Below are 57,671 nucleotides of genomic sequence, written 5' to 3' on the forward strand. Positions count from 1 at the left end.
GCGGCTGTGATACCTGGAATTACCTCAAACTCAATTTTGTGCTTTGCGAGTAGCAATCCTTCTTCACCACCGCGACCAAATATGAAGGGGTCACCGCCCTTTAGCCTAACGACACGTTTACCTAATTTCGCCAGTTCGACTAGAATTTGGCTGATTTCTTCTTGCTTTAAGCTCGGTTGACCGCAGCGCTTACCCACGTAAATTTGTTGGCATTTAGCCGCAGCAAAATCCAAAATTTCCCTATTCACCAGACGATCAAATACAATCACATCTGCCTGTTGAATCGCTTTCAGCGCTTTTACTGTCAACAGCTCTGGGTCATTGGGTCCTGCACCAACCAGTTGCACCTGTCCGCGTTTGACACCTTCTGAATCACAGCCACTACCAGTGAGATTGGGCTGTTTTACATATTGATGAGCAATGAAACCTGCACCGCGTAGCCCTAATTGCGAACCCTCTTTGACTCTCTTGTCTAATTTCATAGCACGCTCCTATTTCGCAATCAGTATTGTTTGTTCGTGGCTTGCGACAAGACGCTCAACTTGAGGTAAGCATGAGCCGCAGTTTGTTCCACACTTGAGTTTAGTTTTCAGTTGATTAACGCTTGTGCAATCTCCACTCTCCAACTCGCGGAGAATCTGCTTATCGCTCACTCTAAAACAACTACAGATCAGCTCACTGGCTTCTTGCTGGCTAGAGACAGACAGCAATGCTGAAAAAGTTAGAGGTTTACCGATTAAACCTGCAAGATTTGGCACATCGACCTCAATCGGGAGCTGAGAGAGCATGAGTAGAGAACGAATGATTTTGTCTTCTCCCACTTCGTCATAACAAACTGTTAGCCACCCACTAGCAAGCTCTAGAACGACTTTGCGTTTGTGCGGAGTTTCACCAAGCTCTGTCGCAAATGACTTGTCATAAGGTTTACTATCTGCAAAACGCCAAACGCCGACTCGCTCTTCAGTTTGAAATGATTGGTAAATGAAATCGTACTCAACAAATCGCTCACCAAGGTAAAGGCCATAAGTTTGTGCTTTTACCGGGAACAACTCCACAGGTTGGGATTTAAATGCTGGTTGTCCAGAAGAAGGATCAGCAATGCGGCTTACCACAGCATTAACCTGACTTTCGCCTCCATACTCTCCTGCCCAGTGCATCGACATAAACAGTTGTCTTTTGCCTAACCCATCATCAATTGCTACTCTCGCAATAATCTTTCTCTCTGTCTCTGAGCTAGCTAAGGCGACCAACTGGCCTGACTTAACGTCCATATAAGCTGCAGAACGACTGCTCATATACACCGTTGGTTCAGGTTCAGTCGCCGCAAGATGGGAAATATAGCCAGTACGAGTCATGGTATGCCACTGATCTCTTTGTCTCCCTGTATTTAACCACCATGATTGGCCCTGCTGTTTTGATGGCAGTGTAGGGAGAACGAACCTCGCTTTACGATCGGCAAAGCTAAATTGGCCGTTGTGCAAAGGTCTTTCTCCTCCCCACTGAGTAGGTTGCCAGTTTAGGTACTCTTCATCGGTCATATTTGCGAACTCGGACAGATCAAGTAACAATGAGCTCTGCGTATTCAATCCAGTCATAGCCGCATATTCTCTAAACACGTCGGCCTCACACGCAAAATCGAAGGCATTTTTTCGGCCTTGTAATTCACACAACCTTGCGCCCACATCACTGATCGCTTGCCAATCTGGCTTAGCTGCACCTTTCGCGAGCATAAACTGCCTTTGGCGAGTGAGCATACGCTCGGAGTTGGTCACCATCCCTTGCTTCTCCCCCCAACCTGAGGCAGGGAGCAACAAATCGGCATACTTGGCTACATCAGAATCAGCGGTTACATCCGATACGATAACGAGCGGGCATTTTTCGAGTGCACGTTTTACAAACGCGTTGTCAGGCATTGAAACTACAGGGTTGGTCGCCATGATCCAAATCACCTGAATATCGCCACGGTCAACGGCTTCAAACATCTCAATCGCTTTTAGACCCGGTTGCTGAGCAAGGGTATCTGTGTTCCAAAACTCACTGACAAGCTTTATCGATTCAGGGTCAAACCCTCTATGAATTGCTAACTGATTCGCTAGCCCACCGACTTCTCTCCCTCCCATGGCGTTCGGCTGACCAGTAATAGAAAACGGCCCCGCGCCCTGAATACCAATCTTACCCGTCGCAAGGTGAGCATTAATAATGGTGTTGGCCTTGTCCGCGCCGTATTGGGATTGATTTACCCCTTGGCAAAAAAGAGTGATGGTTTTTCTGGTCGTAGCAAACCAGCGATAAAAGGTTTTAAGTTGCTCTTGGCTCAGCTCTAGTTGCTCACACAGCGCTTCTATGCCGAACTCTTTGCTCATGACAAGATCAACTAAAGCGCCGAATCCAGAAGTATGAGACTCAATATAGGACTCGTCTAGAGAACCACTTTCAACACAGTAACTCAGCAGTCCATTAAACAGCGCAATATCACCGTCATTAGGGATAGATAGATGTAAGTCGGATTGTTGGGCCGTCACTGTTTCGCGCGGATCAATCACCACTAGCCTCAATTCAGGGTTACGTTCTCGAGCCTGCTGAATCCGCCTGAACAAAACGGGGTGCGTCCATGCGGTATTCGCCCCACATATCACGATTAGCTCCGCATCATCTATGTCGTCATAGTTAACAGGGACGACATCTTCTCCAAACGCACGGTTGTGAGCCACAACGGCAGAAGACATGCATAGCCGTGAATTGGTGTCGATGTTCGCACTGCCTACCACGCCCTTCATAAACTTGTTGGCTACGTAATAGTCTTCAGTAAGTAGCTGACCTGAAACATACATTGCAGTGGAATCTGCGCCATGGTTTTGAATCGCTTCACTATAGGCAGTCGCGATCAACTCCGTTGCTCGCTCCCAGCTTATCTCTTTGCCATCCAGCTTTGGATACAGCAATCGTGAAGGCATGTCTAAGCTCTGAGCTAATGCGGAACCTTTAACACACAAAGCCCCTTGATTTGCAGGATGCGCCTTATCCCCTTCTATTCCCAACTGATTCACTTCCACACCGCATCCCACTCCACAATATGGGCAGGCCGTTTTTGTACATTCCCTTGTCATCACTTACTCCTTGAAATAAAAAACCTCCTCCACCATAAAAGTGGAGGAGGCTTCATCGCCTGTGACGTTGTTATATGTATTTGTTGCCTAATTAAGCTAGGCTTATTGACAACAGCAAGTAGGGTGCCAGATAGATAATCCAATACAATCAATAGGTTACATTCAACCCAGTGCTTTCAGTGCACCATCTATGTGCAAGAAAAGGCCAATATGGTTCGACATGCCATTCGCGAGTCGTTTTATTCTTCAGGGCCTCGAAGCTAAGCCAATCCGTAACTTATATTTATATATATTATATTGATCACTTTTGAGCCATTAATTCCATTAGTATAATTTTCAATATAAATTCACCTTACATATTTTGTGACTATACAGTTATTTAAAACAAGTGTTTATGTAAATAAAAAACCTCAAACCTTAAAATAATAGAACTATCAGTTTATTGAAATTTTAAATTCGAATTCCCTTCTAAAGCTTTTAATTACGTAGCCTACCATTTATTTAACACTTACTAATTTAAATATTACTAAATATCAATAGCTTAAACATTGATCGATAAATTGCCATTTATGTGAGCCATAACTCATTTAGTTCAATCCTATTGCTATAGATTCAACCAAAACATTGATCGGAGGAATTTATAAAACCTATTAAATACATAGACAAATTAAACCATACAGCTTGCTATAAATATAAATCTCACCATTACCATAAATATAATAACGGTAGGCGTGAGCACGCATAAATATAAGGTATTAGAATGAAAAACATAAAAAAGCCACTCCTTTTATCCACTATTTGTTTAGGCTTAATTAGTGCTGGAGTTCAGGCTTCAACGTCAAGTGAATTACTCGTCCCATCGTCAGCTGAACAGCAGATTGGGCAGATTAGCTATGAAACAATTATCGGTGAAAACGGTGCGTTCATTGACCTAGATACCGATGAATTCATCCTTAACCAGAAAGAGTGGTTTCAAATTCAAACCTACGTTGAAGGTGCGCTATCGTTACCTATTACTGAAGCGAGTATGAAGTCTGCTTTCAACATTGCTGATGACGTTCCGTTTTCAAACTTTAAAGCGCTGGTAGAACAATATGGGAAAGTACATTCCGAAGCGTTTTATTGGAAGAAAGATCTCTATCCAAGCATTGTGGGCTTAGCGCTGTCACTGTCCAACTACAATGACATTCAGAAATATATGGTCCAGCCGCTTAGTGATCAGTTAACGATCATTCTGTCTAAATCCTTTTCTCCACTACCCGCGGATGTTCAAGCGGTCGATCAAGCTCGTCAACTTGCCATTGCCTACCTTAGCGCTCTGAAAAACTTCTCGGTAGAAAATCACAAGAAAGTGGAAAAGGCCAGCGAAGACCTGCTCGCATTCTCAGCAAAGATGGAGGAACAAAAACTCCAACTTGATGTACTAAAAAGCACACACAGTGGATACCTAGATGATGATGGTAGTGAACTTCAACAGCGTGTGAATGACTTGAATAACCGCATTAATCAGCTAAACAAAGATTACAACCACTACGTTACTGTTGCTTCTACTGCTGTCACTTATGCTTGGTTCCCGTTGGTAGCAGTTCCTATTATGGGTGTTTATGGCGACAAAGCTGAAAAGGCCAGAAAGTTGCGCAATCAACTTCAGGATGAAGCAAAAGTACTTGAAGCTCAGCTTTCAACGACTCAGAAGGTATACAACTCCTACAAGCGTTCAACTGACAGTATCAATTACATCTCAAGTAAAATTGAAAACGCCATACCTTACGTCAATAAGCTGAAACTGCATTGGCAGAAAATGAATACGGATTTTGATTCTCTCATCGTTGCGCTCGAAGCAGCCGAATCCAGCACTGAAATATTACAATCTAATGCATTAAGAGCCGCCGCAGAAGCGATGGCGAATACCGCTGTTGCAGAGCAAAACTGGAGCAATATCAGTGATAAAGCGAAAACCTTTGCCAACAACGCATACATAGAAAAAGCCGAATAATCTCTTCCAACAACCAATAACCAATAACGGGATTTATCCCTCACTTCCCCACCCGCGCAGTTGCGTCGGGTGTGGGCAAGGCTACCTCAAATAAACCAAAGGTAGCGAAAAATAAGGAAATATAAATGAAGAAGATCCTTGTCCTTGCTGTTACGGCAGCGCTTTCAAATGGCGTCATTGCCTCTGATTGGCTTAATATCAACGACCTGCCTGCAAATACTGAATACCCAGAATGGCTAAACACACCATACGTACAAAATGATTCTGTAACACGTTCTACCTCTGACTTGTATGTAAACCTTAAAGAATGGATTAATCAGCAAAATTTATACAAAGTAAAACCTACCAAGATATATATTTTCGCGGACACTTTGGAAGTAGATGAAAACTTTAACTTGGTCATGAACAACCAAAATATCGTGATCTTTGCTCGCCGAGTGGTAGGCGCAGGCGTGCCAACATTTGTGCTCGGCCAACAAGGTGCTGCGGCTTCCGTCACCGTTATTGCCCAAGAAATGGAAACACCATTTAATGTGTTGGCTTTCACACCAGAGGGCACTGTTACCGCGGACACAATTGATACTATAGAGAGCCAAGGCACTTCGATTATTTTGTCGAAAGAACACTATGTTAAGCAACAACTTTCCAGTGAACTAGCTGCCAACATACAATTGGCGAAACAACAGTTCTCTGATATTGCTAACCGCTCTTTCGATATGGCTACAAGCTTATACGACACTCAACCAGCGACAAGTCTGGCAATACTCAATTGGCTCGAAGTGAGCATGAGAAACGCGGGTAAAACTGTTTCTGAGGATCCTTTGTTAACTGACCTTTATCTTCAGACCGTTGCTTTCAAACAGTTCACCGACTTAAGTAGCCGCTCGGACAACTTTGTCCCTTATCTCGACCGTTCACTGTATCAAGAGAAATACAAAGCCTACCTTCAGGCAATGATCGCTTTTGAGCAGAAACGTGAACTGGTCTCAGATAGAAATAGCCGCATCGAAGATAAAATTGAAAATACCCGCCTGGCTCTAGCGAACATCGATGATGTTCTAGAATCTCAGGACTCCATCGTAACACAGTCCGAACAAAACATCGCTAAACTGCTCGATAGTGTTACCGCTGTTGAAGCGCAATACAAAACTCAGGAGCTTACGGCGTTAAGCGCCCGCAGTGATTACCTGTATGGTGTCGAAGTCTGGAAGACTCAACAACAACTCAACGCAGCACTGGCGATTTTTAAAGCCATCGCAGAAATTGGAGGCGCGGTAAGTGGTGTATTCACAGGTAATTTGTCTGGCATTAATGACGTAACCGAGCAATTGGCGAAAACGCCAGAAGCGCTCGACAAAGCAAAGAACCTAGTAACAAACGTTAAGAATATTACTGGTATCATTGATAGCATCACCAAGACTGTTGCGGGGATTGCTTCTCTTACCAACGAAGTTAAGTCCACGATTAAGCAACAGCGAATTTCAGAGACTATGGACTCGTTTGATTTCGCGGTCCCCTCTTTAAATGAGAGTAATCTCGCATGGGATTTGATGCTAACTGAGGTAAGAAGCAACCTACGTTACGCTGACTCATTAGGTATTAAGGGCGCTCGTGTTTATCTTCTTGAAATGGAAAAACAAGTTCTGCTAGGCAAAGCCATTAATGCATCGCAGTTAAATCTTGTTCAGGAGCAAGCAAAACTGGTTGATTTACTCCTAACGCGTAAAGTCACCCTCAATCAAAAGGACCGCTTAACAAGTCTAATCGCGAGTGCCAGCGAAGATAGCGCTGTACAAAAACGTATTGAGCAAGAGCTATCACGAGTCTCATTGCACTTCAAACGTCCTATGTTCGTGGCCCTTTCAAACTATGTCGCCGCCTATGAGTATTGGGCACTTAAAGATAGTGATGTGAAACCGAGCTTAGGTAAATCCTACTTAGAATACCAATTTGATCTGGCTGCTATTGAGAATGAGTACGTCAACGCGCTCAATCGTTTTCAACCTGCGCCGCAAGATTTCAATATCGACAACTTCATCATTGACGATGCTAAACAAATTGAAGCCTTGTTCAAAACGGGTGAGTTCAACTTCAATGTCCCACTGGAGCAATCGCAATTCTGCGCCTTTGACCGCGTGAGATTAGACAAGATTCGCGTATTCATCGAAGGTGAAAATCTTCCCTACGGTAAACAATTCAATTTGAGTATTTCTAACGGCGGAAACTACTATGATCGCTTCAGACAAGAAGACTTTAAGTTTAGCGCTAACCCTATAACACGCGCCTTTTACTACCGACTCGATGATGCGGTTAACAACCAAGTAAGTATCATTACCGACGGATCACTTTCAGACAAGTTTGCTTATGCCTATTTTGAGCCGACTCCATTTACCAACTGGAATGTAACACTCAATAATTTTGATAGTACAGATACCAGCAATAATCAGTACTTGAACTCGGTTGAGCGATTGAGAGTCGAGTTCTCAGGCAACGGAATTCCAAATGGGAGGAGTTGTTCAAACTAAAAAAGCTGAGTCGGCAACACTGCACAATAATGCCGTACCTGTTTGATTCGACAAAGCAACACATACTTCACTACGCATCTTCTTAGTGTAAAACCCCCTTCATCAACTGGCGAAGGGGGTTCTTTTATGGTTAGAAATCCGACCACGAATCTCGTATAGTCACATTCACCTGATAGATATCAGCAAGGCAGATGATATTCATGGAAGAATACCAAAAGCAGATCGAAGATTTGAAAGCGCAAGTTGAGTCACTGCAACAGGCGAATGAACGATTGCAAGAAAAACTCAACTTGGCACTAGATGGCACTGGTCTTTGTTTATGGGAACAGCATGTGCCTTCGGGAACCCTGACAATATTTAATATGGAATGGGGGAAAATGCTCGGCTTTCAATCAAACGAGCTGACAGCAACCGTCGATACTTGGAAAAGCAAACTTCACCCTGAAGATTACGATTTGGCTGTGGGCGCATTTGAGGATCATTTGGCAGGCAAAACCGAGCTCTATGAAGTCGTTCATAGAATGATTCACAAGGATGGTAGTGACAGTTGGGTCTCTGACAGAGGTAGAATTGTCGAGTATGACTCGAATGGCAAACCGCTGCGAATGATGGGGACTCATGTCGATATCACCCAAGAGAAGCGTTATGAACAACAGCTCGCTAAGCTCGCTAATAGTGACCCCCTGACCGGTCTGCTGAATAGAAGCGCCTTTGAACAATCCTACTTAACTCACTCTTTGCCCAGTAATTCTAAATGCTCTGCGCTTGTCTTTATTGATATCGACAACTTTAAATCCGTCAATGATCAACTTGGTCACCAAGCCGGTGATAAGTTGCTAATTCAAATCGCAGGGAACTTAGAACGTAACGCTATTCCGGGTTCAATCGTAGCAAGGCTGGGTGGAGACGAGTTTGTTATGCTAAGTCACATCCACAATCAAACTCAGATTCAGGAGTTTTGCGATACCTTGCTTGCTCACGTCACACCAGAAATTCAGCCGGACTCCCCATACGCCAAAATCGGCTTTAGTATTGGTGTCTGTCTGTTTTCGGGAACTCAATATCGTTTTGATGAGATTTATGAGAAAGCGGACTCTGCGATGTATAAAGTCAAGAAAGGCGGAAAAAATGGCGTCGCGTATGTAGATTTGTGCGAGAGCTAAGTAACAGGCATAAAAAACCAGCCTAAGCTGGTTGCTTTCTCATAAGAGAATGGAGGCGCGTCCCGGAGTCGAACCGAGGTCCACGGATTTGCAATCCGCTGCATAGCCACTCTGCCAACGCGCCTCAAATTTTGCTTTTTTACCTAACCGGCTTCAGCCAGAAAAGTAGATGGTGCCCCGGGCCGGACTTGAACCGGCACAGCGCGAACGCCGAGGGATTTTAAATCCCTTGTGTCTACCAATTCCACCACCAGGGCAACGCAATCATGCGATGGTAACACCACCTGTTCTAACGACCTATGCCGTGAGAACGAGGTGTACTTTAACGGATTGAGATTCAAGGTCAACAAGAAATTTATTCATTTTGATTCAACTGGTTAAAAAGGCAACTTAACGTATGCCAGTTAAGCAATTCGATCAAAACTTCAACGCCACTTCAAATAGAAAGAGCCACTTAAAATGTGGCTCTTAGGGTATTCATCGCTTAAGCACAGCAATTACAATTCCGTTTATAACGGTCCATTTTACCGATACCTGGGTTAAAGGTATTGGTAGGGTCTAATTGATGGTAGAACTTTTGCAACGAATTTTCTGCCTCATACAAGTGCCCAACGTTATGCTCTGCCGGGTATTTTGCCCCTCGGCTGTTTAGATGCTCCAACATCAGCTTTTTCATTCGCTTGGTGTCAGTGCCTTTCTTGAAAATATAGTCTTGGTGGAATACGTAACACATAAAGTGTCCATAATAGAGCGACTTAACCAAGTTTTGGCTCACTTCCTCCGGCAAGGTTTCTAACCACTCTTCGTCATTTCGTCTCAATGCAATATCGAGCGCAACGATATCTTCAACCTCGTTGCGGTGGATCGTTTCATAACGAATGGCGGCCCCTGCTGCTGCAAAGCGGTGCAAATAGGCTTTCTTCCCTTCATCCGGAGTACATTCAAAGAAGTCACTGTCAGGCTCTATCGCCCACACTTCTTGCAGATACTTTTGCGCTTCTGCAATACCACCATCACTCATTTTAAGCACAAGGTGATGCTCATACTTGTCACGGTATTCCAACATACGCTGCGGTAAGTGCTGAGGGAACAACTTGCTCGCGTAATACAAAATCGTATCTGGAAGATATTTACTGACTAAAGGAACACGCTCTAGAAAGTTTTCCACTTTCGCTTTTAATGAAAACATCTTAGGTAAATTATCAGTACCCAACTTATCAATCGATAAGAACACATCTTTACCGTACTTCTCTGCCATGTTGAAGATATCGCGGTGGAGATACTCTCCCATTTCTGGCAGGTTTTCGAACTGAGTTAGAAAGTCTTTTCTTAGTTTGGTCAGTTTATTCGGATCATTGGTACCCAAATAGAAGATCTGTTCTTTTTGCGGGATTGGGTAGCTGTCTACTCGCACTGCAAATACACCTAATTTGCCTGCGCAGCCACTTGCCTCAAACAAACGACGCTCATCTGCATTGAAACGCGATGGAATATCAGAAGTCACATCACGAACACGCTCGTCATATTCTTTGTCTGATGCCATACGCTCGTCATGAATGACATCGGCAGGGTCAAAGTTTCCATCTTGGAGGTTTTGCAAAATCTCTTCTGGTGTCGACCCAAGGCCATCGATCCCGAGGTGATTGACAAGGTGAAGTCGCCCCTTTTTATCGACCTGAGCAAAAATGGCTAGCTCAGTGTAAGCAGGGCCGCGTTTTACTAATGCGCCACCAGAGTTGTTTGCAATGCCGCCAACGACTGTCGCACCCAGAGAAGAAGAACCAATCACTGAATGTGGTGCTCGATTGACTGCTCTTAACTCTTTCTCTAGAGAATGAAGACTAGCACCTGGAAGACAGATTGCTTGTTTGCCACCGTCAACGAGGTAGATTTGCTTCATTTTGGTAATGTTGATGACGACGACATCACGATCATAATCATTTCCGCTTGGTGCAGAACCTTCGGTCAGTCCCGTTTTCGCAGCCTGCATAATGATAATGCAATTGTTCTCAACGCATTGCTGAATGACTTTCCATTGTTCAACAAGTGTATTGGGGAAAACCACGGCTAGAGCAGTACCGCTTCCGGAGCGAAAACCGCTGCGGTAATACTTGTTTTTAACTTGATCGGTCAGGACGTTCTCTTCCCCTACGATCGCGGTAAATGCGTCAATCAGCTGCTTCTGTTTCATATCCGTATCTCTAATTATTGTGCCCGACCAATATAAGCAGTCCAATTCTTTACGTCCATGACCGTAAATGAACCCTGTGACAGCCACAATCACTCTAATGTTTATTTCTTTTATACTTTCAGATAGTTAACATTTTCAAAAGCCAAATATCAACAAAGAAACATATCGTTTCCATAAAGAAACAATACGAGATTCAAATGTTAACAAATGGATTCAAATAGAAATCGAGCACATGAGACTTTGGGGACAAACACTCTTATTTTAAAGGAGTTATGTACAAACAATGCCTACAAGACCTAAACACAACTAGCAACAAATCGAACTAAAAACATCACAAGAGTGTTGGATTATTGTGACAAGCTAAGACTCTCAACAAAGAAGCAGCTAATCGAAACTCAAGTCGTAAGTTTGAAAAAGTGTTCTAGGCTAGATTTCGTTAAGCAAAAGGGCGCTTTCGACTAAAATTGATAGCTGCGCTCTTGAAAGCACTGATACAAATGCTCAATGAAAAGCTTAATTTTTTCAGGCTGTTGGCGAGTATATGGGTAGACCGCATAGATACCGAGGCACTTTGCCGTTTCCTCTTTGAACAGTTGAATCAGCCGACCTTGCTGTAAATCTTCATAAACCAACACACGAGGCACGTAAATGATCCCCTGCCCTAACAAAGCAACGTTACGTAGGGCTGAAGAGTTATTAGTACACAGATTGCCATCTACTTTGACTTGATACACATCGTCACCATTTTTAAACGCCCACTCTCTCGCTCCGGTTTCCTGATAGGCATAGGCTAAACAATTGTGTTTGGTGAGTTCTTTTGGCGTTTTAGGCTTACCATTTTTCGCTATGTACTTGGGTGAGGCGCAAACAATCCAATTGGCATCGACTAACTTGCGCGCAATGAGGCTTGAATCAGGAAGAACCCCTGTGCGAATGGCTAAATCAAAACGCTCATTGACGATATCCACAAAACGATTATCCAGCTCCATATCAATGTTGATATCGGGATACTCTTGGTTAAATTCAGCAATAACAGTTGGTAAGATCAACTCACCGGATATGATAGGAACGGTAATCTTAATGTTGCCGGATAAGCTCTTACCTAAGCCAACAATCGATTCCTCAGCCATTGCTACAGCTTGATAAACACTTCTCGCATGTTCAAAAAAGGCTTGCCCAGACTCTGTCAGTTTGAGGGTTCGAGTAGTTCGGTAAAGGAGTTGAACGCCGATATCTTGCTCAAGTTTAGCGATGCGCTTACTGACAACCGATTTCGTCAATTCCATGTGCCTCGCAGCAGCACTAAATGATCCCTGCTCAACCAAATGGTAGAAAATAATATAGTCGTCGGTATTTCTCATGCGTCTTCACTACTAACCTGGAGAACAAGTATTGTATGGAGATTAGAGAATAAATGCTGATCCTAGAGTCACACTTGTGCGCTGTGTCAGGCGCAACTAGATCGCTTTATCTTACTTCAGATACAAAAAAACCAGCTTTCGCTGGTCTAGTATTGATGCTTTCACATCTGCGCTTTCATATTCGGATATTGCTGTTGCCGCACCCGAGAAAAGAATGGAGGCGCGTCCCGGAGTCGAACCGAGGTCCACGGATTTGCAATCCGCTGCATAGCCACTCTGCCAACGCGCCTTTCTTTCCAACGCCTTAGTTACCCACCGCTGCGTTCGATGCATACTCTACGGATTGAAGTTATAGAGTCAAACAAAAATCGAATTTTTTCGTTTGTTTGCTGAGTTTTAAAGCAACATGATGCGAGTTCGAGCAACCAAGACGAATTTTCCTGCACACTTCCACTAGCGATCCATTAACTAATGCCTAACTCGACTCTATCGGCCTTTGAAAGCTTCTTCGCCACCAGTTCATATGAGCGCTCGCAAAGATCTTGTACAAGCCCATCTTCAACATCACCAGGATAGTAAACCGTCACCCAATGTCTTTTGTTGGTGTGATAACCGGGAGTAATATCGTTAAACTGAGAGGTGAGAACTTCTCCATCTTCAGGAACAACTTTCACCGTCACGTACTCGCGCCCTTCGCGCTCGGCAAGTATCGCGAACATCTTGCCTTTTACTTTATATACTAAGGCATCAGGGCCAAACGGATAACCGGACTCTGCACATTTAAAACTGTCTAAATACTTAGCCAAATCTGAGTTGTTCATATCAAAGGCTCCAACTAAAAAGGAGCACTAGGCTCCTTTATCTACTACTTAGTAACGAGTGCATCACCCTCAAATCTAATGCCTTGCCAGCCAAACTGAATAAAATTACGGATGTTAGCGTGGTCTCGTCCATCTGGGTTGCCCAAGACATCTTCACGATAAAACTTGCCAAAACAAGCCAGTGTTGATGAAGGGTCTAATTGGTTTAGAAGGCCAAACGCAAAGATTTTACACGAGCCATTATTCTGGTTTGCGTCGTTTAAGGTTTCTCCGTTGACAAACGCGGTTGGCGTGAACTCATAGTTTGCTTCAATGACCGCCATGGTGTCTTCAAATTGAACTGAATTCGGTGACTTTGAGAGGCGATCTAAAAATACTGATAAATCCATAATTAAATTACTCCATTTGGTTTGTCTTGAGTCTATGATATTGATACAAAGAAAAAAAGGAGACTTTACCATTTAGCCCAACCAAGACAGTTCTATAATTAATCTATTGAATTGTTCCAAATATCCCATGTTCAACAGGTAGTAAACATGATCAGCCCAGAACACTGTGTAGCAAACACCAAAAGCGATTTTATCGACCTTGATAAGTGGCAAGAGCTCGTTGACTTGCTCTCCGAACTATACGGAGCTTCAACCGGAGCAATCGTACAGCTTAGACAAGGTGAATTTAATGTCGTGGTATCAAGCCAAAACGAAGATAATTTTTTGCCTAACAACACCACCTGGCCTTGGGAAATGAAGAGCTTTTGTCGCCACATTATGGAAACGCGCGACGATTTATATGTAGGTTGTGCTGTTGAAGATGCAAATTGGCTAGACGCTCCCGCCGTCGCTCAAGGACCAGTGCGATCTTATTGTGGGGCTCCTATCCTTTGGCCAGATGGAGAGCTATTCGGCACTATTTGTGTCATCGATACGAAAGAAACTGTCTATCCTCTTGCTCTATCTAAGCTACTAGAACAACTCGCACGGCTCATAGCTTCGGATATTCAAACCGCTTGCCGCTTGCAAGAGGCTGAAAATATGGCATTAACTGATGAGCTTACTGGACTCTTGAACCGTCGCGGTTACACCTTATTGGGAGAACAAAAGCTTAAAGACGCACCTCGCTATAATCAAAACATCGGCCTTCTGTACATTGATATAGATAACTTAAAGAAAGTTAACGATACACATGGTCATGAATTTGGGGACGTCGCGATCACTAGCGTAGCGAGTATTCTACAAACGGCCTGTCGCCCCAGTGACATAGTTGCGCGCATTGGCGGAGATGAGTTTGCTATTCTTACTCTTGTTTCTAAGCATGATGAGCTCACAGACTTGTCAAATACCATCAGTAATCGCTACTCAGAGAAGCTAGCCACCACTAAGGAGCTAGATGTAACAGATGTGAGCATTGGTATACATTTCTCACATTGTGAAAGCGGACTTTGTTTACAATCATTGATCTCCTTAGCCGACACCGCCATGTATCATGTAAAGAGTGAACACAAAGCACTTAGTTAGAAATTTGAAAATTAGTGGCTCTCGCTCCAAGAGCCACATTACCTGGACATTTGTCTAATATTTAAATTGCGACACTTCCGCATTCAATCGGTCGGCTTCGTTAGACAACCCTTGAAGAACGTCGTCGACATCTTGCACCTGAACCGATACCGCTGAAGAGGCATCGGCGATAGAGGTAATACTGCCGCTTATCTCATCAGTTACTGCTTTTTGCTCTTCCGTCGCCGCGGCTATTTGCACATTCATTTCATTTAGATCATTGAGCATTGCAACAATCTGCTCGAGCATCTCGGTATTTTTATCACAAGTTGTGACCCCTTCAGATACCGTGTTATTCGCACTTTCAATACTCTGCGAAACACTTTGAGTTTCACGCTGGAGTGATTCTATTTTTTCACGAATTTCTTCAGTCGAGGACTGCGTTCGACCCGCAAGAGAGCGAACCTCATCAGCAACAACCGCAAAGCCACGACCTTGCTCACCCGCCCTTGCAGCCTCTATCGCAGCATTCAGCGCTAGAAGATTAGTTTGTTCCGCTATTCCTTGAATAACATCCAGAACTTCGGCAATCGAGTTAGTCTCTGTATGCAACCTTTGAATGGCATCGACCGCAGTTTTCATCTCAGCGTCTAAACGAGAGATTTCACTACCTAGACTCTGGCCAACCTGAACCCCTTCACTGCCTGTATCATTGGCATTTTTTACAAACTCTGCTGCGCGTGTAGCAAACTGTGCCACCTCAGCAATAGAAGCACTCATCTCATTGACCGCAGTCGCAACCGACTCGGTTCTATGATTTTGGTCAGCAACAGATTCACGCGTACTGTTCATATTGCCCGCCATGCTTTGGGTGTTGCTATTGAGGTTATTGGTGGTTTGTGCAAACTGGCCAATGATATCTTGCAGATGAGCAAACAGCGTATTGAGCGAGATAGCGAGATCGGTCATTTCATCCTTACCAGACTCTTCCAGACGCTGGGTTAGATCATTGTTTTTCCCAATCCACTGTACTTTCTCGCTGGCGAGTTTTATTGGTTTCGCAATGCTGTTACCGAGCACATAGGAAATGAGAATAGCTACAATCACAACAACAATAATACTGCTCACTACAGTGACAAAAAGAGAACTCACTAGTGTCTCTAGGTCTGCTAATGCTTCTTCTTTGTCGATTTCAGTGATAATCCCCCAAGTTAGCCCAGCAGCGTTAACCGGAGAATAAGCTGAAAGTACATCAACGCCTCGATAATCAGCAACTATGTCTGAACCACTCTGACCTCTAAGCGCGGCTTTTGATGTTGCAGTCGCAACAGGTTGGCGACCTATCGCTGAAGATTTACCTTCAATTTGAGCGAGCACAGACTGAGAGATTCCCGCCTCCTTCAAGGCTGTAAAATAGCTATCTGGGTTTTCCATTAAGAATCTGGATTCACTACGAAGCAAACCATCTTGACCAACTAGATAAGTTTCACCACTCTCACCTAACCCTGCAAAGCTCCAATTGCTATTAAAAGTCATGATTCGATTGATTTCATCAACCGGCATTTGGAAGATCAACACACCCAAGGTTTGATTGGATTTTTTTACTGGTGTGGCGATAAATGAAGCCGCCGCTTCGTAAGAAGGATAATAGGGATAAAAATCTTCTAAGTGATATTGATTGGCTGACAAATTCAAGGCGTTTTTAAATGCCTTAGCTATACCACTATTGGCATAAGGACCCGTATTCAAATTCGTTGCATAGTCGAGTTCTTTAAACACTGAATAAACGATATTGCCCTCTAAATCGACCAAGAAAATATCGTAGTAACCAAACTCTTCGAGAAAACCTTTAATACTTGGATGGTAAGTCGCATGGACACCATCATATTCTGTACCCAGAGAGTCACTCGTTAAATTGTGTTTTTCACCAAGTGGGTTGGGGTTTGTACCAATGTAACGGGCTTGAAGGGCTTTGCTGCGAGTGGATAAGGCGTTGAGCTTTTGCATTTCATTGGCAGATGCGCCGCCATTTGCTCCCTTGTAGGTGGCGCCAAAATTCGCTTGATAATAAGATCGTAACTGCCCGATATCACTTTGAGAAACCCGCTCTACTGGGTAAGACTTGAAAGCTTCACTAAACGCTATCATCGCATCTTTAACCCCGATAGAGTTCGCGGTCGTCACGACTTGACCACTTATATGCTTGAAATAGCTTTCAATTTCGTTTTTCTTAATTTCACGAACGGAGATCAATTGACTGGATGCCCGTTCAAATAACGCTTGTTCTGAAAGTCCTGAAGAACGCCATCCGACAATGACACCGGTTGCGACAACCGCCAAGGTGCACAATAGTGTCGAAGCCAACACTATCTTCGTTGCAATTTTCATAACGACAACCCCTCACAGATATTCCTTATCTGTATTTTCTTATTAGAGGACAATCGCCAGCCAACGCTTTGTGAACCAATCTTATACAGTGTACGTATAACAACAAGACTAGGTGTTTGTAATAAATTATGCACACAGTTCTATAAGTGTAAGCAGAAAAACTAAACTTTTCGACGAGATCGAGAAAAGAATTACCGTCTTCCGAACTATAAAAACAGGCAGTGCTGAGCAAGCACTACATTCTGATACCCCCGTCAACCTCAATAATGCGGCCATTGATATAGTCGTTTTCGAATATAAATTTAACCGTATTTGCTATCTCTGCCGTCTCCCCCATTCGCCCAACAGGAATCATAGACTCCAACCTTGCGATAGCTTCAGGTTTCATCTGTGCCGCCATAGGCGTCTCAATCACACCTGGAGCAATCGCCGCTGCTCGAATGCCAAATCTCGCAAGCTCTTTCGCCCATGTTGTCGCTAATGTCGCCACCGCTGCTTTTGAAGCGGCATAGTTAGTTTGGCCAATGTTTCCGGCACGAGCGACACTGGAGATATTGATAATCACCCCCTTGCGTTCAGTTTTAATCATATTCAACGCAGCTTCACGCCCGCAAAGAAACGTACCATTGAGGTTTACGTTGATAACTGAATTGAACTGTTCGAGCGACATTTTTGAGATTTCACCATCTTTGACTTTCACCAATAAACCATCTCGTAAAATGCCTGCATTGTTAACTAAACCATCTAAATGACCAAAGTCTGTGACAATGTCACTAAAAACTTGCTCAACTTCAGCTTCATTGGTCACATCAGCTCGATACGTCAACGCCTTTACGCCCAGCATATGACATTGTTCTTGTGTGTATCTCAATGCTTGCTCATTGACGTCAATCAGTGCCATTTCAGCGCCTGCATGCGCTAACGTCACGGCCATCATTTGCCCTAAACCTTGTCCTGCCCCTGTAATGGCAATAACACTTTCTTTTAGCTCCATACTAGGCTCCTTCTACTTATCTTTGTTCGACTGATAAAACTCAAACAAGCTAGAGAAATCGAGCTCTGCGTTACCATTCATATTGTGGAATGCGTATAGGTTTCGTGCCAATGAGCCCATAGGCACAGAAGACTGACTTTTTGAAGCGGCTTCTAATCCTAGGCCAAGATCTTTCAGCATCAGCTTACTCATAAAACCCGGCTGGTACTGATTTGATGCTGGAGCATTTTCCATTACTCCTGGACATGGGTTGTAAAGTTCTAATGCCCAGTTTCGACCCGAGCTTTGTAGCATAATGTTTGATAGCACTTTAGGGTCTAGCCCATTATCAATACCTAAATTGAGCGCCTCACAAGTACCAGACATAAGAATACCGAGCATCAAGTTATTACAAATTTTACCCATTTGCCCGCTACCCGTTTCACCAGCATGGAAGGTGTTTTTCCCCATATGCTGGAGCACTTTCTCGGCTTTGTGGAATGCCTCGTCACTACCGCCAACAATAAAGGTCAGTGTGCCCGCTTTGGCTCCCGCTACCCCGCCTGATACAGGCGCATCAGTAAAGAACACCCCTTTTTCATCAGCTGCTAGCCCGACTAAGCGCGCCGACTCTGGGGCAATCGTCGATGAATCAATGACTAGCTTTCCTGGCTTTATCAGGCTTAGTAGACCCTCTTTGCCTTGCCCGCCAAGGTAGACAGACTTAACATGTTCACCCGCTGGCAGCATGCTGATAACCACATCAGCTTGATCCACTACACTCTCAAGTGAGTCGCACACTCTCGCGCCTACCTCTGCAAGCGGTCGAGTCAAGCTTTCTACTAAGTCATACACTTGAACGTTAAAACCTGCGTTGACCAGATTGGTTGCCATAGGCGCGCCCATATTACCTAGCCCTATAAATGCGATTGTTTCCATGACGTTTCTCCAGTTTTTGCTTTTATCAACCTAGTAGTGTCCTAGCTGAGACAATGGGTGGTTATCGTCTGACCAAAGGGAACTAAACAAGCCGTCGATGACTTTATCTTCGACTTCAGCCACATTTTTATAGCGCCAGTTGGGTTTACCATCTTTATCTATTAATCGCGCACGTACACCTTCTCGAAACTCGCCAAGTAGAGCGCTACGGACAGAAAGATTAAGTTCAAGACGAAAACAATCTGCAAGGGATAGCTGCTGGTATTGAGTCATCTGGCGATAACAAATATGTGCTGTAATAGGGCTACCTGATGCGAGGTTATCTTTAGCGACATCCAACCACTTTTCTCCAAACGAGAGTGCTTTGATGTTGTCGACAACTTGAATAGCACTGTCAGCATGGCAAGCTGACTGAATGTGATTGAGATAAGGTAAAATCTGCGCTTGGGGCTTGTGCCCGTTCACTTCTGCTTCAAAGGACTCAAGCATCTCTGTCACGACTTCATAGGCGTCATCGACACAATCCCAATCTGCGATTTGTAGCTGCTGTAGCAATGTAGATTTATGATCAGGCAGCGCCATATGGTCGGCTAAATGAAGTGAGACTGCATCCGTTGCGGTTACCATCATTCCTGTTAACCCAAGAAACAACCCGATACCATTATCCAGGCGGTTGAGAAACCAGGTTGCCCCCACATCGGGGTAAAGACCAATACTTATTTCGGGCATGGAAAGGCGGGAACTCGGAGTGACCACTTTATGGCTCGACCCCATATAAAGCCCCATTCCTCCTCCCATCACGATTCCCTCACCCCAGGCAATAATCGGTTTACAGTAAGTGTGAATCAGATAATCGCATTGATACTCAACGGTGAAAAAGTGCGAACAAAAATCTTGTATTTGTTCGTCTTTGGCACCATTCATGACGCTATACATGGTGCGAACATCCCCTCCAGCGCAAAATGCCTTTTCTCCAGCTCCCTCAAGTAAAACACATATAATCGAATCATCTTCATGCCACTTGTCTAACTGGTGCTTTAAACTCGCCAACATATCTACTGATAGCGCATTTAAAGAGGGGGCGTTGTCTAAGGTGGCAACGGCGATTTTATGCTCACTGTCACTACAGGGCAGCTCCGCAAAATGGACTAAATCACTCATATAGCTTCCTCCTGAACCTATTTGTTTTTCCATTCTGGGCGACGTTTTTCTAGGAAGGCATTTACGCCCTCTGTCTGATCTTCTGTATCAAATAGGTGAATAAATAGTTCTCGCTCTTTTACCAAACCGTGAGAGATGGGATTTGAACGAGTTGTCTGAATCAATGTTTTACAAGCAGCCACAGCAGGGGGGGACTGATTCGCCACCATCTCCGCCAATTGGATCCCCGCTTCAAGTGCTTGCCCTTGCTCAACGACCTCTTCAACTAGACGAATATCAAGCGCTTTTTCTGCACTGACTTGTTCCCCGCACAATATGATTCGCTTCGCCCATCCTTCTCCAACTAACGCTGTTAGGTTTTGTGTCCCGCCAGCACAAGGCAATAACCCAACTTTCGCTTCTGGTAAGGCGAGCTTAGCTTGCTTCTCTGCAATGCGAATATCGCAGGCGAGCGCGACTTCGAGCCCTCCTCCCATCGCATAACCATTGATTGCAGCAATTGAAACACCTCGAAAAGCACTCAAAGTCTCAAAGGCTTCACCAAAGGCTCTCGCCATATCCGCAGCAATACTGGAGTCTCCAGAAGCAAAAAGATTCAGATCTGCTCCGGCGGAGAAAAACTTCTCCCCTTGGCCGGTAATCACTAGAGCATAGACATCCATGTTGTTATTGAGCTCGAACACCAACTGTTTAAGCTGATTCAAACTCTGTTTTGTCCAAGTGTTGGCAGGAGGGTTATTCATCGTCAGTACAGCGACATGGTTATGTATCTTGTGTTCGATAGGGTTCACTGATTGCTGTGCCATAGTCTCTTTCCTTAGAGTATTTCCGAACCTTCACTAAGAAGACGTCTCGCGACAATAACGCGCATGATCTCGTTAGTACCTTCCAAAATTTGATGTACTCTCACATCCCTGAAATGGCGCTCTAATGGGTATTCTTTGATATAACCATAGCCCCCATAGAGCTGAAGTGCCTGATCGCAAACCTTAAAACCCACATCAGTGGCAAAACGTTTCGCCATTGCGCAATAAGCCGTTGCTTCCGGATCGCCTTTATCCAGTTTGCTTGCTGCTAATCTCACCAACTGCCTAGCGGCTACTAACTCGGTTGCCATGTCTGCCAATTTAAATTGAAGGGCCTGAAAACTGCCGATAGATTGACCGAATTGCTTTCGCTCAGTGACGTATTGAATTGCCTGATTGAGAGCGTGTTGGGCGGTGCCAACCGAGCACGTTGCGATATTTATCCGCCCACCATCAAGCCCTTTCATTGCGAAGACAAAACCTTGCCCTTCTTCACCCAATAAGTTGTCTTGCGGGATAACAACGTTCTCAAACGTAATGCTACGTGTTGGTTGAGAGTTCCACCCCATTTTTGGTTCTTTACGCCCATAGCTAACACCATCGCTATTAGCTGGAACTACAAATGCAGAAACACCTTTCGCACCCTCTCCGCCTGTTCTCGCCATAACCACCAGCACGTCAGTTTCACCTGCGCCAGATATGAATACTTTTGCGCCGTTTATGACATAGCCCTGCTCGGTAAGTTTTGCGGTCGTGGTCAGGGAAGCCGCGTCTGACCCTGCATTCGGCTCCGTTAAGCAATAGGAGCCTAACCACTCGCCTGTGATCAGCTTGGGACATATTTCTTGTTTTACTTTGTCACGAGCAAAGTTTCCTACCATCCAAGTCACCATGTTGTGGATGGTCATAAATGCCGTGGTCGATGTACATCCCATCGCAAGCTGCTCAAAAATGATCGAAGCATCTAGTCGGCTTAAGCCTAAGCCGCCTTGCTCTTCAGGTGTGTAAAGGCTAAGAAAGCCAAGCTCTCCGGCTTCTCTCAGTACTGCTTTAGGGAAGATTTGCTGTTCGTCCCAATCTGCCGCGTTTGGGGCTAACTTTTCTCTTGCAAACTGCATTGCGGTATCGGCGAACGCTCTTTGATCTTCATTGAGTTCGAAGTTCATATCTCTCCCCTTTATCGAAGCTGAATCGTCATATTTGGCCCAGATGGAATATCATCATCAAACCAACGCGCTGTGACTGTTTTGGTTTCCGTGTAGAAGCGCACCGCCTGCTTACCATAAGCGTGAAGATCGCCATAGAAACTGCCTCGCCAGCCGGTAAATGAGAAGAAAGGCAACGGCACAGGAATGGGGACATTAATCCCAACTTGTCCAACGAGAATCTCATGCTGGTATTTTCTCGCAGCTGCACCATTGGCGGTAAATATAGATGTCCCATTGCCGTAAGGGTTGTTGTTTATCAGCTCTATGGCATCTTCTAGCGTCTCGACCTCCAAACACACCAATACAGGGCCAAATATCTCTTGTTGATAGATGGACATATCAGTGGTCACACCGCTAAACAAGGTTGGAGCAAGCCAGTTTCCATCAGGGAAACCTTCAACTGTACAATTCGTTCCGTCGAGTTCACACTTAGCCCCTTGCGCCTTTCCTTCTTCAATTAGGCTCACAACTCGTTGCTTCGCTTGCTGACTGATAAGTGGGCCATACCCTGCTTGTTCATCATTCCACGCACCGGGCTTAACCTTCGCCATTTCAGTTGCCAACTCACCGATCCACTCTTTAGAACTGCCGACAAAAACCGCAACAGAAATTGCCATGCAGCGCTGCCCCGCTGCCCCCACCGAGGAACCTACTAAGTTATTGATGACTTGTGCTTTGTTTGCATCTGGCATCACAACCATATGGTTTTTAGCCCCCGCAAACGCTTGAACACGTTTATTGTTAGCTGTGCCCGTATGGTAGATGTATTGAGCTACCGGTACTGAACCAACAAATGAGACCGCTTTTATCACAGAGTGATTAAGGAGGTAATCCACCTGCTCTTTACCACCGTGAACAATCTGCAACACACCTTTTGGTGCACCTGCTTTTTCAAAAAGCTCTGCCAGCATCATTGCTGTCAAAGGGACTTGCTCGGAAGGTTTAAGAACAAAGGTATTCCCCGCAGCAATGGCGAGCGGAAACATCCACAATGGAATCATCGCAGGGAAATTAAAGGGGGTGATACCACAGCACACACCCAAAGGTTGAATTAGCGAGTAAGAATCGATGTCGGTTGCAACGTTCTCAACCGTTTCTCCCATCATGTTACTGGCAATGTTTCCCGCTTGTTCAACAACTTCAATCCCGCGCCAAACATCCCCTTTTGCGTCAACCGTGGTTTTTCCAGTTTCTTTCGAAAGAACCAAAGCAAGTTCATCATGATGCTCTTTAAGTAGCTGCTGGTACTTAAGCATGACACGCGCCCGTTCGGACACAGCGACATTTTTCCAGTGATGAAAGACATCCTCCGCGTTGCGAATTGCCCGCTCCATCTCATCCTCAGTAGCACATGGAAGCTCAGCGATGATTTGATTGGTTGCTGGATTAGTAACATCGATCCATTCACTGGTTTCAGATTGGCAGAATTCCCCACCAATGTATAAAGAGACTAACTGTGTCATTGTGTTTTCCTTTCCTATAACTTTGCTCTTAAACTGGAATTTCGATGGCGATTGCGGTTGCTTCTCCACCACCAATACAAATAGCTGCAATACCTTTCATCGACTTACGTTGCGTCGCATCTCCATCGACACCATATGCCTGAAGTTGTCTGAGGCTATAAATCAAAGTCGTTAAAATTCTCGCACCACTTGCACCAATCGGATGCCCTAAAGCGCACGCGCCGCCCTTAATGTTCACTTTGCTACTATCAAGTTGAAGCTCTTTAGCCGCTATTTGAGCCACAACGGCAAAAGCTTCATTGATTTCCCACAGGTCAACGTCTCCAACTTCCCAATCTAACGTTGAAAGTAATTGTTCAATCGCGTAAACGGGAGCAACAGTAAACTCTGCAGGCTTTCGCGCGTGGCTAGAATGCGCTTTGATGATCGCGAGAGGTTTCATTTCAAGGTGCTTAGCCTGCTCTGCCTCCATTAAGATAAGCGCAGCCGCACCGTCAGAAATAGCGCTGGAGTTAGCTGCCGTTATTGACCCCTTTTTAGTAAAAGCGGGTTTTAGCTTGGGGATTTTATCGGGATCAATCGCACGTGGCTGCTCGTCATAGTTGAGCGTCTCACCATTTTTTAACGTGACAGGAACCAGCTCATCACGAAACATTTTTTGCTTATCCGCCGCGATGGCTCGATGGACTGATTGCGTAGCCCATTCATCCATTTGTTCACGTGTGAACTCCAATTTATCTGCAATTTGTTGACCGTAAACGCCCATAAGTTCCCCCTCATAGGCGTCTTGCAAGCCATCTAAGAACATATGGTCATAGGTAGTTTTATGCCCCATGCGCATACCACTTCGTGACTCTTTCATCAGGTAAGGGGTATTAGTCATGCTCTCCATGCCGCCTGCAATCGCGCTTTGAATCGAGCCTGCTTTGATAAGGTCGTGTACCAGCATGACTGACTTCATTCCTGAACCACACACCTTATTTACCGTTGTACATGGGGTGCTCTGTTCTAAGCCTCCACCCAAAGCTGCTTGTCTAGCAGGAGCTTGCCCACACCCTGCAGGCAATACACATCCCATATAAACTTCGTCGACCAAGTCTGGTGATATTTTTGCTTGGTCAAGTGCACCTTGAATCGCTAGTGCGCCCAACTGTGGTGAAGAGTAATCAGCCAACAAACCTTGAAACTTTCCCATGGGGGTGCGTTTCGCTGACACTATCCAAATCTCTTTTTGTTCCATTGCGCCGCCCTCTTTGACGTAGCTCTGTTACTTAGTGGTGAGTGTTTGTATCTATGGTCGCTTTGGTTCTTACTGTCGTGGCTAAGGCAAATCGACCTAACTTAATTTCTTGACGTTTACGTAAGCATAGCACTAACATTTACGTAAACGTAAAGAAACAAAACAAACTAATTTGCAAACTATTTGATTCAGCCAATTCAGAGTCAATGAACGACCCAAGAATTTAGATAACTAGGAATAGAGTTTCAGTGGAAAAATATAAGATTAGCGATCTCGCAAAAGAATTCGACATAACGACACGTAGCATCCGTTTTTACGAAGATGAGGGGCTAATTCAACCTGAACGCAAAGGCAGTATGCGTATCTACAACCGACGAGATAGAACCCGACTCAAATTAATTCTACGTGGTAAGCGACTAGGCTTCTCTCTGGCAGAAATACGTGAACTGTTTGAGCTCTATGATACTCATCAAGGTGATACTCAGTTAACTGAAATGCTGAAAATCATTGATGAAAAAGAAGCGGTGCTCATGCGCCAACTCGATGACATTAACAATATGCTAAGCGATCTCAACCTTGCTCGCGAGCGATGCGAACAGGCATTAGCAAAGAGTAAAGCCAGCTAGATTAGCTTATACGTCTTCGAGCTTTTTGAAACAGTGGTTTTTAAAACAGTAGTTTTGGAAATGATGATTTTGGAAACGGTGAGTTGGACACCGATCGCTTGGAGGCGTTATGCTATCACAATACACCCCTCTTAATTTTGGGTTAGATGAATCCATCAACCTTTTACGTGAACATGTGTGTGGGTTCGCCCAGCAACACATCGCCCCTCTCGCGGCTGAAATTGATCGCACCAATAGTTTTCCTAATCAGCTGTGGCCCGAGCTAGGCAGTATGGGTTTGTTGGGCGTTACCGTCAGTGAGCAATATGGCGGTGCGGATATGGGCTACCTAGCTCACGTCGTTGCAATGGAAGAGATCAGTCGCGCCTCAGCGTCTGTTGCCTTAAGTTATGGCGCCCACTCAAACTTATGCGTCAATCAGATATTTCGCAACGGTAACGAGGCTCAACGCACTCAATACCTGCCTAAGCTCATCGACGGTACTCATATCGGCGCGCTAGCAATGAGTGAACCCAATGCAGGCTCAGACGTCGTGAGCATGCAGCTTAAGGCTGAGCTAAACGGTGACCACTACGTGCTTAACGGTACAAAGATGTGGATTACCAACGGGCCTGATGCAGATGTTTTGGTTGTTTACGCCAAGACCGAACCTGACAAAGGCTCGCATGGCATCACCGCGTTCATTGTGGAGAAAAGCTTTCAGGGGTTCAGCCATGCGCAAAAGCTCGATAAATTGGGAATGCGTGGCTCAAACACCTGCGAACTGGTGTTTGAAAACTGCGAAGTTCCCGTTATAAACGTGCTGGGCGAAGTCAATCATGGCGTGAAAGTGTTAATGAGTGGGCTGGACTACGAAAGGGTTGTGCTCGCCGCTGGGCCACTTGGTATCATGCAAGCCTGTTTAGATCTTGTCATACCTTATATCCACGACCGAAAACAGTTCGGTCAATCGATCGGTGAGTTCCAACTCGTCCAAGCCAAAGTCGCAGACATGTATACGCGAACCAATGCAGCTCGCGCTTATTTGTATGCTGTTGCTGGAGCCTGCGATAGAGGTCATTCAAGCCGAAAAGATGCCGCAGGTGCGATCCTCTATTGCGCTGAGCTCGCCACCCAAATCGCCCTCGATGCAATTCAGCTTCTCGGGGGAAATGGCTATATCAATGAATTCCCAGCGGGACGCCTGCTTAGAGATGCCAAACTGTATGAAATTGGGGCTGGAACGTCTGAAATTCGCCGCATGCTGATTGGTCGTGAACTATTCGAAGAAACGCGTTAATGAGGTCCTCATGCCAGCGATAAAAACCAAAATTAAAACAGATGCGCAGCTTTATGCGGACAACTTTGCAGCAATGGATGAGCTCGTAAGAAAACTGCACTCTGATATCGACACTATCAAGCTAGGTGGCGGAGAAAAAGCACTCGAGCACCAACGTCGAAAAGGGAAGTTCCCGGTTCGAGAACGTATCGCAATGTTACTGGATGAGCACAGTCCATTTCTTGAAGTCGGCCAGTTTGCAGCATGGCAAGTCTATGAAGACAACGTACCTTGCGCAGGGGTTGTGGCTGGTATTGGGCAAATCAATGGTCACCAATGCATGGTTATCGCCAATGATCCTTCAGTCAAAGGAGGTACCTACTACCCCCTGACCGTCAAAAAGCACCTAAGGGCACAAGAAATCGCCAAACGCTGTAAGTTACCTTGTATCTATCTGGTCGACTCTGGCGGCGCAAACTTACCCCATCAAGCGGAAGTCTTCGCTGATAAAGAGCATTTTGGACGAATTTTCTTCAATCAAGCCCGCATGTCAGCAGAAGGCATCCCGCAGATTGCTGTTGTCTTGGGTCTTTGTACAGCAGGTGGCGCCTATATTCCCGCGATGTCCGATGTTGCAATCATGGTGAAACAACAAGGCACTATCTTTTTAGCTGGCCCACCACTTGTGAAAGCCGCTACAGGTGAAGTGGTCACTGAAGAAGAGTTAGGGGGAGCAGATGTCCACTGCCGAAAATCGGGGGTTGCAGACTACTATGCCGAAAACGAGCACCACGCTATGTTGTTAGCGCGCGAAGCCGTATCAAACGCTAATCTAGTTTTTGAATCGAGCCAAGTACTCAACGACTTCGAGCCTCCACACTATTCCGCACAAGAGATCTACGGCGTTGTGAACGACAACTTGCGATTGTCTTTTGATGTTAGAGAGATCATTGCCCGAATCGTCGATGGCTCGGAGTTTGATGAGTTCAAAGCTCTGTTTGGCACCACTTTGGTGTGTGGATTTGCCAGAATTGAAGGCCAACTTATTGGCATTGTTGCTAATAATGGCATTTTGTTTTCCGAGTCCGCGCAAAAAGGCGCTCACTTTATCGAACTGTGTGCCAAGCGAAAGATACCATTACTGTTTTTACAAAACATCACTGGATTTATGGTCGGTAAAAGAGTGGAAGAAGGGGGCATCGCTAAAAATGGTGCCAAGCTTGTAATGGCAGTCGCATGTGCAGATGTGCCCAAATTCACCATCATCATTGGTGGCTCCTATGGCGCGGGTAATTACGGTATGTGCGGCCGAGCTTACGAACCCACAATGATGTGGATGTGGCCTAATGCTCGTATCTCTGTAATGGGTGGTGAGCAAGCAGCCGGGGTGCTCACCCAAGTAAAAAGCCAGGTGATACAAAGACAGGGCAAGGAATGGAAAGCAGAGGAAGAACAAGCGTTTCGTGACGAAATCCTCGAACTGTATGAAACCCAAGGGCATCCCTACTATGCCAGTGCCAGGCTATGGGATGACGGCATAATTGATCCTAAAGAAACCCGCAGTATCTTGGCTCATGCTATTCGCATCGCTCACAACGCACCTATTGAAGAAAGCCAATTTGGAATATTTAGGATGTGATGAAATGACGCGAAATAACCGCAAAGCCAAGAAAAGTGATGTTCTCATGCAACTGGACGAAAATGGGATCGCTCACTTGGCACTTAATCGACCAAGCAGCGCCAATGCTTTCAACGCAGAGGTTATATCGCAGTTAATCTCTCACCTAGATGCCTTATCATCAAATATTCGTGTCCGAGCTCTAATCCTTTCAGGCAATGGCAAACACTTTTCGGCTGGCGCCGATGTTGAATGGATGCGCTCTATGGCAACCAAAAGTCAGCAAGAGAACCAACTTGATGCTTTCCAACTTGCCACTTTACTCGATAAGTTAGATCGTTTCCCTCACCCAACCGTCGCTGCCGTTCAAGGTGGTGTATTCGGCGGGGCGCTTGGCCTTGTCTGTTGCTGCGATATGGTTATTGCCCATCAAAGTGCCGTATTTTGTTTAAGTGAGGTGAAACTGGGACTTATCCCGGCAACAATAGCGCCATATGTCATTCGCACTATTGGAACTAGGAATGCTCGCCGCTATATGCTTTCCGCTGAAAAAATCGATGCTCCTACTGCTTTATCACTGAATATTGTTCATCAACTGTCTGTTTCCGATGAATTAAAAGAGCAAGCCATCGAATGGCTAACACCAATACTTAATCACAGCCCACAAGCTTTGATTGAAGCCAAAAAGCTCTGCCATCATTGCCACGTAGCTTCAATTGATGAGTCAATGAAAAGCTACACCAGTGAGTTGATTGCGAACATTCGCGTCTCGCCTCAAGGCCAAGAGGGATTGTCAGCCTTTCTAGAAAAACGCGCTCCAAAATGGAATTCGGAGTAAACAAATGAGCCAACATATTACGCTTCCCAAATCCGTTAAGATCGTCGAAGTCGGCCCCAGAGATGGGTTGCAAAATGAAGCCACACTCCCAGTTGAGATTAAAGTCGCATTGATTGATCAGCTCTCTCGAACCGGCCTCACTCATATTGAGTCAGGCGCTTTTGTGTCTGAATCGAAAATACCGCAAATGGCGAACTCCCATCAGGTTTTCACTTCAATCAATCGCCAGCCTGCAGTTGTTTATTCGGCTTTAACACCCAATATTCGTGGTTTGGAATCGGCAATAGATTGTGGTGTGGATCAAGTAGCGGTATTCACAGCGGCTTCAGAAGGTTTTTGCCAACGTAACATCAACTGCTCAATTTCGCAGAGTTTAGAGCGATTTAAAGACGTGATTGAGTTGGCATCAAAGCATAGTCTGCCCGTGCGAGGTTACCTGTCTTGTATCATCGATTGCCCTTATGACGGTGCAACCGACCCTAAGCAAGTTGCGGACATTGCTAAGATAATGTTGGATATGGGCTGCTATGAAATCTCCCTTGGCGATACGGTGGGCACCGGAACCCCGTTAAAAGTTGCCAATGTTCTGGATACCGTGTTCGAGAAGAGCTCCCCTTCTCACATTGCCGCTCATTTTCATGACACCTATGGTCAGGCACTCGCCAACTTATACCAAGCTTTACTTATGGGTGTATCAACCATCGATTCAAGTGTCGCTGGGTTGGGAGGATGCCCCTATGCGCAAGGGGCAGCAGGAAATGTTGCCACCGAAGATGTGCTTTACCTTTGCCAAGGATTAGGCATCGACACTGGAGTGGATCTAGCCAAAGTGACGCACACTGCATGGAATATTTGTCAGCACCTAAACAAACAACCCACATCAAAAGTTTCACTCGCGACTCCTCCTGTCTCATTTCAATAATTCTGTGTCGAACTTCCAATTTTTCGGTCTGCTTTCTAAAAAGCACGTGAAATCATCAAGATAAATATGTTAACTATCACCAACATAATTGAACTAAAGTCACACTATTGATGTAGTTTCGCTTTTGCAATCTAAGTGACGCTTTATTACAGGCTATCGAATTACAACAATGAACATATTAGTATGTGACGACTCGGTTATTGCCCGAAAATCAATAATCGGCAGAATTGCTCCCTCAACCAATATCACGATTCACCAAGCAGAACATGGCAAAGAAGCGCTCGAAGTCATGTTGGCGCACAACATTGATCTGCTTTTCCTAGACCTTACGATGCCCGTGATGGATGGTTTTGAAGTACTGGCTTCAATGCCTGTGAGCCAATACCCAACTCAGGTCGTGGTAGTTTCAGGGGATATTCAATCAGAGGCCAAATCTCGTTGTAAGGATTTGGGGGCCCAACACTTTATCGAGAAGCCTTTTGTCACCTCCGATTTAGTATCACTGTTTGAATACTATCGACTGCCATTACGTAACACCGATGTTAGACCAAACCAGCAAAGTCGAAAGTCCATCGATTTAATGGCAGCAATCCGTGAAATGAGTAACGTCGCGCTTGGGGCAAGTGCTTCATTAATTTCTCGGCAGATGGGTCGCTTTATTGAAATGCCTCTACCTAATGTCGCTTCATTGCATCAATCCGAGTTAACGATGACGGTTCAAGATATTGTCAACAACTCAGAGTCTCGTGCAGTTTCCCAACGTTTTGTCGGCAATGGTATTAATGGAGAAGCGCTTGTCTGTCTACATGGCTCTGGATTTGAATTACTTGCACGCTCAGATGATGATGCGCTTAGTAGCTCTGTCAATGAAGTGATTCTCGATCTATCCAACTTGTTGGTTTCATCATTTCTCAACTCTTTCAGTAAACAGCTCGATATTGCAGTTTCACTTCGTCAACCAATTGTCTTAGAAAAAGAGTTGTTACAGGTTTCGCTAGCTTGCGACCAATTTCTTAAAGACTATGAGCAGGATATTTTCACTATAGAGTTCGTTTATAAGGCCGAGAATCTCGATATCGCCTGCGACATCATCTTCTTGATGGATTACGAATCTTTGAACGCGATAGAAGACATTTTGGAGAGTGTATTATGAACTCCACGGATATAGGCGACTTACATTGGGCAATGCAAATCCTTGGCGATTTAGATGCAGGACTGATTGTCATTGATAGAGAATACAAAGTCTGTGTCTGGAATACCTTTATGCAGTCTTATAGCGGAATCAGTGCCGACAAAATTCTAGGTAGAAACCTGTTTGAAGCAGTCGGAGATTTACCCGAACTTTGGCTTCGAAGCAAAGTCAGTGCTGCGTTCACGTTGAATAGTCGCGGCTTCTCTTGCTGGGAAGATCGCCCATTTCTTTTCAAGTTCAAGAACTTCAGTCCAATATCCAATGGCCTCAAAGAGATGCGCCAAAACATTACCTTCTCCCCCCTAACGTCCGTCAATGGAGAGGTGTCACACGTTAGTATCATCATCAATGACGTCAGTGATATCGCGAAGAACAAAATTCACCTCCTCGATTCCAATCAGAAACTGTCTGACCTTAGCAGAACCGATGGTCTGACTAAGCTATTCAACCGAGCTCACTGGGAAAGTTGTTTATTGAGAGAGTTTGAACATTGCCAAGTAACAGGGGCGACCTCATCTCTGGTTATCTTTGATATCGACCACTTTAAACGGGTCAATGACACCTTTGGGCACACTGTAGGTGATGAAGTCATTCGCCATACAGCAAACGAACTCAAGAAAGCCTCGCGTGGTTCAGACATTTGCGGCAGATACGGTGGTGAAGAGTTTACCGTACTTCTTCCAGGCACATGTGCCACCCAAGCGCTCTACTTTACTGAGCGTTTACGTAAACGCATCGAACAAGCAAATGTCAATTACGAACAAAATTCGGTGAAATACACGATCAGCCTTGGTGTATGCGAACTCTCCCCTTACCAAACTAGTCATTTGACTTGGTTAGAACACGCAGATAAATCACTTTATTTCTCGAAACAATCGGGCAGAAACCGCTCGACAGTGTTTGACCCAGCGTTGATAAGGTAGACCTAAGAAGTTTGGAGCGTACTGCGGGAATCGAACCCGCATCATCAGCTTGGAAGGCTGAGGTAATAGCCATTATACGAAGTACGCTTTGTATTGAATGAGCCTAACTAGGCTTGGAGCGTGCAGCGGGAATCGAACCCGCATCATCAGCTTGGAAGGCTGAGGTAATAGCCATTATACGATACACGCATCATCGTGAAGACAGTTTCAATATGCCACAGATAACTGAAAAGAAAAGTGTTTTCTTTCATTAATAAGGTTAAGTGGTGAAGTTAGCATCACTTTGGGGTGTAGTTGGCGTATTTACGCTCAATCAATCTAACTAAACACTTTAGCAGTCACTCGATCTTTGCCATTTGTCTTGGACTGATACATCAGGTGATCTGCATCAGAAAGAGATGTACTTGAATCTATGTTAGGGTAGTAAGCGCAACCTAAGCTAACCGTTACCTTTCGTTTTTCATCTTCCAGCAGTTTCACCTGACGCACAGCGGCACATATTTTTTCAGCTACGACGACGGACGCTTCGTACGTCTCACCACAAAGCAAAACAGCGAATTCCTCTCCGCCGATTCTTCCCATCAAATGGAGATCAGATAAGGTGTCATTCGCTGCATGTGCGACACTTTTTATTACTATGTCTCCGGTCTGATGGCCGTAGTTATCGTTGATTTGTTTAAAATCGTCGATATCAAAAATCATAACCGTTATCGAGCCTCCCTCCTTCAGCCTTTGTTGAAATTCGTTAACAAAGTGGCGCCGATTACTGAGCTCTGTGAGTTGGTCCGTTTCAGAGAGTTTTTTGAGTTCTAAGTTAACCTGCTCTAGTGCATTGGTTCTGACTTTTACTGTAATTTTAAGTGCGACTATATAGCTAAACGTAACGATACCAATAATGAGTGCTGCAACAGGAACAAGATAGTCGGGGTAGACAGTATTGACATACATCCAGCGATTAAAGATCTGTTGCTTTTCATCATTATCAAATTCAGTGATACCGCGTGTTATTTCCTGTTGAAGTTCAACGTTCCCTTCTCGCACAGCAGCCCGCAAGTTCCCAGAATAGAGATGCCTCACACCAACAAATCGCTGAGGCTCGTCACTACTAAACAGATAAAAATTAGCAACTTGCAGATCAGCGACAAACGCATCAAGCTCCCCGCTAAATGCCGCCTCTATCATCAGTTGATTATTGGAAAAGCTCTTCAAATTAAGATTAGGGAAATGGCGTCTTGTAAACTCTTCTTCATAACCACCAGCGACAACGCCAACCAAGTGTTGATGTTCTCCGAGTAGAAAGACATCAAGGTTAGTCCCTATCAGCTGCTGACTAATGTACATTTGCGTATCAATGGAGAGAATTTCAGGCGAGTAGTCCAGATAGCTATCGCGTTGCTCAGACCATAATAAACCGGCGTGAATGTCTGCCCGCCCATCTCGAACCGCGTCGAGAGATGCCTGCCAATCAAGGAGAACAAATTCGATTTCTACGTTATTTTTGCGCCCATACTCTTGCCAGTAGTCAACGAGAATACCGTCAGGATCGCCCTTATGGTTGATAAATGAGAAAGGTTTCCATGCCTTAGAGTTGGCGATTACCAACTTGTCATTTTGCTCAGCATACAGTGGAAAACAAGCCAGCATTACGAATAGGCTGAATATGATTCGAAGCACTTTTGTCCCTAAAAAAACTAAGCTCAATAAGTGAATTATTGAGCTTTATATTATTGATATATTAGGTATAGATGATACTTCGATTAGATGATGCCGATCTGGTTTAAGAATGAGACATCACTCGATAAGTCGTCAACGCTTGTTAAGAGATCTGAAAACGGCTCATTTCCCCATTCAGCTCATCAACTTGCCCTCGAACTTGGTTCGAGATTTCTGACGAGGATTGCGATATATCAGCAACCCCTTCTACTGATTCAATCACTTTCGTCATTAACAGTTGAATTTCGTCGGTAGCTTGAGACTGTTGCTGTGCAGAGCTCAAGAGATCCTGCATCTGTTGGTTCAGTTCTTCAATCTGCTGTGTCGTTGAACTTAACGTGCCATAAGCTTGCTCTGTATGGTTGGCGCCCTCTTCAGCTAAAGATTTGCTCTTATCGATTTCGCCAACCACCGCAGCCGTCGATGATTGAATTGCATTGACTATATTGTTGATTTCAGTCGTAGATTCGGTTGTTCGAGTAGCAAGTAGACGCACTTCATCTGCAACCACAGCAAAACCTCTTCCGTATTCGCCTGCGCGCGCAGCTTCAATCGCGGCATTGAGAGCGAGTAAATTGGTTTGCTCTGCAAGCCCTTCGATGACTTCTGTTACACGTCCAATCGCTTCACTTTCTTTACTTAATGCATCGACCTGTTCACTGGCTTTCTCAATCGTAGCATGAAGCAAACCCACTGTCGTTTTGTTAAGGTCAAGTGCTTGAGAACCTAGCTCAATCTGTGCTCTAGATTCAGATAACTTGCTCGCCGATTGCTCAGCCTGTGCTGCGGTATCACTAGCAGAATGACTGACATCCGTCACTTGGTGCCCCACAAGTTCCATGGTCGATTTCTGGCTATCGACCTGATGGACTGTTTTAGCATTGGCATCAAGTAAGGTATTCATACTGTCACTAACGGTTGATGCCTTGTTGCTCACACCCTTAACAATTGCAGCCAGTTCATCGTTCATCTTGTTAATTGAACGAGTTAAGCTTGCCAACTCATCACTTCCTTCAATCGGAAGAGCGGACTGTGAAACATCACCATTGGCAATGGCTTGAGCGCGTTTTGAAATCGTCTTAACTCGGCGACCAATGCTCTTACCCATAAAGTGCGCAGTCGTTGCAGCGACAATTACCACAATGGCTATCGAAGCTACTAACAATGAAATCACACTAGTTACGGAGCTAAAGATGCCCTGGCCACTTTGATCTGCTAACGACTGTTGTTGGTTAATAATTGAGTCTAGGTTCGAATCTAATGCAGTAACCGCAGGTACTAGCTCATTGGCCATTTTTTGGTTAGCGATATTCCAATCACTTGAACGGCGCAATTCAACCACCTGATCAGCTAAAGGGAAATAGAGCTGTTGCATCTCTTTGAATAGATCCCAGAGCCCTTGATCGCTGCTCGATAGCAAAGACACTTTCGAATCTATCTCTTTGACCGATTTAGCATGAGACTTGAGAAAATCTTGGTACTTATCTAAATGTTCTTGTTTTCCATAAAGGAGGAAATCACGCATTGAAGATAAAGCATTTGCCAAAGAGGTATAACTGTCGGCATAGAGCCTAAACAAGCGCTTACGCTCACCCCCTTCTTTGTTACCCGCTTCATCATTGATTAGACCTTGAAGCTGATCAAGTGCCACTTCAGCTATCGGTGCTGCTTCGTTAATAAATAGCGAATGAGCTGGAAGATTTTCGTCCGTATGGCTTAATTCAGCAATGTCGTTTAGCGACTGAGCGACTAAGGTCCACTGCGAAAGGATTTGTTGATAATTTTCTTCAGTTAGTAGTGGCTCTAACTTAGGCAGTGATTCATCCACTTTCAGAAGCGACTGATCGAGTTTCGCTTTTTCAACTTCACCTGTCGCTTCATCACCTCCCAACAACATGTAGGCTCTAAGTGACGATACGGTAGCGTGGATGGATTGTTGAATAGAGCGCCCTGCATCAACAGTCGGCAGATCGCGGTTTAATAGCGATGCGGTATGGGTTTCAACGGTAATTAAGCTGCGATAAATAAAGAACGCGGAAACGATAAAAAGTACTGCAAGCGACAGGAAACTCAGCTGTAACTTCCCTGATATCGTGAGTTTCATCCTTTAACTCCTATAGTTTGTTCAATCCATACTATAGCGTTTTGGACATTATTGTTAAATATATGTATCAGTAAAATTATAAACTTTCGTACTATTCACCTATATTCTAATCGCCACATTCACTCTCAAGATAACCATAGATATCGTTGAAACACTACACGCAAGAAGTTTGCACAGTGAGTTTCAAAAGTATCTTCTCTCGTCGCAGTTCGAGTATGTCTTCAATCAGCTTTTCTTTCGCGCTCAACCCGAAGTGTTCTGCGTAATTTTTTATCGTATCCACTTCAATTTTATTTAAGTTGTAAACATTCCGCTTTAAGTAGGCTTCTGCTTCACTTTTTATATAGCCATGACTTTGCAGCTCACTGATGATCACTTCATCTAATTCGTGCGTTCTCTTTGCCATTTTCTTCTAAATTCTTTCCAGTACACAACCTGTCTAATCGTATATATGCCATCGATTAGAATTTCTGCTGGCGTAAGTTACCTTTCCAATATGACAGCTAAGTGACGAATGGCATACGAAATGCTTTCCTTCATAAGATAACTATAAATTCACGCCCACCTGAACAGACCAATCCATTCGCCATGTGAATTATAATTCACCATTGTCGCATAATCATTACTTTTATCTATAATTACCATATTATGCGTCATGTTTTACTGGTCATTAAGTAATCACACAGTTTTATATATTTGCCAACAACACCAAATATCCGACCAATCTACTAGGATATCAATTACCATTTACTCCGCACACCAGTCAAAAACTAGTGAATAAGTTCAAATTAGCTGCATAAAGTTAGTAAAAATCAGAATTGTTTGCTGGATCATATTTTCCGACAAAGATGTTGCTTAGGTATTTATAAAATGAATAATAGCAAACGTTACACAAATGTAACAAAACACAACATCATATAAATATTATTCATATAAACACCTATTTACAGGCAGGAAAAGCATGACAAAGCGTATTTCGCTAGCCGTATTGGCAAGTCTATTTGCAGGTAGCGCTGCAGCATCCAGTTTGGATGACAAAATCAACGAAGTCGTTGCACCTATCGTTAACCCTTTTGTAGGAATGATCTTTTCGACTATTCCGTTCCCTTTTACTGACGTACAGGTGCCGTGGATTGTTCTTTGGTTAGTTGTTGCAGCTAGCTTTTTTACTTTCTACTTAGGCTTCATCAACGTTCGCGGTTTTAAGCACGCGATTCAACTTGTATCGGGGAAGTTCTCTGATCCTAAAGCAAAAGAAGACGGTGAGGTTTCTCACTTCCAAGCTCTAACCACTGCACTTTCAGGTACGGTTGGTTTGGGTAACATCGCTGGTGTGGCCGTTGCTGTATCCATCGGTGGTGCTGGTGCGACATTCTGGATGATTCTTGCGGGCCTACTTGGTATGTCGAGTAAGTTTGTAGAATGTGCACTGGGTGTGAAATATCGTAACACCAACCCAGACGGCTCTGTGTCAGGTGGTCCTATGTACTACCTAAGCAAAGGTCTAGCTAAACGAGGTAACGCTGCGTTTGGCCGTACCCTAGCTGTTCTGTTCTCTGTATTCGCGATCGGTGGTTCTCTTGGTGGCGGTAACATGTTCCAAGCGAACCAAGCGTTCAAGCAGGTAGTAGGCGTTACAGGTGGCGATGCGTCATTCTTCGCTGACAAAGGCTGGTTATTTGGTCTTATCCTAGCGGTTATCGTGGGCATCGTTATCATTGGTGGTATCAAATCAATCGCGAAGGTAACGGAGAAAGTGGTTCCGTTCATGGCGACGATTTATGTCGGTGCTGCTCTTATCATTATCCTAATGAACTTCGACCGCATTGATGACGCATTCAGCGCTATCTTTAACGGTGCGTTCACAGGTGAAGGTATTGCAGGTGGTGTGATTGGTGTGCTTATCCAGGGTTTCAAACGTGCAGCGTTCTCGAACGAAGCTGGTGTTGGTTCGGCAGCAATTGCTCACTCAGCAGTAAAAACCAAAGAGCCAATGTCTGAAGGTTTCGTGTCTCTACTAGAACCATTCATTGATACTGTTGTTATCTGTACGATGACAGCCCTTGTTATTATCATTACTGGTTACCTAGACACAGATACTGGCCTTGCTGGTGTAGAGCTGACGTCTGCGGCATTTGGTAGCGCAATTAGCTGGTTCCCATACATCCTTGCAATCGCTGTTGTTCTTTTCGCTTTCTCTACTATGATCTCTTGGTCATACTACGGTCTGAAAGCATGGACTTACCTATTCGGTGAGAGCAAAACAGCCGAGCTTATCTTTAAAGTGAAATTCTGTATCTTCGTTGTGATTGGTGCAGCAATGAACTTAGGCCCTGTTATCGACTTCTCTGACGCAATGATCTTTGCAATGGCTCTTGTGAACATTGTTGGTCTATACATTCTTGTTCCAGAAGTGAAGCGTGACCTAGCAGATTACCTAGAACGCTTTAACGCAGGCAAAGTTTACAAGGTTCAGCAAAAACAAAACCTAACTGAACAGCCAGAGTAATACCTAAAATTCAAATACAATGATCAACAGCAGACTCCGGTCTGCTGTTTTTTCATATTAGTGACACTCATTTACACATTTTTCCTTTCTAAACTTGCAAACCAATATTCCAACAAGTATTTCAACCTAAGTATAATTGTCTAGTTTTTCATCACAGCACTGTTTAAAACTGGCATTTTTCTCCACCTATCTCCCGACTGTAAGCTCAGCTTTACTCTTCAAACAAACACCAAACAGGCGAAATTTAACATTTTGGTTACACTTATCTTTAAGCGTATTAACTGAAATTGATCTCTGGTTTCTCTCAAGTTTGCAGTTTAAAAGTGCGTTGCAGCTTCAAAGCTCAGCAGGTTGTTTTAGTTTACGCAAATAAGTTGTATGAAATTTAAGTATCTATCTTGGCTCTTCATGACCGAAACATGGTCTTAGAGTCATACATCGTTTCTCTTAGGTGCGATCCATCTCTGCGAAACAAAGAGGAGATAGTAATGAATGTTCAGACACTACCCATGCTGCGCTTTATTGACCACGAAGGTGTGTCAGTAAATCAGTTGCCAGCTTGGGCAGACCTAACGACGTTAACCACCTTTTATAAGGATATGGTTCTAACCCGTACGTATGACAACAAAGCAGTAGCGCTACAACGAACGGGCAAACTCGGCACCTACCCTTCTCATTTAGGCTCTGAAGCTTATGGCGTTGCCATTGGCCATGCCATGCATCCACGTGATGTGTTTATTCCCTACTATCGAGATATGCCCGCAATGTGGGTTCGTGGTATTCCGATGGAGAAAAACCTCCAATATTGGGGTGGCGATGAGCGAGGCAGTGACTTTCACGTAATACCAGCGAATGGTGAAAGCCCAGAACATTGCCGAGATCTCCCCTTCTGTGTGCCTATTGCCACTCAGTGTACACATGCGGTGGGTGTGGCTTCTGCGCTTAAAATCGAGAACCAGCACCATGCCGCTTTAGTCACTTGTGGGGATGGTGCGACATCGAAAGGGGATTTCCTAGAGAGCATTAACTGCGCAGGGACCTGGAACTTGCCATTAGTGTTTGTGGTGAATAACAATCAATGGGCAATCTCTGTGCCAAGAACACTTCAATCCGCCGCTGAGTTTTTATCTGATAAAGCGAAAGGCGCGGGCATTCATGGCGTGACCGTCGATGGCAACGATGTGGTCGCTGTCTATGACACCGTACTTGCAGCTTTGGATAGAGCAAGAAAAGGCAAAGGACCAACCCTAATTGAAGCTGTCAGCTATAGGCTCAGTGACCATACAACCGCTGATGATGCAAGCCGCTATCGTAGTGACGATGAGCTCAACCAAGCGTGGCAGTTCGAACCTATCAAACGGTTAAAAACCTTCTTAATCAATCAAGGCACTTGGAGCGACGCTCAAGAAGAGACTTGGCTGTTAGCGTGTAAAGAGCAAGTCGAGATTGCCGTCGATCACTACATGAACCTTCCGCCTCAGGCACCAGAAAGTGCATTTGATTATCTTTATGAACACGCACCTGCTGAGTTAAACCAGCAGCGAGACATACTGATCAACAAAGCAATGCGAATGCAAGGAGGCAAACATGGCTGAGTTGACGTTAGTAGAAGCAGTCAACCTTGCACTGCATCATGAAATGAACAAAGACCAAAGTGTGATTGTTCTTGGTGAGGATGTTGGCGATAACGGTGGTGTATTCCGTGCTACCGTGGGGCTAAAAGAGAAGTTTGGCTTAAGGAGAGTGATCGACTCTCCTCTCGCAGAAGCGCTGATTGGCGGGGTTGCTGTCGGGATGGCAAGCCAAGGTTTACGTCCCGTAGCCGAGTTTCAATTCCAAGGCTTTGTATTTCCAGCAATGGAACATTTAATGTGCCACGCTGCAAGAATGCGCAACCGAACACGAGGGCGATTAACCTGCCCTGCAGTTTTCAGAGCGCCTTTTGGTGGCGGCATTCACGCCCCAGAACATCACTCCGAAAGCGTAGAAGCTCTATTTGCACATACTGCTGGCTTTAAAGTGGTTATCCCCTCTTCCCCTCAAAGAGCTTATGGCCTGCTTCTCGCTTCGATTCGTAGCAATGACCCTGTCATGTTCTTCGAGCCTAAACGTATTTACCGCACCGTTAAATCTGAAGTTGTGGATAGCGGAGAAGCCCTTCCACTCGATACCTGCTTTACCTTACGAAAAGGGCGAGACATTACTTTGGTGACATGGGGGGCCTGCGTTGTTGAGTCATTGCAAGCTGCTCAAACACTCTCCACTCAAGGAATTGAAGCTGAAGTGATTGATTTGGCCTCGATCAAACCAATAGATATGGACACGATACTTAAATCGTTGGAAAAAACCGGTCGATTGCTGGTCGTTCATGAAGCAAGTCGTACTTGTGGCGTAGGTGCGGAAATTCTCGCCCGAACTGCCGAACACGCCATGTGTCTACTGAAAGCTCCCCCACGGAGAATCACTGGAATGGATACCATAATGCCTTATTACCGCAATGAAGATTACTTCATGATTCAAGAGCAAGATATCGTGCTAGCTGCGCGAGAATTGGTGGAGGGTTGGAAATGAAAAGCTTCTTATTACCTGACCTAGGCGAAGGATTAGCCGAGTCTGAAATCGTTGAATGGCACATTAAAGTCGGTGACTCTGTCGAGCTCGATCAAGTTGTATTAACCGTAGAAACCGCCAAAGCTGTGGTTGAAGTCCCTGCTCCCTACTCTGGTGTCGTCGTCAGTCGGCATGGCGAGGCAGGCGATGTAATCAATATTGGTGCTCTACTACTAGAAATAGAAGAGCAACCTGAGCTGGTCGGCTCGACGGTGAGTCAAGCAAAACAACAAGATGCCGCAACTGTCGTGGGTAACGTTTCGCAAGCGGCTCATCATGTCGATGTCGATGATTTTTGGATTGGGAGCACACATAACCCTTCCGCTGATGAACTCATTACAGCACTTCCCTCAGCTCGTCTGCTAGCCAAAAAGCTCGGTGTAGAGCTCAAGGCAGTGAAAGGGACAGGCCCTAACGGCATGATCAACGATAGCGATATTTATAACGAGGCTCGTAAACAAAGCCCGGGGACTGAAGTGCTCAAAGGTGCGCGCAGAACCATGGTGTCTACCATGTCGGAGTCTCACCATCATGTTGCTGCGGTGACCATAACTGAAGAAGCAAATTTAGGCGACTGGCTAGCTAATGAAGATATCTCTGGCCGACTGATTAAAGCGGTCGTCTATGCCTGCCAGGAAGAACCTGCGCTCAATGCATGGTTTGATGCAGAAACCATGACGCGCTGCGTACACAGTAGAGTCAATATTGGTATTGCCGTTGACAGTAGTCATGGACTTTATGTTCCGGTTCTTAAACACGCAGATGAATTTGAAGGCAATCAAGTTCGTCAGTGGCTCGATGAAACCGTCAAGGGGATCAAGGAGCGTAAGATTGGTAGAGAAAGCCTCCAAAATGCGACGATAACCCTATCTAACTTTGGCGCAATAGCAGGTATATTCGCTACTCCAGTCGTTTCTCCACCGCAAGTTGCCATCGTGGGAGCAGGCCGTATTATCGAACGTGTTGTGATGAAAGGTGACAAACCCATATCAGTCAAAGTCATGCCATTGTCGATCACGTTCGACCACCGAGCTTGTACTGGTGGTGAAGCTGCAAGGTTTACTAAGAAGCTTGTCGAACACTTGCAGAAGCCCAAAGGTTAGTTTTGGCTACACTTCTGAGCACGACTTTCATCGTCGTGCTCTCTCTCACATAAACCACACCACATTAACTTGTCCCGGTTCCTAGAGAATTCAAAACTTTTGTTAGTTGAAAAACAACAGCTATGATTATGGATATCGACCTCTGGGAGAGTTAGGTAGATGAGCTTGATAAAAAGTGTCTACAATCCAATTAACCCGTTTCTTTTAGTTGCACTTGCGCTGCTTCCTTTTTCATCGTTTTCGAATCAAGTTCTTACCATTTCAGTTGGCAGTGATTATCCCCCCTATCATTCCAAAGAGCTGCCTGGATACGGAATCAACGCCCAAATTGTCACCGCAGCATTTGCTGAGGTTGATATCGACGTTGAGTACGTGCATTTATCCACCTGGGAAGAAGCTTTAGATTCTGCCGCTCGAGGTCAGTTCGATGCAACAGCGTTGTGGGAGTACAACCCTCAGCATGAGAGTAGTTTTCTGATCAGCGATTCTGTTTATGAAATAAACGCCCATCTCTTTCATAGCAAAGAGTTAAACTTCAGCTGGGACACGGTCAAAGATCTGCAAGGATACAAGATTAGTGCGCTGATTGGTGGGTACTATGGGCAGGAGTTTGAAAATGCTGAGAAAACGAAATTGATTAACGTTGAGCGCGTTCATGATGAAACTGATAATGTGATAAAACTTGTTTCCGGAGCCATCGATCTCGCTCCACTCTATACAACACATTTTAACCTGATTATTAAGCAAGAAGGGCTAGGGTCGGAAAAGGCAAACATCACCTATCACCCGCAGCCCCTATTTGTTAATTCACTCCACTTGCTACTGCCGATCAATAACCCAAATAGCCCTTCTTTGATCGAAAAATTCAATCAAGGACTAAAGGTAATTAGAAAAAATGGCACTCTGCAATCTTTACTCAATGAGCATCTCAAGTATTTGTAGTCATTACGGGAAAGAGAAAGAGCCCTAAACGGACTCGATCAATTCGGGCAAAATCTCAAATAGATCCCCGACTAAACCGTAATCTGCAACTTCAAAAATAGCGGCATCAGGGTCACTATTAATCGCAACAATGACTTTCGAGTCCTTCATACCTGCGAGATGTTGAATTGCCCCTGATATTCCTACCGCAATATACAAGTTAGGCGCAACAATCTTACCCGTTTGCCCCACCTGCAAGTCGTTAGTAACAAAACCTGCATCAACCGCCGCCCGAGACGCACCAATTGCACCGCCTAACTTATCGGCTAATTTTTCGACTAAAGCGAAGTTTTCTTTACTGCCCAAACCTCGGCCACCAGAAATCACAACGCTGGCGCTAGACAGTTCAGGTCGGTCACACTGCGCGCTTTCTCGGCTTACCAATTGAGTACCTTGGCTGGCGATATGCGTATCAAGCGTTATCAGTTGAGCTGAACCACCATCATCCAATGGCATTTTATCGAAAGCCGTTGAGCGTATCGTCATCACTTTTATCACGTCTTCTGAGCGTACTCTGGCTAATGCGTTACCCGCATAGATAGGACGCACTACCGTATCACCGCTTTCTATTAACATCACGTCTGACAGCATTTCAACATCGAGCAGCGCGGCCACTCTTGGTAAGACGTCTTTACCGAAAGTATTGGCTGGCGCTAATACGTGGCTGTATTCAACACCAACTTGTTTTACAACTTCAGCAAGATTCTCTGCAAGCATATCTTGATAGCATGCGTTATCAGCGACAAGAACGTGTTCTAGCAAGGACGACTGCTTAATCAACTGTGCAACATTGTCACAGTTACAACCCACAACCAGAGCGTCAACCGAGCCGCTTCCTGCTGCGTCAATGATCGATTTAGCCGCCGACAAGGTGGCTAAAAAATCTGCGCTCGGGGTCTGGTTATCATGCTGTGCTAACACTAATACTTTGATATCACTCATTGCTATCCCCTAATCAATGACTTTCGCTTCATTTTTAAGTTTGTCGACTAGCTCAGTAACACTAGCGACCATAACGCCTGCTTCTCGCTTCGGCGGTGCAAAGACTTGCAGCGTCTGCTGCGAAGATTTAATCTCGACTCCAAGAGACTCCGCCTCGACGACATCTAATGGTTTTTTCTTCGCTTTCATGATGTTAGGTAGTGACGCATATCTCGGCTCATTTAATCTCAGGTCAGTACTTACAACAGCAGGTAACGATATTTGTAGTGTCTCTAAGCCGCCATCAATCTCTCGCGTCACAATCGCTTTATCATTTTCAATCTGTATGTTCGACGCGAATGTCGCTTGAGGGCATGCCATAAGAGCGGCCAACATTTGCGCGACCTGATTGTTGTCATTGTCGATGGATTGCTTACCCAACAGTATCAGTTGTGCCTCCTCTTGCAGCGCAACGGCTTTAAGTAGTTTGGCAACGACAAGTGGCTGGCACGTTTTCTCGGTATCGAGATGAATCGCTCTATCCGCCCCAAGGGCCAACGCGCTTCTAAGCTGCTCCTGACACACAGTCGAACCAATTGAAACCACGATGACTTCACTCGCAGCACCACTTTCTTTAAGTCGAATCGCTTCTTCAACGGCTATTTCGCAAAATGGATTAATGGTCATTTTGACGTTGCCTGTCTCAACACCAGACTCGTCGGCCTTTATCCTGACTTTTGTATACGGGTCAATCACACGCTTAATCGCTACCAGTACTTTCATTACTCTCTCCAAGAACAATGTGTGTAGTTTGAGCTTAGTAAAATTTACGTTTACGTCAACTGTAACTATATTTAATGCAATCAACATTTTTAAAATCGAAGGTTGAACACAATGGAAAGAGAAAGCATGGATTTTGATGTAGTGATTGTCGGCGCTGGTCCTGCCGGGCTTTCAGCTGCATGTCGGCTTGCACAACTATCTCAGCAACAAGAGAAACCTCTTTCTATTTGCGTGGTAGAAAAAGGCCCCGAAGTTGGCGCGCACATACTCTCTGGGGCGGCGTTTGAAACATCGGCTCTTGATGAACTCTTCCCAGACTGGCGTGAACTAGGTGCACCAGTGACTACCCCCGTCTCGCAAGATGAGTTTCTGTATCTCACCACCGCGCAAAATCATGTTCAGATACCCGAGTTATTCACCCCACTCGCGATGAGAAACAGTCGCCAGAATTACGTGATTAGCTTGAGTAAGCTATGCCGCTGGTTAGCAGAGCAAGCTGAAAGCCTAGGCGTTGAGGTTTTTCCCGGCTTTCCTGCTAAAGAAGTCTGCTTTGACTACAATGGCGCCGTGACTGGCATTATCACTGTCGATATGGGCTTAGATAAAAATGGCGAGCAGAAAAACACCTTCCAAGCGGGCATACAGCTCAATGCGAAACAAACCATTTTTGCTGAAGGTGCTCGCGGCAGTCTAGGGAAAAGCCTAATCAAGCATTTCAACCTTGATCGTGATCGTCAGCCACAACACTACGCATTGGGTATTAAAGAAGTTTGGACACTGCCTGAAGATGATGAAAGATACAGTCCCGGTTTAGTGGTTCATTCAACTGGCTGGCCTTTGAGCGAGTCTGACTCGACGGGAGGCGGCTTTTTATATCATCTTGAGGATAACCTTATTGCGGTAGGATTGATCACCGACCTTAATTACCACAACCCTTACCTGAGCCCTTTTGATGAGTTCCAAAGGCTTAAACACCACCCACGTTTTGCCCATTTTCTGCAAGGGGCTGAAAGAATCGCTTATGGTGCTCGCGCCATTGCCAAAGGCGGCTTGCTCTCGCTTCCTAAGCAGCAATTTGCTGGTGGACTTTTAATTGGCTGCGACGCTGGCACACTCAACTCGGCCAAAATCAAAGGTTGTCACACCGCAATGAAATCTGGGCTTCTGGCTGCACAAGCCGCATTCGACGCTATTGAAAGAGACCAAGTGGAAGCAGATTACCAAGCATTGTTTTTAGATTCTTGGCTATACCAAGAGCTCAATCAAACCCGTAATTTCCCCGGCGCGATTCATAAATATGGTTCCCTCTTGGGGGGAGCGCTGGCGCTGTTGGAACAAAATGTCTGGCATAAGCTAACCAACGGACAATCAAGTTGGGATATTGGCGACCAACAAGCCGATTATGTAGCGATGCATGAGTTATCTCGCTGTAAGCCAATCCACTACGCTAAGCCTGATGGTGTTCTTAGTTTTGACAAAACCTCTTCCGTCTTTCTTTCGTCAACCTTTCATGAAGAGAACCAACCTTGTCACTTACTGCTTGCCGATCAGCAGTTGCCTGTGACTCATCATTCAACTTTATTTGACGAACCCAGCCAACGCTATTGCCCTGCAGGAGTTTACGAGATTATTGAAGTCGAAGGTCAGCGTAAATTACAGATAAACGCAGCGAACTGTTTGCATTGCAAAACCTGCGATATAAAAGATCCTTCGCAAAATATCACCTGGGTTCCTCCAGAAGGTGGCGGGCCTAACTACACAACTATGTAGCCAACCCAAAATCATGCCGCACCTTTTGGTGAAACATCGAAATCCGGCTGACGACATTTTTAAGGTTCTGCTGTTCTAACAGCGTTAAGTCATCGACCGTTAACATGTCATTGATTTGCCTTAAGTCGCTGTATTCTATGATTTGATTCATAAAACGGAGATGCCAAATATGATCGAATATATACACCATCTCTCGATAGGTTTTGGCATCGATTTCTTGCGCTGCATGGAGCCCTTTTAACCTTTCGACCGTATTACTTTCTCGGATATCATGTTTGAGAGCATAGAGACGACAAAAGATCTCCATTGGCCTCAGGCAATCTTTAAGGTTGATTGTTTCACGCCCTTCATGTTGCTCTGTAACTAGCACGTTTTCATCGTTGAGAGGAATGGAATGCGCAAGACAGTTTTGCGCGTATACACCAAGAAACTCTGGTTGATTCGATAGTAGCTTCTGAATATGAGACTGGATCCCAGCCGCTAATCGGGGATCACCATAGGTTGAGCGGATATCAAAGAATACGTTCAGTTCCAATATGCCGTCAGGTGTTGCTTGTTGGATCCACTGGTCAAAATTGCTTTGCCACTCGTTCTCGCTCAAACACCACTGATGGTTAGAGGCCATAATCAAGCCGTCACAATAGCTATAGCCGGCCTGATTGAGCATGGCACATACCTTTTCGGCTAGGTGGAGAAAATAGCGACGAGTGGCTTTAAGGTCTTGGTCATCGGGTGTCTCGAATACGATCGCATTGTCCTGATCGGAAAATAGAGTCATGTCATGGCGAGCATTACTACCAAACGATAAGAAAGAGAATGGCACGGGCGGCTCACCTATCTCTTGAATGGTCAGTTCGATAAAGCGACCAATCGCCGCATCATAGGTACTGCCAATTAGTCTTCTTAAGTGATCGGGACGAGCACCTGCAGCAATCATCTCGCGAATCAAATCGGTCAATCGGTTGAGAGATTCAATAACATGGCTATGGCTTTCTCCATGCTCAATGTCTAAAACGATACTTGCACTGGTTTTTTGATAGTCCGTACTCGGGTTTACTGAACCAAAGCTCGCGCCATACACTTTGCGAACGATAGGACGAAAAGAGATAACATGGCCTAACTTCTCTGACAGGAAGATTCGAGAGGTACTTAAAATAATGTCTATCTCGCGACCGCTTTTAGTGACGATCTGAGCTTCAAACTCGGCAGGCTCAGTTTGATGGCTAAATAACTGTAATAAATGTTCTATAACGTTTTTGTTATGTGCCGCACTAGAGAATAGTTCCTGCCATATCGTTTGAGACTTGAGTTCAGTATCTGTGTAGCCAAGTAATTGATGAAGGCGAGAGTTAGAGAAAATAATCTTGCCATCTGCTTCTAAAATGTATCCTTCATTAGAAGACTCAACCAATGCCTTATAGCGGTTCTTCGCCTCATTTAGAGCGTGTTCAGCGCGTTTCTTTCTTCGCTCTATCACTTTTGATTGAGCGATGACGTAGAACAAAATGAGCGCCAAACCTAAAGTGATCAATACAAACACTCGATATAGCGTACTTTCTAGTTTATCAATCTCTTGCTGTACGTCCTGTAAGTAGACGCCTGTACCAACAACCCACTGCCACTCTTCTACCCCTTCAACATATGTCATCTTCGGAGCGGTAACCGTCGCATCGTCTTTCCATTGCCAAAGATATTCTAGATAGCCTTCGTGCGAACTGTTCACCAGATTAACTAACTCGACAAAAATGGGAAAACGTGAATCATCATTCTCGTAATAATGGGTTAAGTCTTTATTGGTTAGATCATGGCGATAAGGATGCATAATCATTCTTGGATGCATGTCAGTGATAAAGAAATAATCTTTATTTTCAGCGCCATACCTCATCGACTTAATATCCATCGCCGCTTTAGACTGAGCCTCTTCTCTACTTAGCTTGCTGCTTTGTTCCAGTTTGATGTATCTGTCGACCACACTGACTGCCGTGGAAGTGAGTTCCTTAAGCATCTGCTGTTTCTGGTTGACCATGGAGTCTTCCACTAAGGGCAAAATCACATAAATAATCGCGGTAACGAACAAAATAATGGCGCTGACTGTCGGCAAAACGATACGTAAACTAAATCGGCTTAATGTAGATTGATGATCAGTTTGCTGGGCATTTAAGCCAGCAAAGTAATCTTCAAGCTCGCGCTCATCAAGGACATCACCAAGCTCATCTTGATGATTGACATCATGGTACTTGGCGGTGAAAGAGCCGTTCTCAAAGTCAGCTTTCGACGGTAAATATCCGTGGTAGTCATCACGTACATGAGTTTCAAAAACGTCTTTTATCTGTTGGCTCGTATACTTATCACCAAACTCCTGAATAGCTTCAGAAAGGGCCTCTTTGCAATGACGGAATCGTCGGTGGGAATAAGGGTCAAACTCCAGCTCTCTGGCCATGGTTTCATGGTGACCTTCGCCATTGAAGTCAAAAAAGCCGTCTATCCAACGATGAATATCTTCAGCACGAAGTCCATATAAGCGCTCTGTTCGGTTAGCGTGTTCAGAAATTTTCATCGGATTTTAGTCATTTCCTTGCATATTGATAAATAAATCAAAAATGTGCGGTACGTAGCATTTTTATTAAAACCCAATCATCGTAACTATACCTTCGAAAATTTACTTAATCGAAATCAATAATTATCAAATACCCCTTTCTTAGTATGAGGCCAATGTTTTGACTCGATTTTTGACAAGGTGCCCAAGAGTTATCTTGTCGTCATCAACGAAGTGAGTTCATGTTTTCCCACCTTTTCAATGAGATAAGGTTCTTGGTAGCGTCTGGGATGTCGTCTCGTACTGATCGAAGGTCAGTATACCAAGTGTAAGTGGAGAGCTAATTGACATGGTTCAACTTCGTCTCATAACAAAGGAAGACGAAATGTCTAACACTAGTAAAACCTTTTACAGAGATATGCGTAAGAAAGCGCATGAATTTGAGAGCCGAGAAGAGTTTCTCAACCATGATCTAAAGATCATGAGTTTTCGCCGCTGGGGTATTCACTTACCCTCACGTGATTACAGTATTGAAATAGAAGACTGGGTTCCTGCCCTAGCCGCGACCATAGGTAAAGTGGTCATGGTGACGGCAATGGTCGCCGCCTTTGCCGCGCAATTTGGTTTATCACCTGAATTTGTTGCAGAAAACGTTCGTTACGAACTGCTCATTGCGGGTGCTCTGTTTGTTATCCTTTTTTCAGCCATTTTAAATCCAAACGCTAACTTAGCCGGGACTCATGGGCCAATGATCCCGTTGATACCGCTTATCGCTGCTGCGGGCGGGCATCCGTTAGCGCTTGGCTTAATGGTCTGTGCCTTTGGTTTGATCCTTGCCTTTACTAAAGGGGGTTCCAAGCTCATGACCTTAACAGGGGTCGGTGTGCGAGGAGGCTTATTGATTTACCTAGGCGCGGTCGGTTTGATTGGTCAAATCAACAAGACCGAAACGTGGGCTGCAAGTAGCGATCAGGGCTACATCTCTTTTGCCGTTATCGGTGTGACTGTGATGGTTTATGCTTATCTCGCCAAAATCAATAAACGTTGGTTAGCCATCCCCCTATGTTCAGCGCTTGCAGGTATCGTAGCGTACGTTATGGGTGCTGATTTCTCGTTTACAACAGAACCTGGCCTCCCACACTTTAGTCCATTCTACTGGTGGGGCGAAGACACAGGTTGGCAATTAGGTTGGCCTAATCTAGAACACTTTATCGCGGTCACACCTTTTGCTCTGCTTGCCGTCGCTATGTGGTCACCTGACTACCTAGGACACCGTGTATTCCAAGAACTGAACTACCCGAAAGAGGCCAAAGGCGTCTTAATGGACGTTGACGATACTATGGTTGGCGCGTCAGTTCGCCAAGGTGTCGGTGCACTTTTAGGTGGTGGTAACTTAGCCTCATCGTGGGGGACGTACATGATTCCTGCGGCGATTGCTAAACGCCCTATCCCAGGTGGTGCTTTGTTGACTGGTTTGATGTGTATCGCAGCATCAGTTATTGGCTATCCGATGGACTTAGCCATGTGGGAGCCTGTACTACGAGTCGCACTTATTGTGGGTGTTTTCCTACCACTACTTGAAGCGGGTATGCAGATGATTCACAAGCACAAAGATTCGCTCAGTGCTGGTATCTGTATCTTTGCTTGTGCGTTTGTGAACCCTGTCTTTGGCTGGGCGACAACCATGCTGCTCGATAACATGGGGCTAATTGGCGACCACGAGCGTGCGAAGTCTTTATCACCAAAAGATAAGTACCTTATTCCAGGTCTTGCATTCATCATTTGTGTTGGCTCACTCGCGTTTGTCGGTCAGCTACCTGGTATCCCTGCTCTAATTGGTAATTAACCCCTCCTTCTCAAGGCGCAGTTCAGTACCATTCTGCGCCTTTTCTTTTCTGTACTCCTCTATCAACTACATTCACCCAACTTATATATCAGGCTAATTATCGCTCACCTCCCCCCTGTTTCATCATCTGCAGGAAATCTCTTAGGATACAAAAATTCAACAATATTAGAGAAATATTAGAATTAGTTGAAAAAGAGATTCCAATCACATTTTATTCGGTTATAATTCGCGCCCATTGCGATTTATGTTGATAAACGCAAACTTAATTTGAGCAAATGACCTGTTAACCGATCCTCTTTTGAGGAAAAACGAGAAGAAAAATGAGCAAGATTGATAAAGCTATGCGTATCCTGCTAGCGGGATTCTGTATCAACCTTTGTCTTGGCATCCTGTATGCTTGGAGTGTATTCAACAAGGCACTAGTGACCGAGTCAGGTTGGAGCGCAGCTGAAGCTTCAGCGCCTTACGCAACGGCAACGATCACTTTCTCTATCTGTCTTCTGGTTGCTGGTATCCTACAAGACCGTATGGGCCCTCGCTTGATCCTTATCCTAGGTACTGTGCTAACAGGTCTAGGCATGATCGCATCTGGCTTTGTTGATTCACCACTTATGCTGAACATCACTTTTGGTGTTATCACTGGTGCAGGTATCGGTTTTGGCTATGCATGTCTTTCTCCTTCTGCAATGAAGTGGTTCCACGCGTCTAAGAAAGGTATGGTTAACGGCATTATCGCAGCAGGCTTTGGTCTAGCAGCTATCTACTTAGCGCCGGTGACTTCTGCTCTAATCACAAGCATGGGTATCCAAACCAGCTTTATGATTCTTGGTGTTGGTGTCCTTGCTATCGCTGTACCTTTAGCTGCAACTATCAGCAACCCACCAGCAGATTACACGCCTGCTGAACCAAAAGTAAAAGAAGGCCAAGCGCCAAAAGTGGTTAAGAAGTCTGACGACCTAACTTGGAAAGCTATGCTTAAAACGCCTCAGTTCTACTCTCTATGGATCATGTACGCGTTCGCAGCGTCTGTTGGCCTGATGATCATTGGTAACATCACGACCATCGCAAGTGTTCAAGCAAACCTACCAAACGCAGTTTACCTAGCGTCTATCCTAGCGGTATTCAACTCTGGCGGCCGTGTTGCTGCTGGTATGCTTGCAGACAAAATTGGTGGCGTACGTACACTACTTCTAGCGTTCGTTCTTCAGGGCATCAACATGGTTTTATTTGCAACCTTCAACTCTGAGTTCACACTAATCATTGGTACAGCGATCGCAGCAGTAGGTTACGGTACTCTTCTAGCAGTATTCCCGACCCTAACCGCTGAGTTCTACGGTCTTAAGAACTATGGTACTAACTACGGCGTGCTATACACAGCATGGGGTATTGGTGGTGCAATCGGTGCTGCAGTTGTTGGCTTCTCAATGACTAACGGTGAAGGCTACGGTCTTGCGTACACTATCTCAGCAGCGATGATGGCAGTTTGTATCGTACTTGCCTTCATTACTCGACCGCTATCTGAAGCGAAAGTCGCTGAGCTTAAAAGCGCTTAATATATTGAATTACTAGCAAAAAGGCTTAACCTTAGGGTTAAGCCTTTTTTGTATCTCGCAGTTATGTCTGACCCTATCGAACTTGCACCTGACTATTATCTTCATAATTTCACCAAGCTAATTACTCATGCTTTAGACTGGTATCCTGACTTTCTGACTGAAAATGAACTAAATTGGCTACACAGTTTCGAACGGTTAGACAAAAACTCACAATGTTTGTTAGTGCGGTTACTATCTCGCAAAGGCGAGTGGTTTCGCTCTGATAAATTAAACTACCCTGAAATTGGCGATATCACACCTTGTCTAGAGTCCCTGCGACTCAGCGATTTCATTACTGTTAATCACGATGTTTGCTCTTTAACGCTTGCCTCCGAGCTACTTACAAAGCCGGAACTATGCTCATTGTTTACCTTCTCGAATAAGACAGCTCGCAAGGAGGTGTTGTTAAACCAGATCGTTCAGGAACCATTTACCCGTTTTGATGACATTAACTTTGTAGTAATCAGACTTAAGCAATCTGAGGTTATTGATGTCTTACTAGCGCTGTTTTTCGCTAACACACACCAAGATCTCAGCCAGTTTGTTCTTGATGATTTAGGTCTGCATCAATTTGAAAACTATCAACTTAGCGAACAACGCCGATTCTTTTCCACACGGACTGAGCTTAACCAGTTACTACACCTTTCCGATTTACATGCTCGTTATATAGACTCTGATAGGAAAGACGCATCTAGCTTATTGGATCTGCTGGGCGAAATTGAGCACCCATTCCGTCATAACTATATAGAACGTAAGCGTCAGCAATTGATCAACGATATGGCGAGAGATCTAGAGCGGCTAGGAAGACTAGAAGAGTGCCTAGAGTGGTTTGCGAAAACTTCCATGCCACCGTCACGCGAGCGTCAAGCGCGAGTCCACGATAAACTGGATAACATTGATGACATGAGTAACGTTGTCACTGAAGTGTTACTCCAGCCTGTGGATGTGGCAGAGCTAGAAACTGCGCACAAGCTTGAACAAAGGCTTAAACGCAAACAAGGGCTTCGAGTCCCAAGAGAGAAAAAGCCATATATTCACGAATACCACTTAGAGTTAGATCTTTCTCAGCAGCGAGTAGAATTGGCAGTAAAATCGCATTTTGAACAGCTTGGTTATCAGGTGTTCTACGCCGAAAACCTCTTGCTCAATGGCTTGTTTGGCTTGGCTTTCTGGGATGTGGTATTCACGCCGATAGAAGGTGCTTTTATTAACCGCTACCAACATCGCCCGTTGGATTTGTATCACGCCGATTTTGCCATCAAGCGTCAAGCTTTGATTGACCAAGCATTCTACACTCTAGAGCGTGATGGACTAAACTCTCTTCTCAGCACCTACCACCAGAAATATGGCTTGGCGAACCCGTTTGTCCATTGGGCTGGGTTTGAGCTAGAACTGCTAGAGGCTTGCATCAAGCACATACCAAACCACGTGGCACTATCCCTGTTTAAAGTGATGCTAAAAGATCTCAAACTCTACCGAAGTGGCATGCCTGATCTCATTCTCTTCAAACAAGGTCAGTTTGAATGGGTTGAAGTCAAAGGACCTGGAGATAAGCTGCAAGATAACCAATGGCGTTGGTTTAAGCACTTTATTGAACTCGAGGTTCCATTTGCTGCATGCTACGTGTCGCAAGAATAACGAACAGTTATACAATCTCAGTTTCTTGTTAATGATTAGTATGCAATAGGATTGCATCTATCCCTCCTTTTATTGATAATAATTAGCATTATCAATAAAAGGAGTTTGTTATGTTTGATGGCAGCGTTAACTCGTCTTCGTTTGACAGTGGTGAGATAACTCATACAACGAGTGCCAGCGCCCCCTCGATTCTGCTAGTAGAAGACGATGAACTTCTTAACAAGCAACTCACTGCCCTTCTGAAAAGTCGCTCTTATAGCGTGACTAATCTTATGTGTGGCGCTCAAGCACTGTCAGCATTGAATCAATGCCAGTTCGACCTTATCATTCTTGACGTTAACCTTCCTGAGGTTGATGGGTTTGGTCTGCTTAATTATATTCGAGCTCATTCCAATACCCCCGTTATCATGCTCACGGCTTTTGGTGCCGAGGAACATCGTATTCGTGGCCTGCAATTTGGCGCGGATGACTATATCAGCAAGCCGTGTAATTTCACTGAAGTGAGCTTACGCATCGATGCTATTTTGCGTCGCTCAGGTTACAACGCTTCTCCTAGCTCTAACCGCTACCTTGAACATCATGAGCTCAAACTCGATCGCCACGAATATGAAGTAAGCGTACTAGGTGCAAGCAAAGTAACGCTGACACCAATACAATTCAAACTACTGTGGACTCTCGTACAGAATCATGGTGTGGTTCAAAGTAAACCCTACCTATATCAAATGGTTCTAGAGCGTGAGTTCAGCCCTTATGATCGCAGCCTAGATATGCATTTAAGCCGAGTTCGCAAAACCTTAACGTCAATGGGTATGCCGCAAGATCGCATTCAAACTGTCCACGGAAAAGGCTACTTAGTAAGATGAAAAAACTGCTATTTTGGCGATTATTTATCGTTCTGGCTCTTGGCGGTGTCATGTTCTTTTCATTGCTACATAGCGCTGCCATTCTTTCGAATGAAAAGATGAGCTACATCGATAAATCTCACCAGCAAGAGATCCTCGATTGGGGTGCACATGTCCAAGACTTGTTGTCGCAAGGGAAACACGACGAGCTCAACACATGGCTCGAACAACTGGCCATTAAAGAAAACACATGGGCAACAGTGCTCCACTCTCAAGTTGACGTGATTGCAGGTAACCCGCTTAACCAACGGTTTTGGTCAGGCTACGGTATCGGGCGCAATGTTGAGTGGAAGATCCACCTTTACTTCCCTGAAAACCCAATCATGGAAGTCGGACTAGACCCATTTAACTATCATTTTCTGGTCATCCTTCCCGACAGAATGAGACCGGGGACTTATATGTCGCACGCATTTTGGTTCTTCCGTTTCATACTTCCATTCACGGCCTTGCTCGCGCTGACTATCTATATTTATCGCTACATCATGAGACCTTTACGTCACTTCCACAAAGCGACGTCTGAATTTAGCCAAGGCAACTACGATGCCCGTATCGCTGATCGCTTTAAGCTTGGTAATGATGAGCTCAGCCAGATAGCAAAAACCTTCGATATGATGGCAGAGCGCACCTCTAATGTTATTGAGCACAATCGTAATTTGATCGCGGAAATGTCCCATGAAATCCGTACGCCGTTGGCACGTGTCGAAATGGCAACGGATTGTGTCGAGAATCAAATCGACACAAGTGAGATGGTGCAAAGGATCCGCTCAGAAACCAAAGCAATGCGGCAAATGGCTGAAGATACTCTCACTTTAGCTTGGCTAGAAAACGAACGACCGGAGTTAACCAATGAAACCTTCGATGTGATCGAACTCATCGAGGCGATTGTTGAAGATGCTCAGTTTGAATACCCAAACAAGCAGATCTGCTTGCAATTGCCACAGCAAGTTGAGTTGCAGCACTCTAATCAACGTGCATTAGCTCAAGCCATCGAAAACATCATCCGCAATGGCCTGAGATACACTCCTGAAGGAGAGAGCCTTAACATCATTGGTAGCGCGACAAGCGAGCAGTTCAAGCTGATTATCTCTGATAGTGGCCCGGGACTAGACCCTATGCTAACAAGTAAGATCTTTAGACCTTTCTTTAAAGCAGACAACGATATGGGTTCGCGTAAAGGCTTTGGGGTTGGTTTAGCTCTCGCTAAGCGACATATAGAAGCGGTCAAAGGTTCGATAGAAGCAAGGAACAAGCCTTCTCCGGGACTTGATATGGTGATTGTACTACCCAACTAATCTCGTTTACTCGGGTAGAGTTGATTCCTCTACCCGCGTCATCAATTAGTCAGTCAAGCTCATTTGTAACAGTTGTAAAACTCATTTACTCACTCAATCAATAACCGCAAAATCCTTCTCGATAATAATTCTCATTACCAGTGGAGGTTACGGTCAAATGGACACCGTATTCAAGTTAAGCCCTATCGCACTACTATTAGCTACAAACTTTGCTGTAGCAGATGACACAACAGAGACCATAGAAGTCTTAGGTCAGAAAACCCTTGGCGTTGATACAACAATCACGGCTGATGATTTAGCAAAGCAGCAAGCACAAGACCTCAACGATATCTTCCGTAAAGACGCTGAAGTTAACGTCGGCGGCTCTTCCGGTATCTCACAAAAAATCTATGTTCGTGGTCTAGAAGACACCATGCTCAATATCTCTATTGATGGTGCCGAACAGTCAGGGAATCTTTTCCACCACCAAGGTCGCCTCTCTATCGAACCAGAATTACTTAAGCAAGTTGATGTGAGTGCAGGTGCTGGGCGCGCGACAAATGGCCCGGGTGCGTTAGGTGGTGCAATTCAATTTAAAACCAAAGACGCCCATGATCTACTCTCTTCTGGCGACACATTTGGCGCTCAAGTAAAAGGGGGCTACTACACAAACAACAAAGGTTATAAAGGGTCAGCAAGCCTGTATGGTGAGGTTTCTGAAGACCTAGGGCTTCTCGCTTCATTTGGCTACCAAGATACAGATAATATCGTTGATGGTCACGGTGAAGAGCAGCCTTATACCAAGTCAGAACAAAAAGTCGCCTTGCTGAAGTTATCTGGCAACATTAACAGTCACCACTATATCTCCCTCGCCTATGACTATCGTGACGATGACAGCACGCGCCTAAACCGCCCCCACTTCCAGCCAAGTTTTAAAAACGAACCTCTTAAACAGGAAGCGGATAGACAGACCATCACCGCCAATCACGTCTATACAGAGGGTGATCTCATCAAGATTGACACAACGGTTTACACCACGGAAAACCGTATTGCTCACATAGACCACCCACAGTGGGGAACCAGTGAGGGAACAATTAACACCTTTGGCGGCAAAGTCTTCAACACCGCAACATTGGCAAACAACTCCCTAATTGTGGGCGCTGACTACAAGCAAGATAAG

The 57,671-nt window shown here is 44.9% G+C and carries 43 protein-coding genes and 5 tRNA genes (2 of these 48 cut by a window edge); 23 read left to right on the forward strand and 25 right to left on the reverse strand.

Translation table 11 applies throughout. From position 1 onward, the window contains the following. Positions 1 to 482: the 5' portion of a uroporphyrinogen-III C-methyltransferase gene (gene cobA / locus AC6R00_RS09625; RefSeq protein ID WP_272787331.1), read on the reverse strand. 403 nt of this gene lie to the left of the window's left edge; 482 of the gene's 885 nt are visible here — the first part of the coding sequence; its start codon is at positions 480 to 482; its stop codon lies off the left edge, out of view. A gap of 9 nt (positions 483 to 491) precedes the next feature. Then, entirely contained in the window at positions 492 to 3,107 is a 2,616-nt protein-coding gene (locus tag AC6R00_RS09630; protein WP_500640240.1) for a nitrate reductase, read from the reverse strand. Between the two features lie 760 nt (positions 3,108 to 3,867). Between AC6R00_RS09630 and AC6R00_RS09635 the strand changes: the two genes are divergently transcribed. From AC6R00_RS09635 to AC6R00_RS09645, 3 genes are all read left to right on the forward strand, one after another. Beyond that, positions 3,868 to 5,103, forward strand: coding sequence for an alpha-xenorhabdolysin family binary toxin subunit A (locus tag AC6R00_RS09635; protein WP_494504490.1), 1,236 nt, complete (start codon positions 3,868 to 3,870; stop codon positions 5,101 to 5,103). 125 nt (positions 5,104 to 5,228) lie between these two features. Then, on the forward strand, positions 5,229 to 7,628 hold the full coding sequence (locus AC6R00_RS09640; RefSeq protein WP_500640241.1) for a hypothetical protein: 2,400 nt from the start codon (positions 5,229 to 5,231) through the stop codon (positions 7,626 to 7,628). A gap of 200 nt (positions 7,629 to 7,828) precedes the next feature. Then, positions 7,829 to 8,791, forward strand: coding sequence for a diguanylate cyclase domain-containing protein (locus AC6R00_RS09645; RefSeq protein WP_500640242.1), 963 nt, complete (start codon positions 7,829 to 7,831; stop codon positions 8,789 to 8,791). A 50-nt stretch (positions 8,792 to 8,841) separates the two neighbouring features. Here the strand turns inward: AC6R00_RS09645 and AC6R00_RS09650 are convergent. From AC6R00_RS09650 to AC6R00_RS09680, 7 genes are all read right to left on the reverse strand, one after another. Next, positions 8,842 to 8,915, reverse strand: a tRNA-Cys gene (locus AC6R00_RS09650). Positions 8,916 to 8,961: 46 nt separating this feature from the next. Next, positions 8,962 to 9,048 (reverse strand) — tRNA-Leu (locus AC6R00_RS09655). A gap of 227 nt (positions 9,049 to 9,275) precedes the next feature. Continuing rightward, a complete protein-coding gene (dld, locus tag AC6R00_RS09660; protein WP_500640243.1) occupies positions 9,276 to 10,982 on the reverse strand; it encodes a D-lactate dehydrogenase in 1,707 nt (568 codons plus the stop codon). A gap of 458 nt (positions 10,983 to 11,440) precedes the next feature. After that, a complete protein-coding gene (locus AC6R00_RS09665; RefSeq protein WP_171319683.1) occupies positions 11,441 to 12,343 on the reverse strand; it encodes a LysR family transcriptional regulator in 903 nt (300 codons plus the stop codon). Positions 12,344 to 12,558: 215 nt separating this feature from the next. Then, a tRNA-Cys gene (locus AC6R00_RS09670) sits at positions 12,559 to 12,632 on the reverse strand. 175 nt (positions 12,633 to 12,807) lie between these two features. After that, complete coding sequence (locus tag AC6R00_RS09675) at positions 12,808 to 13,164, reverse strand: MmcQ/YjbR family DNA-binding protein (RefSeq protein WP_494504485.1); 357 nt, start codon at positions 13,162 to 13,164, stop codon at positions 12,808 to 12,810. A 44-nt stretch (positions 13,165 to 13,208) separates the two neighbouring features. After that, positions 13,209 to 13,553, reverse strand: coding sequence for a HopJ type III effector protein (locus tag AC6R00_RS09680; RefSeq protein WP_500640244.1), 345 nt, complete (start codon positions 13,551 to 13,553; stop codon positions 13,209 to 13,211). A 147-nt stretch (positions 13,554 to 13,700) separates the two neighbouring features. On the opposite strand from AC6R00_RS09680, the gene AC6R00_RS09685 reads away from it, so the two are divergent. Further along, on the forward strand, positions 13,701 to 14,678 hold the full coding sequence (locus AC6R00_RS09685; RefSeq protein ID WP_500640245.1) for a sensor domain-containing diguanylate cyclase: 978 nt from the start codon (positions 13,701 to 13,703) through the stop codon (positions 14,676 to 14,678). A 54-nt stretch (positions 14,679 to 14,732) separates the two neighbouring features. Here AC6R00_RS09685 and AC6R00_RS09690 read toward each other — a convergent pair whose 3' ends face one another. From AC6R00_RS09690 to AC6R00_RS09725, 8 genes are all read right to left on the reverse strand, one after another. After that, entirely contained in the window at positions 14,733 to 17,045 is a 2,313-nt protein-coding gene (locus tag AC6R00_RS09690) for a methyl-accepting chemotaxis protein (protein WP_500640246.1), read from the reverse strand. A gap of 235 nt (positions 17,046 to 17,280) precedes the next feature. Beyond that, positions 17,281 to 18,039: an SDR family oxidoreductase gene (locus AC6R00_RS09695; RefSeq protein ID WP_500640247.1), complete on the reverse strand. Its 759-nt coding sequence runs from the start codon at positions 18,037 to 18,039 to the stop codon at positions 17,281 to 17,283. A 12-nt stretch (positions 18,040 to 18,051) separates the two neighbouring features. Further along, positions 18,052 to 18,957, reverse strand: a complete 906-nt coding sequence (gene mmsB / locus AC6R00_RS09700) for a 3-hydroxyisobutyrate dehydrogenase (RefSeq protein ID WP_500640248.1) — start codon at positions 18,955 to 18,957, stop codon at positions 18,052 to 18,054. Positions 18,958 to 18,987: 30 nt separating this feature from the next. Then, positions 18,988 to 20,118 carry an enoyl-CoA hydratase/isomerase family protein gene (locus tag AC6R00_RS09705; RefSeq protein ID WP_500640249.1) on the reverse strand — a complete coding sequence of 377 codons (1,131 nt, stop codon included), beginning with the start codon at positions 20,116 to 20,118 and terminating at the stop codon, positions 18,988 to 18,990. A gap of 17 nt (positions 20,119 to 20,135) precedes the next feature. Next, entirely contained in the window at positions 20,136 to 20,924 is a 789-nt protein-coding gene (locus tag AC6R00_RS09710) for an enoyl-CoA hydratase (protein ID WP_500640250.1), read from the reverse strand. A gap of 11 nt (positions 20,925 to 20,935) precedes the next feature. Next, positions 20,936 to 22,090 carry an acyl-CoA dehydrogenase family protein gene (locus tag AC6R00_RS09715; protein WP_500640251.1) on the reverse strand — a complete coding sequence of 385 codons (1,155 nt, stop codon included), beginning with the start codon at positions 22,088 to 22,090 and terminating at the stop codon, positions 20,936 to 20,938. An 11-nt stretch (positions 22,091 to 22,101) separates the two neighbouring features. Beyond that, positions 22,102 to 23,595 (reverse strand): CoA-acylating methylmalonate-semialdehyde dehydrogenase, encoded by a 1,494-nt coding sequence (locus AC6R00_RS09720; protein WP_500640252.1) that lies wholly within the window; start codon positions 23,593 to 23,595, stop codon positions 22,102 to 22,104. 28 nt (positions 23,596 to 23,623) lie between these two features. Then, positions 23,624 to 24,835: a thiolase family protein gene (locus AC6R00_RS09725; RefSeq protein WP_500640253.1), complete on the reverse strand. Its 1,212-nt coding sequence runs from the start codon at positions 24,833 to 24,835 to the stop codon at positions 23,624 to 23,626. Between the two features lie 248 nt (positions 24,836 to 25,083). On the opposite strand from AC6R00_RS09725, the gene AC6R00_RS09730 reads away from it, so the two are divergent. The 7 genes from AC6R00_RS09730 (at position 25,084) to AC6R00_RS09760 (ending at position 32,212) form a co-directional block, all read left to right on the forward strand. Continuing rightward, entirely contained in the window at positions 25,084 to 25,461 is a 378-nt protein-coding gene (locus tag AC6R00_RS09730) for a MerR family transcriptional regulator (protein WP_500640254.1), read from the forward strand. 109 nt (positions 25,462 to 25,570) lie between these two features. Next, on the forward strand, positions 25,571 to 26,740 hold the full coding sequence (locus tag AC6R00_RS09735) for an isovaleryl-CoA dehydrogenase (RefSeq protein WP_500640255.1): 1,170 nt from the start codon (positions 25,571 to 25,573) through the stop codon (positions 26,738 to 26,740). A 10-nt stretch (positions 26,741 to 26,750) separates the two neighbouring features. Then, on the forward strand, positions 26,751 to 28,358 hold the full coding sequence (locus AC6R00_RS09740) for a carboxyl transferase domain-containing protein (protein WP_500640256.1): 1,608 nt from the start codon (positions 26,751 to 26,753) through the stop codon (positions 28,356 to 28,358). A gap of 4 nt (positions 28,359 to 28,362) precedes the next feature. Next, a complete protein-coding gene (locus tag AC6R00_RS09745; RefSeq protein WP_500640257.1) occupies positions 28,363 to 29,175 on the forward strand; it encodes an enoyl-CoA hydratase-related protein in 813 nt (270 codons plus the stop codon). A 4-nt stretch (positions 29,176 to 29,179) separates the two neighbouring features. Beyond that, positions 29,180 to 30,097, forward strand: coding sequence for a hydroxymethylglutaryl-CoA lyase (locus tag AC6R00_RS09750; RefSeq protein ID WP_500640258.1), 918 nt, complete (start codon positions 29,180 to 29,182; stop codon positions 30,095 to 30,097). Between the two features lie 169 nt (positions 30,098 to 30,266). Beyond that, positions 30,267 to 31,250 (forward strand): response regulator, encoded by a 984-nt coding sequence (locus AC6R00_RS09755; RefSeq protein ID WP_500640259.1) that lies wholly within the window; start codon positions 30,267 to 30,269, stop codon positions 31,248 to 31,250. Further along, positions 31,247 to 32,212: a GGDEF domain-containing protein gene (locus tag AC6R00_RS09760; RefSeq protein WP_500640260.1), complete on the forward strand. Its 966-nt coding sequence runs from the start codon at positions 31,247 to 31,249 to the stop codon at positions 32,210 to 32,212. Before AC6R00_RS09755 ends, AC6R00_RS09760 begins: the two co-directional genes overlap by 4 nt. Positions 32,213 to 32,224: 12 nt before the next feature. Here the strand turns inward: AC6R00_RS09760 and AC6R00_RS09765 are convergent. From AC6R00_RS09765 to AC6R00_RS09785, 5 genes are all read right to left on the reverse strand, one after another. Next, positions 32,225 to 32,299 (reverse strand) — tRNA-Gly (locus tag AC6R00_RS09765). 27 nt (positions 32,300 to 32,326) lie between these two features. Beyond that, positions 32,327 to 32,401 (reverse strand) — tRNA-Gly (locus AC6R00_RS09770). A gap of 129 nt (positions 32,402 to 32,530) precedes the next feature. Then, the gene (locus AC6R00_RS09775) at positions 32,531 to 33,886 is read right to left on the reverse strand and encodes a transporter substrate-binding domain-containing diguanylate cyclase (RefSeq protein ID WP_500640261.1); all 1,356 of its coding nucleotides are present in this window, start codon (positions 33,884 to 33,886) and stop codon (positions 32,531 to 32,533) included. 142 nt (positions 33,887 to 34,028) lie between these two features. After that, on the reverse strand, positions 34,029 to 36,029 hold the full coding sequence (locus AC6R00_RS09780; RefSeq protein ID WP_500640262.1) for a HAMP domain-containing methyl-accepting chemotaxis protein: 2,001 nt from the start codon (positions 36,027 to 36,029) through the stop codon (positions 34,029 to 34,031). Positions 36,030 to 36,183: 154 nt separating this feature from the next. Next, complete coding sequence (locus AC6R00_RS09785; RefSeq protein WP_500640263.1) at positions 36,184 to 36,435, reverse strand: hypothetical protein; 252 nt, start codon at positions 36,433 to 36,435, stop codon at positions 36,184 to 36,186. Positions 36,436 to 36,990: 555 nt separating this feature from the next. Here AC6R00_RS09785 and AC6R00_RS09790 point away from each other — a divergent pair. From AC6R00_RS09790 to AC6R00_RS09810, 5 genes are all read left to right on the forward strand, one after another. Then, on the forward strand, positions 36,991 to 38,538 hold the full coding sequence (locus AC6R00_RS09790) for an alanine/glycine:cation symporter family protein (RefSeq protein ID WP_425666927.1): 1,548 nt from the start codon (positions 36,991 to 36,993) through the stop codon (positions 38,536 to 38,538). A 488-nt stretch (positions 38,539 to 39,026) separates the two neighbouring features. Continuing rightward, positions 39,027 to 40,133: a pyruvate dehydrogenase (acetyl-transferring) E1 component subunit alpha gene (gene pdhA, locus AC6R00_RS09795; protein WP_500640264.1), complete on the forward strand. Its 1,107-nt coding sequence runs from the start codon at positions 39,027 to 39,029 to the stop codon at positions 40,131 to 40,133. Next, positions 40,126 to 41,109 (forward strand): alpha-ketoacid dehydrogenase subunit beta, encoded by a 984-nt coding sequence (locus AC6R00_RS09800; RefSeq protein ID WP_049843098.1) that lies wholly within the window; start codon positions 40,126 to 40,128, stop codon positions 41,107 to 41,109. Before pdhA ends, AC6R00_RS09800 begins: the two co-directional genes overlap by 8 nt. Further along, positions 41,106 to 42,251, forward strand: coding sequence for a dihydrolipoamide acetyltransferase family protein (locus tag AC6R00_RS09805; RefSeq protein ID WP_500640265.1), 1,146 nt, complete (start codon positions 41,106 to 41,108; stop codon positions 42,249 to 42,251). The genes AC6R00_RS09800 and AC6R00_RS09805 overlap by 4 nt, the downstream gene beginning before the upstream one ends. 159 nt (positions 42,252 to 42,410) lie before the next feature. Continuing rightward, positions 42,411 to 43,193, forward strand: coding sequence for a substrate-binding periplasmic protein (locus AC6R00_RS09810; protein ID WP_500640266.1), 783 nt, complete (start codon positions 42,411 to 42,413; stop codon positions 43,191 to 43,193). A 24-nt stretch (positions 43,194 to 43,217) separates the two neighbouring features. Here AC6R00_RS09810 and AC6R00_RS09815 read toward each other — a convergent pair whose 3' ends face one another. Then, entirely contained in the window at positions 43,218 to 44,174 is a 957-nt protein-coding gene (locus tag AC6R00_RS09815) for an electron transfer flavoprotein subunit alpha/FixB family protein (protein WP_500640267.1), read from the reverse strand. A gap of 9 nt (positions 44,175 to 44,183) precedes the next feature. Then, positions 44,184 to 44,936 (reverse strand): electron transfer flavoprotein subunit beta/FixA family protein, encoded by a 753-nt coding sequence (locus tag AC6R00_RS09820; RefSeq protein WP_500640268.1) that lies wholly within the window; start codon positions 44,934 to 44,936, stop codon positions 44,184 to 44,186. Between the two features lie 111 nt (positions 44,937 to 45,047). Here AC6R00_RS09820 and AC6R00_RS09825 point away from each other — a divergent pair, with 111 nt between their 5' ends. Beyond that, positions 45,048 to 46,706 carry an electron transfer flavoprotein-ubiquinone oxidoreductase gene (locus AC6R00_RS09825; protein ID WP_500640269.1) on the forward strand — a complete coding sequence of 553 codons (1,659 nt, stop codon included), beginning with the start codon at positions 45,048 to 45,050 and terminating at the stop codon, positions 46,704 to 46,706. Here the strand turns inward: AC6R00_RS09825 and AC6R00_RS09830 are convergent. Continuing rightward, positions 46,699 to 49,263, reverse strand: a complete 2,565-nt coding sequence (locus tag AC6R00_RS09830; RefSeq protein ID WP_500640270.1) for a DUF294 nucleotidyltransferase-like domain-containing protein — start codon at positions 49,261 to 49,263, stop codon at positions 46,699 to 46,701. The two genes, AC6R00_RS09825 and AC6R00_RS09830, sit on opposite strands and share 8 nt — an antisense overlap. 364 nt (positions 49,264 to 49,627) lie before the next feature. On the opposite strand from AC6R00_RS09830, the gene AC6R00_RS09835 reads away from it, so the two are divergent. The 6 genes from AC6R00_RS09835 to AC6R00_RS09860 all read left to right on the forward strand — a co-directional run. After that, entirely contained in the window at positions 49,628 to 51,088 is a 1,461-nt protein-coding gene (locus AC6R00_RS09835; protein WP_500640271.1) for a DUF3360 family protein, read from the forward strand. A gap of 320 nt (positions 51,089 to 51,408) precedes the next feature. Continuing rightward, positions 51,409 to 52,641 carry an L-lactate MFS transporter gene (locus AC6R00_RS09840; RefSeq protein WP_500640272.1) on the forward strand — a complete coding sequence of 411 codons (1,233 nt, stop codon included), beginning with the start codon at positions 51,409 to 51,411 and terminating at the stop codon, positions 52,639 to 52,641. Positions 52,642 to 52,704: 63 nt separating this feature from the next. After that, positions 52,705 to 54,318, forward strand: coding sequence for a VRR-NUC domain-containing protein (locus tag AC6R00_RS09845; protein ID WP_500640273.1), 1,614 nt, complete (start codon positions 52,705 to 52,707; stop codon positions 54,316 to 54,318). A 110-nt stretch (positions 54,319 to 54,428) separates the two neighbouring features. After that, entirely contained in the window at positions 54,429 to 55,181 is a 753-nt protein-coding gene (locus AC6R00_RS09850; RefSeq protein ID WP_500640274.1) for a response regulator transcription factor, read from the forward strand. After that, positions 55,178 to 56,512, forward strand: a complete 1,335-nt coding sequence (locus AC6R00_RS09855) for a sensor histidine kinase (protein ID WP_500640275.1) — start codon at positions 55,178 to 55,180, stop codon at positions 56,510 to 56,512. The genes AC6R00_RS09850 and AC6R00_RS09855 overlap by 4 nt, the downstream gene beginning before the upstream one ends. 157 nt (positions 56,513 to 56,669) lie before the next feature. Continuing rightward, on the forward strand, positions 56,670 to 57,671 hold the 5' portion of the coding sequence (locus AC6R00_RS09860; protein ID WP_500640276.1) for a TonB-dependent receptor domain-containing protein. 909 nt of this gene lie beyond the right edge of the window; 1,002 of the gene's 1,911 nt are visible here — the first part of the coding sequence; the start codon lies at positions 56,670 to 56,672; its stop codon lies off the right edge, out of view.

It is taken from the genome of Vibrio sp. R10-SF1-ISO8 (assembly GCF_059833805.1).

Bases quoted from the DNA above. Each gene is read 5' to 3' on its own strand.
- pdhA (WP_500640264.1), top strand. From the start codon at position 39,027: ATGAATGTTCAGACACTACCCATGCTGCGCTTTATTGACCACGAAGGT.
- AC6R00_RS09685 (WP_500640245.1), top strand. From the start codon at position 13,701: ATGATCAGCCCAGAACACTGTGTAGCAAACACCAAAAGCGATTTTATC.
- AC6R00_RS09745 (WP_500640257.1), top strand. From the start codon at position 28,363: ATGACGCGAAATAACCGCAAAGCCAAGAAAAGTGATGTTCTCATGCAA.
- AC6R00_RS09720 (WP_500640252.1), bottom strand. From the start codon at position 23,595: ATGACACAGTTAGTCTCTTTATACATTGGTGGGGAATTCTGCCAATCT.
- AC6R00_RS09710 (WP_500640250.1), bottom strand. From the start codon at position 20,924: ATGGCACAGCAATCAGTGAACCCTATCGAACACAAGATACATAACCAT.
- AC6R00_RS09840 (WP_500640272.1), top strand. From the start codon at position 51,409: ATGAGCAAGATTGATAAAGCTATGCGTATCCTGCTAGCGGGATTCTGT.
- AC6R00_RS09835 (WP_500640271.1), top strand. From the start codon at position 49,628: ATGTCTAACACTAGTAAAACCTTTTACAGAGATATGCGTAAGAAAGCG.
- AC6R00_RS09760 (WP_500640260.1), top strand. From the start codon at position 31,247: ATGAACTCCACGGATATAGGCGACTTACATTGGGCAATGCAAATCCTT.
- AC6R00_RS09780 (WP_500640262.1), bottom strand. From the start codon at position 36,029: ATGAAACTCACGATATCAGGGAAGTTACAGCTGAGTTTCCTGTCGCTT.
- AC6R00_RS09755 (WP_500640259.1), top strand. From the start codon at position 30,267: ATGAACATATTAGTATGTGACGACTCGGTTATTGCCCGAAAATCAATA.
- AC6R00_RS09735 (WP_500640255.1), top strand. From the start codon at position 25,571: ATGCTATCACAATACACCCCTCTTAATTTTGGGTTAGATGAATCCATC.
- AC6R00_RS09680 (WP_500640244.1), bottom strand. From the start codon at position 13,553: ATGGATTTATCAGTATTTTTAGATCGCCTCTCAAAGTCACCGAATTCA.
- AC6R00_RS09785 (WP_500640263.1), bottom strand. From the start codon at position 36,435: ATGGCAAAGAGAACGCACGAATTAGATGAAGTGATCATCAGTGAGCTG.
- AC6R00_RS09740 (WP_500640256.1), top strand. From the start codon at position 26,751: ATGCCAGCGATAAAAACCAAAATTAAAACAGATGCGCAGCTTTATGCG.
- AC6R00_RS09690 (WP_500640246.1), bottom strand. From the start codon at position 17,045: ATGAAAATTGCAACGAAGATAGTGTTGGCTTCGACACTATTGTGCACC.
- mmsB (WP_500640248.1), bottom strand. From the start codon at position 18,957: ATGGAAACAATCGCATTTATAGGGCTAGGTAATATGGGCGCGCCTATG.
- AC6R00_RS09715 (WP_500640251.1), bottom strand. From the start codon at position 22,090: ATGAACTTCGAACTCAATGAAGATCAAAGAGCGTTCGCCGATACCGCA.
- AC6R00_RS09675 (WP_494504485.1), bottom strand. From the start codon at position 13,164: ATGAACAACTCAGATTTGGCTAAGTATTTAGACAGTTTTAAATGTGCA.
- AC6R00_RS09830 (WP_500640270.1), bottom strand. From the start codon at position 49,263: ATGAAAATTTCTGAACACGCTAACCGAACAGAGCGCTTATATGGACTT.
- AC6R00_RS09815 (WP_500640267.1), bottom strand. From the start codon at position 44,174: ATGAGTGATATCAAAGTATTAGTGTTAGCACAGCATGATAACCAGACC.
- AC6R00_RS09855 (WP_500640275.1), top strand. From the start codon at position 55,178: ATGAAAAAACTGCTATTTTGGCGATTATTTATCGTTCTGGCTCTTGGC.
- AC6R00_RS09630 (WP_500640240.1), bottom strand. From the start codon at position 3,107: ATGACAAGGGAATGTACAAAAACGGCCTGCCCATATTGTGGAGTGGGA.
- AC6R00_RS09725 (WP_500640253.1), bottom strand. From the start codon at position 24,835: ATGGAACAAAAAGAGATTTGGATAGTGTCAGCGAAACGCACCCCCATG.
- AC6R00_RS09800 (WP_049843098.1), top strand. From the start codon at position 40,126: ATGGCTGAGTTGACGTTAGTAGAAGCAGTCAACCTTGCACTGCATCAT.
- AC6R00_RS09705 (WP_500640249.1), bottom strand. From the start codon at position 20,118: ATGAGTGATTTAGTCCATTTTGCGGAGCTGCCCTGTAGTGACAGTGAG.
- AC6R00_RS09635 (WP_494504490.1), top strand. From the start codon at position 3,868: ATGAAAAACATAAAAAAGCCACTCCTTTTATCCACTATTTGTTTAGGC.
- AC6R00_RS09825 (WP_500640269.1), top strand. From the start codon at position 45,048: ATGGAAAGAGAAAGCATGGATTTTGATGTAGTGATTGTCGGCGCTGGT.
- AC6R00_RS09845 (WP_500640273.1), top strand. From the start codon at position 52,705: ATGTCTGACCCTATCGAACTTGCACCTGACTATTATCTTCATAATTTC.
- AC6R00_RS09805 (WP_500640265.1), top strand. From the start codon at position 41,106: ATGAAAAGCTTCTTATTACCTGACCTAGGCGAAGGATTAGCCGAGTCT.
- AC6R00_RS09645 (WP_500640242.1), top strand. From the start codon at position 7,829: ATGGAAGAATACCAAAAGCAGATCGAAGATTTGAAAGCGCAAGTTGAG.
- AC6R00_RS09790 (WP_425666927.1), top strand. From the start codon at position 36,991: ATGACAAAGCGTATTTCGCTAGCCGTATTGGCAAGTCTATTTGCAGGT.
- AC6R00_RS09695 (WP_500640247.1), bottom strand. From the start codon at position 18,039: ATGGAGCTAAAAGAAAGTGTTATTGCCATTACAGGGGCAGGACAAGGT.
- AC6R00_RS09850 (WP_500640274.1), top strand. From the start codon at position 54,429: ATGTTTGATGGCAGCGTTAACTCGTCTTCGTTTGACAGTGGTGAGATA.
- AC6R00_RS09820 (WP_500640268.1), bottom strand. From the start codon at position 44,936: ATGAAAGTACTGGTAGCGATTAAGCGTGTGATTGACCCGTATACAAAA.
- dld (WP_500640243.1), bottom strand. From the start codon at position 10,982: ATGAAACAGAAGCAGCTGATTGACGCATTTACCGCGATCGTAGGGGAA.
- AC6R00_RS09665 (WP_171319683.1), bottom strand. From the start codon at position 12,343: ATGAGAAATACCGACGACTATATTATTTTCTACCATTTGGTTGAGCAG.
- AC6R00_RS09810 (WP_500640266.1), top strand. From the start codon at position 42,411: ATGAGCTTGATAAAAAGTGTCTACAATCCAATTAACCCGTTTCTTTTA.
- AC6R00_RS09640 (WP_500640241.1), top strand. From the start codon at position 5,229: ATGAAGAAGATCCTTGTCCTTGCTGTTACGGCAGCGCTTTCAAATGGC.
- AC6R00_RS09750 (WP_500640258.1), top strand. From the start codon at position 29,180: ATGAGCCAACATATTACGCTTCCCAAATCCGTTAAGATCGTCGAAGTC.